Origin of the sequence: Actinocorallia sp. API 0066, assembly GCF_020991275.1 — a bacterium.
Taxonomy (GTDB): domain Bacteria; phylum Actinomycetota; class Actinomycetes; order Streptosporangiales; family Streptosporangiaceae; genus Actinocorallia.
On sequence record NZ_JAJLQY010000004.1, the window covers coordinates 395725 to 451312 of the forward strand.

Genomic DNA, 55588 nt, shown 5'->3' on the forward strand with positions numbered 1-55588 from the left:
GTGGGCCTCCTGGTGTGAGCGTGCTCTACTCGGCCCAGTCGAACGTCCGGGTGACGGCCTTGCGCCACTGCGCGTACTCCCGTTCCCGCTCCTCCTCGGGCAGCACGGGCGTCCACCGCTTGTCGGCCTTCCAGTGCGCGACGAGCTCGTGCTGGCCCGTCCAGACGCCGACGGCCAGGCCCGCCGCGTAGGCCGCGCCCAGGGCCGTCGTCTCGTTGACGCCCGGACGGACGACGGGCACGCCCAGCACGTCGGCCTGGATCTGCATGAGCAGGTCGTTGACGACCATGCCGCCGTCGGTCTTCAGCTCGGTGATCGTGTACCCGGAGTCGGCGTCCATCGCGTCGACGATCTCGCGCGTCTGCCAGGCCGTCGCCTCCAGCACCGCGCGGGCGAGGTGGCCCTTGTGCACGTAGCGGGTGAGGCCGACTATCGCGCCGCGCGCGTCGGCCCGCCAGTAGGGGGCGAACAGGCCGGAGAAAGCGGGCACGAAGTAGCAGCCGCCGTTGTCGGGCACCGTCGCGGCGAGTTCCTCGATCTCGGCGGCCGACGAGATCACGCCGAGGTTGTCGCGCAGCCACTGCACGAGCGCGCCGGTGATCGCCACCGAGCCCTCCAGCGCGTAGACGGCGGGCGTGTCGCCGATCCGGTAGCCGACGGTCGTCAGCAGCCCGTGCCGCGATCTGACGGGCTCCTCGCCGGTGTTCAGCAGGAGGAAGCTGCCGGTGCCGTAGGTGTTCTTGGCGTCGCCCGGCTGGAAGCAGCACTGGCCGAACAGCGCGGCCTGCTGGTCGCCGAGCGCGGACGCCACGGGGACGCCCTCCAGGACGCCCCTGGCCGTCCCGTACACCTCCGAGGAGGAGCGGATCTCCGGGAGCACCTCGGGCGGGATCCCGAACGCCTCAAGGGTGGACGGATCCCAGTCGAGCGTCTTGAGGTCCATCAGCATCGTCCGTGACGCGTTGGTGACGTCGGTGACGTGCCGTCCGGTGAGGTTCCAGACCACCCACGAGTCGATCGTGCCGAACAGGACCTCGCCGCGCTCGGCCCGCTCCCGCAGCCCCGGGACCTCCCGTAGCAGCCACAGCAGCTTCGGTCCGGAGAAGTAGGTGGCGAGTGGCAGCCCGCAGGTGGCGGCGAACCTGTCGGGGCCGTCCTCGCCCGCGAGTTCCCGGCACAGCCTGTCGGTGCGGGTGTCCTGCCAGACGATCGCGTTGTGGACGGGCTCGCCCGTGGCCGCGTCCCAGACGACGGTCGTCTCACGCTGGTTGGTGATCCCGACGGCGGCGAGGTCCGCGGCGGTCAGCCCGGCCCGCTCCAGGGCCTCGGCCACGCACGTCTGGACCGTCGTCCAGATCTCGGCGGCGTCGTGCTCGACCCAGCCGGGCCGGGGGAAGATCTGGCGGAACTCGCGGCGCGCGTCGGACACGACGGCGCCGGTCTCGTCGAAGACCATGCAGCGGCTTGAGGTCGTCCCCTGGTCGATCGCGGCCACGTACACCGGACTGCCTCCTGGTCGAGCGGATGGTGCTAGAGGCATCCTGCCAAGATCAGAGCGGGTTGTCGCCGTCGGGCCACCCCGTGCCCGTCGGCCCGTCCTGGCCGGGACTGGACGGCCCCGACGGGGACGGCGTCGGGGTGGGCCGTGGCGTGCCGGACTCGCCGGGCGTCGGCGTCGGGCTGGTCACCGTCTCGACGGGCTCAGGAGGCAGGTCGTCGGGCTGGGAGCGCCACAGCCACAGCAGCCCGAGGATGATGAGGAGGAACAGCAGCAGCAGCGCGAGCCCCGCCAGGACCGTCCCCCACGGGTTGTCCCGGCCGCCGAACCGTGGCCCGGCCCCGGAAGCCGACCCCGCGCCTCCGCCCGCGCCGAACGCCGCCCCGGTCCCGCCGCCCTGCGCGTACTTCGGGAACACCAGATACGGCCCGCCCGAGCCCGCCGGGGGCGATCCCGCTTCCGTCACCGGGAAGGCCGGATCGGACGCGCCCTCCCAATGATGGATCAGACGCGGGTTGCCCCGCTCGTCGGCGAGGGCGACCGAATCGAGCAGCCCGCCCAGATCGCCCTCCCCGACGGCCCACGGCCCCGGATTGGCGGTGTCGTAAGACAGGAGACGCCCCTTGTTACCGCGCACTGCGGCGGCGAACCTGTCACGGGCCGCCGGGTCCCCGGCCGCCCCCCGACTCAGCAGAACCACCTGGACGGCCCTGCCCGCGAAGTCCACGGCCCCGAACACGAACCCCGCGGGCGTCTGCCGAAGCACACCCGTCAGCCGATAGGGGCCGTGTTCGACCGAGCCGGGTGGTGACGGCGGAGACGGCGGCGGCGCTGTCATGACACGACCCTACTGTGGGTCGCGTCGGACCGGGCGTACCGTGTCGTCGGCGGGGTACCGGGTAGTTCACGTAGGGTCGGACCGTGTAGGGGAAGTCGTGGCATTTCGGGGCGGAGGGACCGGTGTGACCGTCACCGAGGGCACCAGGGAGGCGTCGGCGCTGCTGGAGCGCGCGCTCGCCGAGGTGAAGAAGGTCATCGTCGGCCAGGAGCACATGGTCGAGCGCCTCGTCGTGGCGCTGCTCGCGGGCGGGCACTGCCTGGTCGAGGGCGTGCCCGGCGTCGCCAAGACCCTCGCGGTGTCGTCGCTGGCCCAGGTGACGGGCGGCAGCTTCGCCCGCATCCAGTTCACCCCCGACCTCGTGCCCTCCGACATCGTCGGCACCCGCATCTACCGGCCGTCCAGCGAGTCGTTCGACGTGGAGCTGGGCCCGGTCTTCGCGAACTTCGTGCTCGCCGACGAGATCAACCGGGCACCGGCCAAGGTCCAGTCGGCGCTGCTGGAGGTGATGGCCGAGAAGCAGGTGTCGCTGGCGGGCCGCACCTATCCGCTGCCGAAGCCGTTCATCGTGCTGGCGACGCAGAACCCGATCGAGTCCGAGGGCGTCTACCCGCTGCCGGAGGCGCAGCGCGACAGGTTCCTCATGAGGATCACCGTCTCCTATCCGGACGCGCACGACGAGCTGGCGATCCTGCGCCGGATGAGCGTGGACCCGCCCGGAGCCGACCGCGTCCTGGACCCCGACACGCTGATCGGCCTGCAGCGCGCCGCCTCCCGGGTGGAGGTCCACGAGCTCGTCGCCGACTACGTGGTGCGGCTGGTGATGGCGACGCGGCGGCCCGAGGCGTACCGGATGCCGGATCTCGCGCCGCTCATCGAGTTCGGCGCGAGCCCCCGCGCGACGCTCGGCCTCGTCTCGTCCGCGCGGGCCCTGGCGCTGCTGCGCGGGCGTGACTTCGTGCTGCCCGAGGACGTCCACGACGTGGCCCGCGACGTGCTCGTGCACCGGCTCGTGCTCACCTTCGACGCGATCGCCGACGGCGTGTCGCCCGGCGAGCTGGTCGCCCGGATCCTCGCGTGCGTGCCGCCGCCGCGGGTCGTGTGGAACCACGGCGCGGTCTGATGCGCGTCCCCGAGGACAGGCTCCGCAGGTTGGAACTGAAGGTCACCGGCCGACTCGACGGGATGCTTGGCGGCGAGCACCTGGGCCTGCTTCCGGGCCCCGGAAGCGAACTGGCCGAAGCCCGGCCCTACCAGCCGGGCGAGGACGACGTGCGGCACATGGACTGGTCGGTGACGGCCCGCACCGCCGTCCCGCACGTCCGCGACATCGTCGCCGACCACGAGCTTGAGGCGTGGGCCCTGGTCGACCTCACCCCGAGCATGGATTACGGCACCGCCGAACATCTCAAGAGAGACCTCGCGGTAGCGGCACTGGCGGCTGTCGGGTTCACCGCGACCCGCCTGGGCGACCGTGTGGGCGCGTACCTGATGTCCGGCGGAACCCTGAAGCGCAGGCCCGCCCGCACCGGACGGACCCGCCTGTACGGCCTCCTGCGCGACGTGGAGGCGACCCCGAGCCTTCCGGGCCCGATCACCCTCGCCGACGCGATCACGTCCCTGGACCGGGGCCAGCGCCGCCGCGGCCTGCGCGTGGTGATCAGCGACTTCCTCGACGGGTCGGCCTGGGAGCGTCCGCTGCGCCGGATGGCCGCGCGGCACCAGGTCCTCGCCGTCGAGATCACCGACCCGCGCGAACTCGACATGCCGCCCGTCGGCATGGTCGAACTCACCGACCCGGAGACGGGCGCCGTCCAGGAGATCATGCTGAGCCCCCGCGTCGCCGAGGAGTACCGGCGGGCCGCGCACGCCCAGCGCGCCGCGACGGCAGCCGCGCTGCGCCGCGCGGGCGCGGGCCACCTCCTGCTGTCCACCGACCGCGACTGGGTCGCCGACCTCGCCCGGTTCGCGCTGCGCCGCCGTCGGCTGGGGGGCCGGGTATGACGTTCCTGTCGCCGCTCTGGCTGCTGCTGCTCCCGCTCGTGCCGGTCATGCTCGTCGCTTACGTGCTGCTGCTGCGCCGGAGCCGCCGCTACGCCGTCAGGTTCACCAACCTGCCTACGCTGCGCTCGGTCGCGCCGGGGCATCCGGCGTGGCGCAAGCACCTGCTTGCGGGGATGTTCCTGACCCTGCTCACGGTGCTGGTGTTGGGCGCCGCGCAGCCCGCCGCGACGGTCAAGGTGCCGCGCGAGCGGGCGACGATCATCGTCGCGGTCGACGTGTCCCTGTCCATGCAGGCCACGGACGTGGCCCCGTCGCGGTTCGAGGCGGCCAAGGCGTCGGCGAAGGACTTCATCGAGGGGCTGCCGCAGCGCTTCAACGTCGGTGTCGTGTCGTTCGCCGGGACGGCCAGCGTCGTCGCGTCCCCGACCACCGACCGGGTGGCGGCTTTGAACGCGCTCGACAACATCGCCCTGGACCGGCGCACCGCGATCGGCGAGGCGGTGTTCGCGTCGATCACCGCGATCAAGACGTTCGACGCGGGCAACGGCACCGACCCGCCGCCCGCCCACATCGTCCTGCTCTCGGATGGCGACAACACCTACGGCCGCTCCGTCGCCTCGGCCGTCGCGGCGGCGCGGACGGCCCGGATCCCGGTGTCCACCATCGCGTTCGGCACGCCCTACGGCACGGTGACGATCGAGGGCGAGACGACCACGGTGGACGTCAACAAGGCGACGCTCCGGGCCCTGGCGGCGCAGACCGACGGGCACGCCTACGAGGCCGAGGACTCCGCCGAACTGTCCCAGGTCTACGAGAGCATCGGCACGTCACTGGGCTGGCGGCCGGAGAACCGCGACATCACCTCCTGGTTCACCGCCTTGGCCGCGCTGCTGGCGCTCGCGGGCGGCGCGCTCTCCCTCGCCTGGTACTCCCGCCTGCCCTGAGCCCGGCTGGACGCCACTAGGCTTGACGGCCGTGGGGGATCACTACTTCTCGGCCGAACCCGGCACGGCGAGCCGCCGGGCCACCGTCGATCTTGTGCTGCGCGATCTGCACCTGCGGCTGGAGACCGACCGCGGCATGTTCTCCCCCGACCGGATCGACGCGGGCACCCGCATCCTCCTGGACTCCGTCCCGCCCCCGCCGACGGAGGGGAACCTCCTGGACGTCGGATGCGGCTACGGGCCGATCACCCTGACGCTCGCCGCACGGGCTCCCGGCGCAACCGTCTACGGCGTCGATGTCAACCGGCGCGCCTTGGAACTGGCCCGGAGCAACGCGGAGGCGGCGGGCCTGACGAACGTCGTCTTCGGCACCCCCGAGGAGATCGACTCTGACCTGCGGTTCGCCGCGCTGTGGTCGAACCCGCCGATCCGGATCGGCAAGGCGGCGCTGCACGAGCTGCTGGACACGTGGCTCGCCCGGCTGGAGCCCGGCGCGCTCGCCCACCTCGTGGTCCAGAAGCACCTGGGCAGCGACTCGCTCCAGCGCTGGCTCACCGCGTCCGGCCGCCCGACGACCCGGCTGGCGTCCCGTTCGTCCTACCGCATCCTGGAGGTCAAGACCCCGTGAGCACCCCTGAGCGCCGTCAGCTGCGGCCCACCGACGTCAAGCGGCTGAACCGCACCTGGCGGCGGGCCACACAGGGGCGGCTCGGCCTGCTCGTGGAGTCGGTGACGCAGCCGTTCAACACGGGGTCGATCTTCCGGACGGCGGCGGTCTTCGGCGTCGAGCACCTGTGGCTCGCGGGCAACGCCACACCGCCGACCCACCCGAACGCGCAGAAGACGGCGCTGGGCACTGACCGGCTCGTCCCCTGGAGCCCGCCGCTGCCCGCCGTGGAGGCGGTCAAGACGGCGCGCGCCGAGGGGTTCAGGGTGGTCGCGCTGGAGCTCACCGGCGACGCCAGGCCGCTGCACGAGGCGGATCTGGACGGCCCGGTGTGCCTCGCGGTCGGCGGCGAGGACCACGGCTGCTCCCCCGCCCTGCTGGCCGCCGCCGACGCCGTCGCCTACATCCCGCAGGTCGGCCGGGTCGGGTCGTTGAACGTCGCGGTGGCCACCGCGGTGGCGCTCGCCGAGATCCGCCGCCGCGAGTGGGCGGGCTGACGCCTTTACGCGGTAAGGCTCCGGCATACTGGAAGGCGATGCGCTACGCCTTCCTCGACCACGACGGGCCCATCGCGTTCGCCCACCGGGGCGGGGCGCTGGGCGCGCCGGAGAACACCATGGCGGCCTTCCAGCGGGCCGTCGACCTGGGTTACGCCTACATCGAGACCGACGCGCAGGCCACCGCCGACGGCACCCTCCTCGCCTTCCACGACCCCGATCTCGCCCGCGTCACCGGGCGGCGCGGCAGGATCGCCCGCCTCCCCTACCAGCGGGTCGCCTCCGCCCGCATCCACGGCACCGAGCCGATCCCCCTCATGGAGGACGTCCTCGGCTCCTTCCCCGACACCCGGTTCAACATCGACATCAAGGACGAACCGGCGATCGGCCCGCTGATCCGCGTGCTGCACCGCACCGGCGCCTGGGACCGCGTCTGCATCACCTCCTTCTCCACCCGCCGCCTCGCCCAGGCCCGCGTCAGGGCCCGGATGTTCACCCGCGAGCCCGTCTGCACCGCGCTCGGGCCCAGCGGGGTCGCCGCCGTGCGGATCGGCGGCCGGGCCGCCCGGATCGCCGCCGAGGGCGTCGCCTGCGCCCAGATCCCCCACGCCCTGGGACCCGTGCCCTTCGCGACGTCCTCGTTCATCGGCCAGGCCCACTCCGTCGGGCTCGTCGTGCACGCCTGGACGGTCAACGACCCGGCCGTCATGGGCAGGCTCCTGGACGCCGGCGTCGACGGGATCATGACCGACGATCTGGAGGCGTTGCGCGAGGTCATGGCCGCACGCGGCCTCTGGAGCGCCGCCGGAGCATAACCGGCAGGGTTGGGACAGCCCCGAGCGGGAATCTTGTAGCGGTATCCAGCGTTGTCAAGTCAGGACCGCTAGCCGTCTGGGAGGCGTTTTTCGATGGCAGAGCGCGCACTTCGCGGCACCCGGCTCGGGGCGACGAGCTATGAGAACGACAGGAACACCGACCTGGCCCCTCGCCAGGAGGTGTCTTACACCTGCCCGAAGGGCCACCAGTTCAGCGTCACCCTCGCCGCCGAGGTGGAGGTGCCGATGACCTGGGACTGCCGCAACTGCGGTGTCCCCGCCCTCCTCATGGACGGCGAGGTGCCGGTCGCGAAGAAGGGCAAGCCGCCGCGCACGCACTGGGACATGCTCCTGGAGCGCCGGTCGATCGAGGACTTGGAGGAGGTCCTCGCCGAGCGCCTGGAGATCCTACGCGCGGGACGGCGCAAGAGCGCATAGTTCACAAGCCGACCAGGCCCGTGCCTTCTGGCACGGGCCTTACTTCTTCTAGCGCTTGTCGTCGGTCTCGTCGTCGTCGACGATGTCGCCGCGGACGATCTGGCCACGGACGGGGGGCGGCGGGGCGTCGTCCTCCTCGATCACCTCGCCGCGCACGACACCGCCCTGGGGGCCGCCCTGGAACGTGCCGGGGAAGCCGGGCGGCGGGCCCAGGCGGGCGGCGCGGCGGGCCGCCCACACCATGACGAGCCTGCGCACGAGCGGCCTGGTGAACGGAAGCACGCACAGCAGCCCGACGACGTCGGTGACGAACCCGGGCACGATCAGCAGCCCGCCGCCGAGCAGGATGAGGAACCCGTCGGCCAGTTCGGTGTCGGGCATCCGGCCCTGCGCCACCGTCGTGTTCAGCCGGGACCACGCCCGCCTGCCCTCCCGCTTGACGATCCACAGCCCGAGGGCCGTCTCGGCGAGCAGGAGCAGCAGCGTCCACCCGCCGCCGATCGCGTGCGCGACCTGGACGATCACGTAGATCTCCAGGATGGGCACGAGCACGAACAGGAGCGGGAAGAGCAGCGGCCACATGCCTTCATCATCCCCGATGAAGCCCGGTGCCCGAACTGCTCGCCGTTGTTTGACAGCCGACCGCTTTCCGGTAGTTTGAGCCGTCTGGTCCAGGCCGGACCCGACGGGCTCGGGCATCCTATAGACAACGGACACCGCCTCCACGGCCTGTGGGGACGCGTCCGGCCCGACGGATGTCCGGGCCCGCGTCCATTGCCGGTACCTTTCATCCGATGGGCGCCGGGAACGCTGGAGATGGTGTGACGCAGGAGACGGTCGCCGACACGCCGGCGCGGGAGCAGCCCCCGGAGGGTGTGCGGCTGGCCCGCGGCCCACGGGCGCGGGCGCTGTGGCGGCTCGCCGCGAGCGCGGCCGCCGGTCTGATCATGTATCTCGCGTTCCCGCCGAACGTGTTCGGGCCTTCGGCCGGGAGCTCGTCCGGACTGTGGCCGCTGGCCCCGGTCGGCGTCGCCGTCCTCGCGCTGGCGCTGCGCGGCACACGGGCCCGTTTTGGGGCGCTCGCCGGGCTGGTGTCCGGGCTCATCTTCTTTGTCCTCGTGCTGCCCGGCCTGCGGCCGATCGGCACCGACGTCTGGCTGGGGCTGAGCCTCGTCCAGACGCTCTATTTTGTGCCGATGGGCGCGGCACTCTCCCTGGTGTCCCGGAGCCGCCTGTGGCCGTTCTGGGTGGCCGCGCTCTGGGTGACACAGGAGTTCGTCCGGGGCAGGTACCCGCTGGGCGGCTTCCCGTGGGCCCGGCTGGCGTTCTCCCAGACCGACACCCCCTACACGGGCTTCGCCTCCCTGGGCGGGGCGCCGCTCGTCTCGTTCGCCACGGCGCTCACCGGGTCCCTGCTGGCCTACGCGGTGATCACGCGGTCCTGGCGTCCGGTGGCCGCCGCCGTCGCGGGGGCCCTGGCCGTCCCGCTGCTGGGCGCGCTGGTCCCCGCCGGGACGGGCGGGACGACCGCGACGGTCGCGGTGATCCAGGGGAACGTGCCGCGCCTCGGCCTCGACTTCCTCGGGCAGCGCCAGGCCGTCCTCAACAACCACGTGGCGCGGACCCGTGAGCTCGCCGCCAAGGTCAGGGCCGGGGAGCTGCCCCGGCCGGACCTCGTCGTGTGGCCCGAGAACGCCAGCGACCTCGACCCCTACAACGACCCGACGGCCTACGCGGTGATCGACGCCGCCGTCCGGGACGTCGGCGTGCCCGTCCTCGTGGGCGCCCTGACGTCCACCCCCGACCGGAAGATGGTGGAGAACCGGGGCATCGTGTGGGACCCCGTCAGCGGGCCCGGCGAGTACTACACCAAGCGGCACCCGGTGCCGTTCGGGGAGTACATCCCGTTCCGCGACGTCCTCACCCGGTTGATCTCCCGGCTGGAGCGGGTCCCGCGCGACTTCGCGCGCGGCGACCAGGACAACGAGCTGACGATGGCCGGGACGACCGTAGGCGACGTCATCTGCTTCGAGGTCGCCTACGACGGGATCGTGCGGGACGCGGCGAAGTCACAGATCCTCGTCGTGCAGACCAACAACGCCACCTACGGCCGCACCAGCCTGCCGTGGCAGCAGCTCGCGATGTCCCAGTTGCGGGCCATCGAGCACGACCGCACCGTGCTCGTCGCGGCCACCAGCGGGATCAGCGCGATCGTCGCCCCGGACGGCCGCCTGCTCCGGCAGTCCCGCGAGTTCACCCCCGAGATCCAGGTGGCCGCCGTGCCCCTGCGCACCTCGGTTACCATCAGTGACCGCCTCGGCGGGCTGCCGGAGTGGCTGCTCGCGCTGGCGGGAGTCACCGGGGTGGGCCTCGCGCTCACCGCGCGCAGGCGGGCCGCCGACACCGGCCCCGGAGAGGCGACATGAACGCGATCCTTGTGATCATTCCCACGTACAACGAACGGGAGAACCTCCCCCTCATCACCTCCCGGGTGCGCGCGGCGGTGCCGGGTGCCGACATCCTCGTCGTGGACGACGGCAGCCCGGACGGCACCGGCGCGCTCGCCGACGAGATGGCCGCCGCCGACGACCACGTGCACGTCCTGCACCGGACCGCCAAGAACGGCCTGGGCGCCGCCTACCTCGCCGGGTTCCGCTGGGCGATCGAGCACGGCTACGACATCATGGTCGAGATGGACGCCGACGGCTCCCACCAGCCCGAGCAGCTCCCCCGGCTGCTCGACGCGCTGAACGAGGCCGACCTGGTGATCGGCGCCCGCTGGGTGCCCGGCGGCGAGGTCGCCAACTGGCCGAAGCGACGCGAGGTCCTCTCCCGTGGCGCCAACACCTACGCCCGCCTCATGCTCGGCGTCCCCCTCCACGACGCCACCGGCGGCTACCGAGCCTTCCGCCGCGAAACCCTGGAAAAGCTCGACCTCGAAGACGTCGACTCCCGAGGCTACTGCTTCCAGGTCGACCTGGCCCTCCGAGCCCACAAGGCGGGCCTCCGCGTCGTCGAAGTCCCCATCACCTTCGTAGACCGAGTCCACGGCTCCTCAAAGATGAGCGGCTCCGTCATAGCCGAAGCCATGCTCCGCGTCACCGCCTGGGGCCTCCGCTCCCGCCTCACCCGCTGACCCCCACCCACCCCCGCGGAAGACCGCACGCGTCCCCGCGCGTTCGTGCCGCCGGGTGTTCACCCAGCGCGACGCGCCTGAAACGCCGATGCCCCGCGCTGAGCGGAGACGAGGGCGTCGTTGATCAGGCGCCGTGTTCGGCGGCGATCGCGTCGATGCGTTCGGCGAGGTCGAAGTCGCGCGCGGTGAGCGCGTCACCCGCGTCGTGGGTGGTGAGGGCGAAGGTGACGTTCCGCCAGCGGATGTCGATGTCGGGGTGGTGGTTGGCCTCCTCAGCCGCCTGTGCGATTGCGGAGACAATGGCGATCCCAGCGAGGAAAGTCGGGGCCTGGACGGTCCGCGTGATCGTGTCGCCGGTGCGCGTCCATCGCGTCACCGCCGCGAGGCGGTTGGTGATCTCGTCCTCTGCGAGCCGTGCCATGGGTGTTCTCCTCGGTGAGACGGCGTGGAAGGCGAGTACATCACGCAGGGCCGTAAAAGCCGTCGTTGAGGTTTCTGGCGTTTCGGCCCGATGGTGGGAGATCTGGTCGGGCCGAGGGGTGATTACTTATTGTCTCTTATGGGTGACTATGGGGTTATCGCTGCGGGGTAAGGGTGGGGGTCTTTAGGCTGCGGGGTCCGGGTGGGTGATGGAGGGAAGGGGTGGGTGCGGTGCCGCATCAGAGGACGGGGACCTGGATTCCGGGGGTGGGGGAGCAGGAGAGGATCAGGGAGGTGTTGCGGCTGGCGGAGCTGGATGACGCGCAGCGGAAGGCGGTGGGGTTGCCGCCGAAGGCGAAGGTCGACTGGGTGGGGCGGAAGGACGGGGGGAAGCGGGGGGAGCTCGCGGCAGGGCTGCTTGTGGAGATGGAGACGCGGCTCGCGGCCCGGTACAAGGACTGCCGGTGGAAGGAGACGGCGGGGCTGCTGCCCATGAGCAGTTTTGAGGGGGCGGGGCGGGCGGCGAAGAAGGCGGCGGACGACCTGTTCAAGGCGTGGACGGACAACGCGGCGCTCACCCCGAACCAGCTCGCGTTGCGGCGTCGTCCCGCGTTCGTCGGGTCGGGGGCGGACGCGAACCTGCTGGAGGTGTCGGACTTCTCCGACAGGGCGCGGGCCAGGATCCCGATCACGGCGTACGAGCAGGCGAGGTACACCGCGTCCCTCTGCGCGGACCTCATGCAGAAGCACCACTTCACGCCCTACGGGGGCGTCGACGAGGAGGCGGCGCAGTTCCTGGACGCGGAGGTGCTGCGGCCGTTCACCAAGACGCACGAGTCGACGCTGATCGCGTGTGAGCGGTACGGGTTCGCGATCACCGAGCCGCGGAACGGGCTGATCTTCCTGTCGGGTTCGCTGGAGGGCTGGAAGCCCTCGGACGGCGAGCACAACCCGCTCGTCGCCGCGCGCAAGTGGAAGGCGTTCACGAAGCTTCTGCACGAGTACGTGCACACGCTCCAGCACCCGAACCTCGTGCACGTGGGGAACCAGAGCCAGACCGTGCGGGAGGGCTTCTGCGAGTACCTCACCCAGGCCGTCATCGCCTCGCTCAAGGCCCTTCCGGCGCACGACGCGTACCTACAGGAGCTGGACGACCTGGTGACGGGCGGGTTCGGTCTGAGCGCCGTCCCACAGGCCATCACCGGCTACACGACGCCGTCGGACTACGTCACCTACGTGGCCGACACCAGGACGTTCGTGCGCGAGTTCCACGAGAACGCCCTGTATGCCGCGTTCTTCCAGGGCCACACCGAGTTCCTCGGCTTCCGGCTGGAGACCGTCGCCGAACCCGCCCTCCCGGCTCGGGGCGACGTCCGCCCGGTGCATGTCCCGCACACCGTGACGACCCTCGCGGACCTGGCCGGATACCTCCAGATCCCGGCTGAGGCCCTCGTCGCGGACAATCCGGGCCTGTCCGGCGACCGCGCGGCCTGGCCGTCCCAGATCCACGCGCCGGGTTTCCGCCCGCACTTCGTCGTCATCAACCGCCCGGACGACGAGGACGAGGTCGCCGTCGAGACGCCCGCCCTGGCGGCCGCCCAGAACGGCGTCACCCCCGACGTCCTCCAGGCCCACAACCCGCCCTACGACCCGGCCAGGCCCCCGTCCTGGTTCTTCGTCCCCACCACGTGAACGGGGCCGGGCCCCGGGCGTCCGGGGAGGGACGGCCTGGGGCCCGGGGTCGGGGTGCTACTTGACGGCGCCTGCGGTGAGACCGGCCTGGATCTGCCGCTGGAAGATCACGTAGACGATGATCACCGGGAGGATGGCCATGCTGAGGGCTGCCATGAGGGCGGGCCAGTCCTGTTCGTAGCCGGCCTGGGTGCTGATGGTGGCGATGGCCTGGGGCAGCACCCACTTGTTCTGGTCGGCGGGCACGATGATGATCGGCAGGAGGTACTGGTTCCACTGGCCGATCACGTTGAAGATCGTGATGGAGACCAGGCCCGGCTTGGCCATCGGCATCATGATCTGGAAGAACGTGCGGACGTGCCCGGCGCCGTCGATGAAAGCGGCCTCCGCGACGGACGTGGGGAGCGTCCGGAAGAACGCCGTCAGGAAGAAGATCGTGAACGGCAGCGAGTAGGCGACGTACACCAGGATGAGGCCCTGGTAGGTGTTGTGGACGCCGAGGTTCTGGACCACCTTGAACAGCGGGACCAGGGCGAGGAACACCGGGAACATCATGCCGGACACGAACATGAAGTAGACGACGCGGTTGCCGCGGAACTCGTAGCGGGCGAGCACGTAGGCGGCCATCGCGCCGAGCAGCATCGTGAGGAACGTGCTGACGGCGACCACACCGACGCTGTTGATGAGGTAGCGGCCGATGTTGGCGTCGCTCCAGGCGCGGCCCCACGCGTCGAAGTACCACGTCTCGGGCAGCGTCCAGGCGTCGCCGAAGATCTCCGCGTTGGTCTTGAACGCGGCGACGAACGTCCAGACGATCGGGACGACGACGAGCAGCGCCCAGACGGCGAGGGCGACGTGGGACAGGCTGGTGAACAGCCCGGAGGCGGCGCCGCCGGAGCGCCGCGAGCGGGGCGCACGGGCCTTGCGGCCGGGCGTGGAGGCGGAGGCGGGTGTCCCGGTCTGTACGGGAAGGTCAGTTCTCGTCTTCATCGGGGCGCCTTAGTACTCGATGCGTTCGCGGCGGGTGACGCGCAGGGTGAGCGCCGCGAAGGTCAGGGTCATGAAGAACAGGACGACGCCCATGGCCGAGGCGTAGCCGAGTTCGGAGTAGCGGAAGACCTGGCGGTAGATCTCCAGCGCGACGACGGTCGTGGAGTTGTCGGGACCGCCCTGGTCGACGGACAGGACCTGGACGATCGCGAACATGTCGAACGCGGCGATGCCGAGGTAGATCCAGCCGACCTGGAGGGTGTCCCACAGGAGCGGGAGGGTGACCCGGAAGAACAGGGTGAAGCGTCCGGCTCCGTCGAGGGCGGCCGCTTCGAAGACGTCCTTGGGAATGGACGACATTCCGGCGGAGAAGAGCACGACGTAAAAGCCGACGCTCTGCCAGACGACGACTCCGATGATCGACCAGAGGGCGATTTTCGGGTCGTTGAGGAACTGCACGGGTGCGATGCCGACCTTGCCGAGCAGTCCGTTGATCATGCCGCTCTCGGTCGGCCGGTACACCGACTGGAAGAGCACGCCGAGGATCGCGATGGCGAGGACCTGCGGCAGGAAGAAGACCACCTTGTAGAAGCCGGAGAACCGCACCCCCGTCATCGTGCCGTTCTTTCCGCTGCCCCCGCCGACGTTCAGCAGGAACGAGAAGAACAGCGCGATGACGAGGGTCGCCAGCGGCAGGGTGATCAGAATCCAGAGGTGGTGCTTGAGCGCGGACGTGAACGCCTCGTCCTCGAAGAGGTCGCGGAAGTTCTGCAGTCCGATGAACTCGGGCGCCTTGTAGCCGTTCCACTCGGTGAGCGCGATCTGGAACGCCTGGATGTACGGGCCGATCACAAAGACGGCGTACAGGATCACCGGGATCGCGAGGAACCCGACGATGAAGGGCAATCTACCCTGCCGCATGGCTGTGGTCTCCGGAATCTTCGAGCGGGTGTCAGGCGGTCCTGGTCTGGAGGTCGGCGCCCGCGTCCTTCTTGGCCTTGTCCGCCGCCTTCTGCATGGCCGCGCAGAACTTCTTGGCGTCGCTGCGGCCGTACATCAGGTTGTTGGTCTGGCGGCGCAGCTCCGTCTCCAGCTCCTTGTACCAGTTCTCGAAGAGGCTGGTGGTGACGATGTTGTTCCCGGCGGCCTGCTGGGCGGCGAACACCGAGGACAGGCCCGGGGAGAGGGTGAGGCCCTCGGCCGCGCCCTGGACGATCGTCAGGGAGCCGGACTTCTCGGTGAAGCCCTTCGCGCCCTCCTTGGACAGCATCTGGCGGAAGTACTCCAGGCCGCCGGAGGGGTTCTGGCCCTTGGCGGAGACGAAGTAGTACTCACCCGCCGCGACGCGGATCGCCTCGTAAGGCAGGGCGTCGGAGGCGGTGACCGACGGGGTCGGCGCCAGGCCGTACTTGAAGGTCTTCGGGGTGGAGGCGGCCTGCTCGTTCTCCAGCCAGGAGCCGGACGGGTAGAAGGCGATCTTGCCCTGGTTCTGCTGGGTCTGGACCTCGGTGTGGATGAGGCCCTCGAAGGACTTGTCGGAGTACTTCGTGTTGATCTCGGCCCACGCGGCGGCGGCCTGCTCGACGGCCGGGCTGGTCCAGGCGCCGTCCTTCAGGTTGTCGATGTCGATGAGCACCTGGTTGCCGCCGATCTTCGCCGCCGAGATGAGGATCATCCAGTAGGCGTAGTAGGAGGCGTTCTTGCCCGCGTAGGCGAAGGGGGTGATGCCCTCGCTCTTGATGGTCTCGGCGAGCGTCTTGAACTCGTCGAAGGTCTTGGGCGGGGTCCAGCCCTTGGACTTGAACAGCTCGCTGTCGTACCAGAGGCCGTAGGTGGAGGACACGTAGGCCATGAGGAACGGCTTGCCCGCGACGAGGCCCGCCTCGGGCGCGCCCGCCAGGACGGCGTCGCGGATCTTCTTGGCCGGGTCGTCGAGCGACGGGGCGTCCCACAGGGCGGTGAGGTCCTGGAGGTGGCCCGCCTCGGCGAGGGCGCCGGTGTCCATGAGGTCGGTGCCTGCGTTGGCGACGACGTCGGGGATGTCGGTGCCGCTGGAGAAGCGCGGCTGGAGGGCCTTGCCGATCTCGACGATGCCCTCGTGCTTGATCTTCACGCCGGGGTAGGCCTTGGCGTACATCGGCTCGTGCACCTGGGTGGCGTAGTCGTCGCCGAGGCCGCCCTTGAAGATGACGACGTTCAGCGGCTTGGCGGCGTCGACGCCGAACGGGTTCTTGGCGTCGCCGCTGGAGCTGACGTCGCCGCCCTTGGTGTCGTCGGAGCCGCCGGTGGCACAGGCGCTGAGCACGGACAGTCCGGGCGCGGCGACGGCGACGAGGCCGATGCGCTTGAGGACGTCGCGGCGGTCGAGTCCGGAGATCTCGGTCATGGGTGCTGTCTCCCTAGGGGGAAAGAGGACGGGACAGGGACAGGGACAGGGGTTCGTGGACGCGGGGTCGCCGCGTGCTAGGGCGGGACGGTCGAGGCGAAGAGCTCGTCGCGGGTGAGCGTGAGCCCGTGCACGACAGCCCCGGTGAGGACCGGGTCGGGTCCGACGGTGGACAGGCGCAGCGGGGGCCGGGGAATGGTCAGCCTGTGCAGTTCGTGTTCGAGGTGGCGGCGCAGCGCCTCTCCCCCGGCCTGGAGCACGTCGCCGGTGAGGACGACGAGGGCGGGGTCGAGCAGCGCCGTCACGGAGGCGAGGCCGGTGGCGAGCCTGACGGCCACGTCACGGAGCGCGTCGCGGCCCGCCGGTTCGTGTTCGCGGGCGGCGGCGGCGCGGACGGCGGAGGCGGCGTCGGCGCCTCGGAAGCCGTGCGAGCGCAGCACGGTGCGGACGGCGGGTCCCGCGCCGAGCGCCTGGAGGCCGTGCGGGGCGAACCTGCCGGTCTCGCGGGCGGTGGGCGCGCCGGGCACCGGCATGAAGCCGATCTCGCCCGCGCCGCCGCCCGCGCCACGGTGCAGCCGGCCGCCGAGGACGAGCGCCATGCCCAGGCCGGAGCCCGCCCACAGCACGACGAAGTCCTGGTGGCCCCGGGCGACGCCGTGCGCGGCCTCGGCGAGCGCGGCGAGGTTGACGTCGTTCTCGATCTCGACGCGGGGGCCGCCGAGCGCGGCGCGGAGCCGGTCGGCCAGGTCGGGGATGCGCCAGCCGGGCAGGTGGCGGGAGTACCCGAGGCGGCCGGTCTCGGGTTCGACGACGCCCTGGACGCCGACGACGACGCGGGCGAGCTGCCCGACGGTGATGCCCGCCGCCGCGCAGGCCCCGGTGACGGCGGTGGAGACGGCCTCGGCGGCTTTGCCTCCGGCGCGGGAGGGGCTGGGCAGGCGGAACCGTCCGACGGTCTGGCCGGTGAGCCCTGCGACGACGGCCTCGATCCGGCCGGGGGTGATGTCAAGGCCGCACACGTAAGCGGCGGCGGGGTTGATGCCGTACTCCTCGGCCGTCGGGCCGGGGCCGCCTCCCCGCCGTCCCTCGCGGACGACGAGGCCGGACTCGCGGAGCCGGGTGAGGAGCTGGTGCGCGGTGGGCTTGGACAGGCCGATGAGGTCGCCGAGTTCGGGCCGGGTGAGGGGGCCGTGCTCCAGGAGCGCGCGGAGTGCCGCCTGGTCGTTGATGGCCCGCAGGAGCTGCGGTGTGCCGGGCACATGGGTGCTCATGACCTGCCTCCTCTCCGGTCCGGCTCGTTAACTATTAGGAAAGTGTCCTAATCATTGAGGTGAAGGTAGAACCCCCGGGGCGACCCGTCAAGCGGGGTCCGTGAGGATCGACACGTTCGCAATCAACCCGTGACAACACGGCCCCGCCGGTGTTTCGGCCGCATGACGAAGACCCCGCCCGCACGATGCGGACGGGGCCTGCGGAAACACCGAAGGCGTCTCAGGATACGGACGAACTGGCAGGCTTCTTACCGATCGCCGCCAGCCCGCGCCCCTGTGTCGCCCCCGTGAACTGAAGGATCAGGCGGTGGGGTTCAGACCTGGGATGAGGCCGCCTCGGAAGGCGTCGACGAACAGGGCGTGGTCGCGGCGGACGATCTCGGCGTAGCCGTGCGCGAAGGCCGTGATGGCGGCGACGAACGCGGTCTCGTCCTCGCCGATCACCGCGTCGATGGCGTCCTCGACCTGGAACGGCACGAGGGTGTGGTCGGAGTCGGTGTCCGACACGCAGTGGATCTTCGCGGTGGCCCGGCCCAGGTCGTCCACGAGTTGGACCATCTCGTCGGGCTCGGTGAGGCCCGACCAGTCAAGGTCGGCCTCGTAGGGGGAGAACTCCTGGACGACGAACCCGACGCCGCCGATCTCGGCGTACCCGAGCCACGGGTCGGCGTTGGCCTGGAGGGCGCGCCGGGAGACGGCGGTCCGGTGCCCGTGGTGTTCGAAGTAGGCGGCGATCCGCTCGTCGTCCACAACGCGGGAGGGGGCGGCGACGTTGCCCTGCTTGACCGACAGGATGACGTCGTTCTCCAGCGCCTGGCTGTGGCCCTCCACGAGGATGTTGTAGGCGATGAGCCCGGCCGAGCCGATCCCGAACCCGGACGCCCCCACGATGTCCTTGATCTTGTAGGTGAGGCTGCCGAACCGCTTGTCCTGCGGGATCGTGTCGAGGTAGTGCGCGTACGCCTCCTCCACGAGGGCCCGTTCGGCGTCGTCGAGGCGGCGGATGTTGGCGCCGTCCCGCATCCTGCGGGTGTGGCCCTCCACGACGGTGTGCCGGTTCAGCAGGTCCACCCGGGTGGAGGAGACGGCCTCCACGAGCACGTCGTAGACGTGGCCGGTGGCGCTGTCGAGGGTGAGCGCCCAGTTCTCGTCGGAGTCGCGGCGGGCGTAGAAGCGCACCTGGTCGACGTAGGCGCGGGTGTAGGTCTCCACGAGGCGGGTGATGTCGGCGTCGGAGATCGCCTTGCCCCACGCCAGCAGCGCGAGGCTGGCGACGAACCGCTTGACGTCCCAGGTGAACGCGCCGATGTACGCCTCGTCGAAGTCGTTGACGTCGAAGGTGAAGACGCCGTCATCGCTCATGTAGGTGCCGAAGTTCTGGGCGTGCAGGTCGCCCTGGATCCACACCCTCCCGGTGCGCTCGTTCCCCCACGCGTCGTCATCGGCGACAATGTCGGCGTAGAAGATCGGCGCGCTGCCGCGGTAGAAGGCGAACGGGTCGGAGGCCATCTTGCGGAAGCGGCGGCGGAACTCGGCCGGGCTGCGCTCCATCAGCGGGGCGAACGCCTCCACGAGCACCTCGACGAGGCGTGCCTGCCGTTCCTTGGGGTCCGTCGCGCGCAGGGCGGCCACAAGATCAGTCATGTGTCGGGTTCCTTTCGCGGTCTGGCGAAAATCATCCCGCTTATTCGGCACTGTACCGGTACATCCCGGTGAAGATCAGGCTTCCATGTACCGGGCGTCCACCTTCTCGATCTTGTCCCGCAGCGCCCGGGCCGGATCGTCGGTGAACGAGCACAGCGCGACCATCGCGGTGATCACCACGTCGCACAGTTCCGCGGCGACCTCCGCGCGGGTGTGCGTGACGCCCTTGCGCGGGTTCTGCCCGACGAACCCGATGTACGCCTGGGACACCTCGCCGATCTCCTCGGTGAGCTTGAGCACACGCAGGGCCCGTTCCGCCTCGCCGGTGCCGTTGACCTCGTCCAGGTGGGAGGCGAAGCGGCGGACGCTCGGCCAGGGGTCGTAGACGCTCATGACAGGGACCCTAGTGCGAACGGATGTCAGTAAGCGTTAACTTTCTCTCGGGGCGCGGACCCACCGCGCGCCGGAACGAGCCGGAGGAAGCTACACATGATCGAGTGGTCCGCGGACGAGCTGATGATCCGCGACGCGGTGCGCGACTGGGTGGCCAAGGAGGTCAGGCCCCACCAGGACGCCCTTGACTCCGGCGAGCTGTCCCCCTACGGCATCATCCGAAGCCTCTACCGCACGTTCGGGATGGCCGACATGGCCGCCGCCTCGTTCGACAAGCGGATCGGCCGCGAGAAGTCCGGTGAGCCCGCGCCGGAGAAGAAGGACGGCGACATCGACACCGGCGCGTCCTTCACGATGCTGCCGATCATCGAGCTGTCGAAGGTCGCGCCCGGACTCGTCACCGCGATGGGCGTGTCGCTCGGCCTGGCCGCCGGGACGATCATGAAGCGCGGCAGCGTCGAGCAGAAGGAGCGTTGGGCCCGCGACCTGCTGACGCTCGACAAGGTCGGCGCGTGGGCCATCACCGAGCCCGACTCCGGCTCCGACGCGTTCGGCGGCATGAAGGCGTCCGCCCGCCCCGACGGCGACGGCTGGCTCCTCAACGGCAACAAGACGTTCATCACCAACGGCCCCGACGCCGACACGATCGTCTTCTACGCCAAGCTCGACGACGGCCGTCCGGTCCGCGAACGCGAGATCCTCTGCTTTGTGCTGGACCGCGGCATGGAGGGCCTGGTCCAGAGCAAGCCGCTGCGCAAGATGGGCTGCCACTCCTCCCCCACCGGCGAACTGTTCCTCCAGGACGTCAAGGTCGGCCGCGACAGGCTGCTGACGGGAGGCGGCTCCGGCAAGGAGTCGGCCAAGCAGAACTTCACGACCGAGCGGGCGGGCGTCGCCGCGATGTCCCTCGGCGTCATCGAAGAGTGCCTGCGGCTCTCGATCGACTACGCCAAGTCGCGCGTCGCGTGGGGCAAGCCGATCGGCGAGTACCAGCTGATCCAGCTGAAACTCGCCAAGATGGAGGTCGCGCGGGTCAACGTCCAGAACATGGTGTTCCGGCACATCGAGCTGGCCAAGGCGGGCCGCCAGCCGACCCTGGCCGAGGCCAGCGCGATGAAGCTGTACTCGGCGCAGGCCGCCTCGGAGGTCGCGATGGAGGCCGTCCAGCTGTTCGGCGGCAACGGCTACATCGCCGAGTACCGGGTCGAGCAGCTCGCCCGCGACGCCAAGGTCTTCCAGATCTACGCGGGCACCGACGAGCTTCAGATCACGCACATCGCCCGTGACCTGCTGAGCCGCTGAACCGAGGGCGGGCGGCCGCTGGACAGCGCGGGAATTGACTTGGATACTCGCGTTCATGGACGGACCGCCCGCATACCCGGTTCGTGCCTCCGACGCCGCACGGGACAGGGTCATCGAGGAGCTGCGCGACAGGCTCGTCGAAGGCCGCATGTCCCAGAACGTCTACGAGCACCGCGTCGAGCGGGCGCTGAGGGCGCGCACCGAGGCCGAGCTTGAGGAGCTGCTGCACGACCTCCCGCCGCGCAGCAGAGTGGTCAACCGGCTGACCGGCCTGGTGTCGTCGCTGTCGGCGGCCACCGCGCGCGTCGAGTCGGCGTGGCGGGCGCCCCGGCTGCCGCGCTTCATGCTGCCGTCCGCGCAGCAGCCGCGCGTCCTGGTCGGCCGCGCGCCCGGCTGCCACTTTGTGCTCACCGACCTGACGGTCTCGCGCTTCCACGCCGAGATCCGGGTCAGCGAGGACGGCGGCTGGATCGTCAGCGACCTCGGCTCGATGAACGGGACCCGGCTGAACGGCTGGCGGCTGACGGGGCCCGTCCCGATCCGTCCCGGCGACCAGCTCGGTTTCGGCGACATCACCTTCATCGTCGCGGCGATGCCGTAGGCGCACGGCGCGTGGGACGTCCCCGGCGGACGTGCGGGCCGGGGACGTCGCATCGCCGCTACTCGCCGTCGATGTTCAGGTTTCCGCCCGCCGGGACCGGGACGACCTTGATGCGGCCGTCCTTGATGGCCTGGTAGAGCACCGCGCCGTTCGGGCCGAGGACCTTCACCAGCTCGCGGAGCGCCTGGATCTCGGTGCGGATCTGCTTGTTGCGGTTCTCCTGCGTGTTGTTGTCCTCGATGGCCTGCTGCGCGGCGGCCAGCGCGTTGCGGACGTTGTCCGGCGGGACGGGCTGCTGGAGCGTCAGCAGGAACGCGCCGCAGTCGCCGGAGCCGGTGTAGGTGGGGGCGCAGAAGAAGTTGTCGCCCGCGATCGCGTTGACCTGCTGGGCGACGGCGGCGCCCACCTCGGTCTCCCACTTGCGCTTGGTGTCCGGGTCGGAGTACAGGTCCTGCCACGGGTACTTCTTGGAGACCTCGTCCAGGGCCCGGTCGAGGGGCGCGCCGATGTAGGTGCGCAGCATCTCGGCCCAGCCGTCCTCGTCGTAAGCCTCGTACTTGAGGCCGATCTCCTCGTGGAACTTGCGCAACGTCGCGCACGAGTCGTTCAGCGAGAACGTCGCGACGCCCTCGACGCTGAGTTCCAGGTCGTCCTTGGACACGACGTGCAGGGCCTCGGAGTCGGCGCCCTTGCCGCCGAACCTGTAGGTGCGCTGCCCGACGGGGTAGGCGAACACCTTGTCGGCGGGGCCGTGCCAGATCCGGCCGGTGCCGCAGTCGTCGAACGTCGTGGAGGAGAGGGGGCCCGCGTTGTACTCCAGGCCCTTCTGGTCGGGGGCGATGCTGGCCGAGCAGGAGGTCGTCGTCACGCCGAGCGCGACGATCGCGACGCCCGCCGTGAGCGCCCTGAGATACCGCATGGCGGCTCCGTTCGTCGGGGTCCTGGCGGCGGGCGGGAGCGACACCGCCGCCGCACGGGGCCGCACCGCCCGCGCCCCCGTGATCTTCGGCGGACTCTGCCACGCCCCCGCGCCGCCCACTGTGTCACCGGACACACCCGGCCCCGGGCGGGTTGGTCCCGGGGCCGGGTGGGCTCAGCGGCGGCCCGCCCGCCAAGCGGACGTCGAGAGCGGCACGAACAGCACGAGCAGGAGCAGCGGCCCGACGACGGCGAAGGTCGCGGCGTGCGCGGCCAGCCAGGAGGCGTCCGGGCCCACGGGGAAGCCGAGGAGGCCGCGGAGCGCCGTCGTGGTGGCCGACAGCGGGTTGGCGTCGGCGACGGGCGCGAGCCAGCCCGGCATCGTCGCGGTGTCCACGAACACGCTCGACAGGAACAACACGGGCCACACCGCGATCTGCACCGACTGGACGCCCTCGGGGCCCGCCTTCAGCCCGAGGTACACCCCGGCGAACAGCATCGCGAACCGCAGCAGGAGCAGCAGCCCGACGACGGCGAGCGCCTGCGCGGGCGTGAGGTCGGGCCGCCAGCCGAACACGAGGCCGGTGGCGGCGACGACGGCGAGCGCGACGACCGAGTCGAGCAGGTCGGCCGCGCACCGGCCGCCGACGACGGCGAGCCCGCTCGTCGGCAGCGACCTGAACCTGTCGGTGACGCCCCGCTCGGACTCGGCGGCGACCCCGGCCATGGTGCCGTCGAGCCCGAAGAACGCGGTCATGGTGAGCACGCCGGGCATCACGAACGCCAGGTAGTCGCCGCCGCTCGCCTGGCCCAGCGCCCCGCCGAGCAGCGCCGTGAACATCCCCATCAGCATCACGGGGAACAGCCACCCGAACACCTTCAGGCCGGGCCGGTTCCGCCAGTGCAGCACCTCCCTTCCGGCCATCGTCCAGACATCGCTCACCACGGTCCCGACGGCCGTCATCAGATCTTCTCCTTCACGGTGTTCGTCTTGGCGAGCGCCTCGGCGCCGTCTCCGGTGAGGTGGAGGAAGACGTCGTCGAGGGTGGGGGCGTGGAGGGACAGGTCGGCGAGGGGGAGGTCGGTGAGGGCGGCCGCGAGGCGGGGCAGGTCGGTGGCGCGGTCGGTGAGGGGGACGCGGACGACGCCGTCGGCGGTCTCGACGGGCCCGGCGGCGTGCGGGCGGGCGAGGGCGGCGAGGCGGGCGGCGTCGGCCGGGTCGCGCGGCGTGAGGTGGACGCGGTCGCCGCCAAGGTCGGCCTTCAGGTCGGCGGGCGTGCCCTCGGCGACGATCCTGCCGTGGGCGAGCATCGAGACGCGGTCGGCCAGGGCGTCGGCCTCCTCCAGGTACTGGGTGGTGAGCAGGACCGTCGTGCCGCCGTCGCGCAGGGCCCGGACGGTGTCCCACACCTCCCGGCGGCCGGCCGGGTCGAGGCCGGTGGTGGGCTCGTCCACGAACAGCACCTCGGGGGCGACGACGAGGGCGGCGGCCAGGTCGAGCCGGCGGCGCATGCCGCCCGAGTACGTCCCGGCGCGGCGGTCGGCGGCCTCGGCGAGACCGAACCGGTCCAGCAGTTCGGCGGCGCGGCGCACCGCGTCCCGGCGGCCGAGCCGGCTCAGCCTGCCGAACAGGACGAGGTTCTGCCGTCCGGTGAGCTCCTCGTCCACCGCGGCGTACTGGCCGACGAGCCCGATCCGGGCGCGCACCGCGGCCCCCTCGGTGACGGTGTCGTGCCCGGCGACGCGGACGCTGCCCGCGTCGGGCGCGAGCAGGGTGGCCATGATCTTGACGGCCGTCGTCTTGCCCGCGCCGTTGGGGCCGAGCAGACCGTGCACGGTGCCGCGCGGGACCTCCAGGTCGAACCCGTCGAGCGCGGGTTTCGCCGGGTAGCTCTTGTGGACCGCGCTGGCGGCGATCGCAGGGGGCAAGGAGTCCTCCATCATCTGCGTACATCGTAGGGTACGGCGTACGCAAACACCCTAGGGTACGGTGTACGCAGTTCGCAACCCGCTTCGGTGGAAGGAAGCCGCCCGGTGCCGTCGCGCCCTCCCGTCCAGGACCTCGCCCGCAGCGTCTACCTGCTGTGGGGGCACCATCCGGCGCCCGGCCGGTCGGGGCTGAGCGTGCCCCGGATCGTCGCGGCGGGCCTGGAACTCGCCGACGCCGAGGGCCTGGACGCGGTGTCGATGCGCCGGGTCGCCGACCAGCTGGGGGTCGGCGCGATGTCGCTGTACCGGCATGTCCCCGGCAAGGACGACCTGACGGCGCTGATGGTGGACGCGGTGCACGCCGAGGCGTACGGCGACGACGTCGAGGCGGCGACCCGTCAGGGCGACTGGAAGGACGCCGTCCGCTACGTCGCCGCCCGCAACTGGGACCTCTACCAGCGCCACCCGTGGCTGCTCGACGTGCACGCCGCCCGCCCGAACCTGGGCCCGCACACGAGCCGTAAGTACGAGACGGAGCTGCGCGCCCTGGACGGCGGCGGCCTGTCCGACATCGAGATGGAAGCCGCCCTCACCCTCGTCCTCAACCATGTCGCCGCCTCGGCCCGCGCCCACCGCGCCCAGACCCGCACCGTGTCCGACTCGGGCATGACCGACGCCGAATGGTGGGCCGCCATCACCCCCGCCCTCACCCAGGTCATGACCGACCCCGACCTCACCGTCTCCGCCCGAGTAGGCAACACCGTAGGCGCCACCTTCAACACCGCCACCTCCCCCACCCACACCTACACCTGGGGCCTAGAAACCCTCCTCTCCGGCCTAACCCCCCACCTCACCCCCTAACCCCCACCGTTGCCGGGCGGGCCGTCAGAGCTCGAACAGCCCCAACTGCTCCACCCCCCGCTGCGCGGGCGTCCTCAGTTTCAGACACCGCCGACAGGTCACCTCCCCCTGCGCCGGATGCGCCGCGAACGGATCCCACCCCGCCACCCCCACCATGCACGCCGGCCCCGGCAACATCTCCCCCGCCAACCACCGGGTCAACGTCACCTCATGCACCACCCCCGACGCCCGAACCCGAATCCGATCCCCCACCCGATAAGCCCCCCGAGCCGCCGCCGCGATAACCGCCAACGCCTCCCACCCACCTTCCACAACCCCTCCCCTCTAGCCACCGCCCCCCATCCTCCCCCCAGGGTCTGACATTTCCCGGCCACCCCCTGGCCCACCGCCAGAACCGCCACACCCGCCACGCTGAACAGCACGGCCCGCCCGATCCAGCCCTCCCCCGAAACGGACCACCCCGCGCAGGCACCACGGGTCAGGAAGGGCGACGCCGAGCCCTCAGCGGGATCGCCTGGCCCGGACGAAGTTCTCGTAGGGCCAGAACGTGTCGCCCATGGTGAGGGCGTCGAACTGGACGCAGACCGCGCCCGGCGTCTCGTCGGACGCCCAGACCGCCGAGACCGTCCGGCCCCGTTCGTTGCCGTCCCGACTCAGCCAGTAGACGCGGTCTCCCGCGGTCAGATTCTTGGCCCTGACGCGTTCCCGGCGCGTGGTCAGTGTGCCGCTCGGCGCGCCCACCCGCGCGTCGAAGCCCCATTCGCCGACGCGTTTCCGCGTGCGCCACCTGATCCGGAACTGTTCACCGAGCGGAAGTGAGGGGGCACCGCAGACCACGTCCTCGACCAGGCAGAAGGTCGCGAGGCGCTGCGCGTCCGTGGAGGTCCCGGGCCATGATCGCCACGTGACGGCGGCCGCTTCGGCGACCACTCCGGGATCCGCCTCGAGCTTCGCGATCTCCTCCGGCCGGTCACCGCCGGTTCGGCGCAGGAAGGCCATCGAATCGGTGACCGCGTCCGGTTCCACAAAAAGCCGCTGGCCGATGCGCTGCCGTACCCAGCCGTCCCGGACCTCGGGGCGGGTTCGCACGCGTTCGCCCTCGGTCGGATGCCGTGCCCATTCGGTGGCCGCGAAGCAGGCGGTGAGCCACAGCATCTCGACCGAATTGAGAATGACGCCTCCGGCGCTGGGCTCGCCGAGCATCGCCCGCGCGTCGGGCCGCAGCATCTCGGGACCGATGTACTGCGGTTCCCAGTCGAGGTCGCTGTGCAGCAGCGTGGCGTAGCCCTCGCCTCGGCACTGCCGGAAGACGAGGTCCTCGCCGTACCAGTTGACGAAGTGGTGGACGAGGTCGGAGGGCGCGAACTCGGTTCCGGCCATCTCGCCGAGGCGGACGCGGATCACCTGGTTGCCGCGGTACCGGCCGACGTAGTGGCGTGTCGCCGTGACGAACTCGGCGATGGTCTCGTCGTCGAGGACCTCGTCGGCGGGGACGGTGATCGTGCGGAGTTCGAGGTTCTCGCGGCGGGCGGCGTGCAGGGCGCGGGTGGCGTTCGCCCAGTGGAGCCGGGAGGTCTCGGGGTCGTAGACGACGCAGACGACGGGGACGTTGCCGTCGGCCCAGAACCTCCCGTGTCCTTCGACGGGGACGCCGTAGCCGCCGCGTCTCCGGTAGGACGTGCCGCTCTTGACCTGGACCCTGATCATGTCGCCGGTCGGTTCGCGGTCGGCGGTGAACGTCACGTGGAGGTCGTCGCCGTAGTCGTTGCGGCCGTCGACCTCGTGGACGAGGTGGGCGTGGCGTTCGAACAGGGCGCGGAACGCGTTGACGCCCGCGCGTTCGACGTCGCGCGACTCCGGAATTCTCATCGGCCCCTCCCGGGGAGAGGCTAATGGGCGGTACCGACAAAGATCCGCTGTTTCCGGACGAAGGCGGTCAGATTTGTGGGGGGCGGCCTTCGTAGGGGGTGCTGAGGACTATGGTGGTTCGGGTGTTGACGTTGGCGGCGGAGCGGATTTGTTTGAGGAGTTCTTCCAGGTCGGCGGGGGTGGCGACTCTGACTTTCAAGATGTAGTTTTCGTCGCCGGCGACGGAGTGGCAGGCTTCGATGGCGGTGAGGTGGGCGAGGCGTTCGGGGGCGTCGTCGTCGGCGGCGGGGTCGATGGGTTTGATGGAGATGAAGGCCGTTAGGGGGAGGCCGATCTGGTCGGGGTCCAGGCGGGCGGTGAAACCCTGGATGGCGCCGCGTTTCTCCAGGCGGCGGACGCGCTGGTGGACGGCGGAGACGGACAGGCCGGTCTCCTTGGCCAGGTCGGTGAAGCTCATGCGGCCGTCTTGGGCGAGCAGGAGCAGGATCTGCCGGTCAGTGTCCTCCACGGGAGAAATCTACCGTGATCGTCCGGGCCGGAACGACGCGGTGACCGGACCGCAACTCGCTCTGACCATGAGTTCCGTCGGCAGGACCACCGGACGGCCGGGCCGCCGGGCCGGTGCGCGCAGCAGGAGTTCACAGGCGCGCTCCCCGAGCGCGCGCGCGGGCCGCGACACGACGGTGAGGGGCGGATCGCACAGTTCCGCCCAGGGCACGTCGTCCACCACCACAACGGACACATCCGCCGGAATCCGCAAGGTCAGCTCCCGCGCGGCCAGCACGGCGGCCTCTCCCAGCCTGTGCCCGCCCGCCACGATCGCCGTAAGGTCGGGACGGCTCTGGAACAGCCCCGCAGCGGCGGCGTAAGCGGCGTCGGCGGAAGGCCGGGCCCGCACCAGCAGCCCTTCGTCCGGGACGAGCCCGCGTTCCTCCAGCGTCGAACGGAAGGCGGCCCGCCGCTCCCGTGCCCCGCCGAGCGAGGCGTCCCCGTCGAGGTGGGCGATCCGCCGGTGGCCGAGCCCCATGAGGTACTCCACCGCCGTCCGGACCCCGCCCGCCTCGTCGGCGAGCACCGCGGGCATCCCGGACAGCCCCTCGGGCACCCTCCCGGCGAACACGACGGACACGCCGAGCCGCGCGAGCCCGTTCCACGCCCCCGCGTCGCCGAGCACCGGCATCGCGATCACACCGTCGACGCGTTGCTGGGCGAACCTGTCGACGATCTCGGCCTCGACGGCCGGGTCGTCGCCGCTCGCGTCGAGGAGGACGTGGCAGTTCTCGGTGCGCGCGGTCTCCAGGACGCCCGCGATGAACTCGGCGCAGAAGGGGTCGGCGGCGTCGGGGACGATGAGGCCGATGCCGCCGGTGCGCTGGGTCTTGAGGCTGCGGCCGAGCGCGCTGGGCCGGTAGCCGAGCGCGGCGGCGGCGGCCTGGACGCGGTCGCGGGTGGCGGCGCTGACCGAGCCGGTGCCCGACAGCACACGCGAGACGGTGGCGACGCCGACGCCCGCGGCCGCCGCGACATCCTTGATCGTCACTCCGGCCAAGGCCACCTCCTGTTCCGCCGCCCATCCTCCCACGCACCCACCCAAATGGAAACGTTTCCATTTCACATGATCACCGACAAACCCTTGCATCCTCCCCCCTGCTGGGGTTAGACATAGGGCGGCACACCGCCGAACGACACATTGGAAACGTATCCATTCGGATCCACACCCCGGATCCACAGCGAGAGAGGGCCGCACGATGGCGCGGATCGTCTTGGACGGCATCGATAAGATCTACTCCGGCGGGGTCAAGGCCGTCGACGGCCTGTCCCTGGACGTCCAGGACGGCGAGTTCATGGTGCTCGTCGGCCCGTCCGGCTGCGGCAAGTCCACCGCGCTGCGGATGATCGCCGGCCTTGAGGACATCTCGGGCGGCACCCTGACGATCGGCGAGCGCGTCGTCAACGACCTCGCGCCCAAGGACCGCGACATCGCGATGGTCTTCCAGAACTACGCGCTGTACCCGCACATGACGGTCGAGCAGAACATGGCGTTCGGCCTGCAGTTGCGCGGCACCGCCAAGGCCGAGATCAAGAAGCGGGTCGCGGACGCCGCCAAGATGCTGGGCCTTGAGCCGTACCTGTCGCGCAAGCCCGCCGCCCTGTCCGGCGGCCAGCGCCAGCGCGTCGCGATGGGCCGCGCGATCGTGCGGGAGCCGCAGGCGTTCCTCATGGACGAGCCGCTGTCGAACCTGGACGCCAAGCTCCGCGTGTCGATGCGCGCGTCCCTGTCCCAGCTGCACAAGCGCCTGGGCGTCACCACGATCTATGTGACGCACGACCAGATCGAGGCGATGACGCTGGGCGACCGGGTGGCGGTGCTGCGCGACGGCAAGCTCCAGCAGGTCGACACCCCGCAGCACCTGTTCGAGTACCCGGTCAACCTGTTCGTCGCCGGGTTCATCGGTTCCCCGTCGATGAACTTCGCGACGGCCAAGCTCAGCCGCGACGGAGACGGCGGGTTCGTGGAGTTCGCCGGGTTCGTCCTGCCGGTCCCGGCCTCGACGTTCGCGGCACGGCCGGGCCTGGCCCAGTACGCGGGCGGCGAGATCATCCTCGGTGTCCGCCCGTCGGACTTCGAGGACGCCGACCACGCCAAGCCGGAGTGGCCGCGCGTGTCGGTCACCGCGTCCGTCACCGAGGAGCTCGGCTCGGAGATCAACGTGATCTTCCCGATCGACGCGGCCCCGGTCGTGCACAAGGACACCACGGACCTGGCCAGCGACGCCGCCGACGGCGAGGAGGCCGACGCCGCGCTGCCGCTGCTGGAGGACAAGACCCTGTGGACGGCCCGGGTCAACGCCCGCTCGCACGCCCGTCCCGGCGACGCCCTGGAGCTGGGCATCGACTGCCAGCGCCTGCACTTCTTCGACCCGGCCACCGGCCTGGCGATCGGCCACCCCGACGCCGCCGCTGCCGCCGCCCGCCTCGGCGTCGCCAAGGTCTGACCCGCCCCCAACCCAGCCCGGCCGACTCGGGGGCGGCCGGGCTGCGCGATCCGGAAGAAGTCGGGCCCGCGAGAGCGCCCGCCCCCGTGAACACGGCCGGGGGCCGGGCGCTCCCGACGAAGTCGGGCCCGCAAAGCGCCCGGCCCCTTGGAACACTGCCGACTCGGGGGCGGCCGGGCTGGGTGGGTCAGGCGTCGATGATGACGAGGTCGCGGGTGGTGAGGTTCATCCGGTCGGGGCCGTTCGGGCCGCACACGACGATGTCCTCGATGCGGGCGCCGTGCGGGCCGGGGTAGATGCCGGGTTCGATGGAGAACGCGGCGCCTTCGGTGAGGGGTTCGGTGTTGCCCGCGACGATGTAGGGGTGTTCGTGGGTTTCCAGGCCGATGCCGTGGCCGGTGCGGTGCACGAAGAACTCGCCGTATCCGGCGGAGGCGATGACGTCGCGGGCGACGGCGTCCACGGCCTCGGGCAGGACGCCGGGCGCGACGGTCCGCACGGCGGCCTCCTGCGCGGCCCGGAGCACCACGTAGTAGTCGGTGAACTCGGCGGGCGGCGCACCGACGCAGTACACGCGGGTGGAGTCCGAGCGGTAGCCGGACGGCATGGTGCCGCCGATGTCCACGACGACGGGCTCGCCGCGGCCGATGACCCGGTCGGACAGCTCGTGGTGCGGGCTCGCCCCGTTGGGCCCTGACCCGACGATGGTGAAGTCGACGGTGACGTGTCCTTCGGCGAGGATCGCCTCGGCGATGTCCCGCCCGACCTCACGCTCGGTCCGTCCCGCTTTGAGGAGGTGCGGGACGATCCGGTGCACCCGGTCGATCGCGGCGCCCGCCTCCCGCAGCGCCTCGATCTCGGCCGCCGACTTGCGCATCCGCAGCCCCCGCAGCACCTCGCCCGCGGCCGACAGCGCGGCGCCGGGCAGCGCGTCCCGCAGCCGGAACGCCATCGCGGCCCACATCTGGTCGGCGACGGCGACCCTTCCGGGCGTGCCGAGCCGGGCGGCGACGGCGGCGAACGGGTCGTCGGTCTCCTCCCAGGTGGCGATCTCCACGCCGAGCGCCCCTGCGGGCGACGTCCGCGCGACGGCGAGCTCCAGCCGCGGCACGAGCAGGAACGCCTCGCCCCGCGCGGGGACGACGAGGCAGGTGAGCCGTTCGGAGACGTGCGCGTCGTACCCGGTGACGTACCGCAGGTCGGGGCCCGGGGTGAGCACGAGCGCGTCGAGTCCGGCGGCCTCGGCGGCCCGCGCGACCGCGCCGATCCGCTCGGGCGGGTACAGGGCCGTCGCGGCGACGGCGGTGGCGTCGTTGTCCATCCCCTTACGGTAGCCCGATCAAGGAGCCGGGAGTGTCGGACCGCTGGGCTAGGCTGGGCTTATGCCCGAAGGCCGCCTGATGCTGCTGGACACCCCGTCGCTGTACTTCCGCGCGTTCTTCGGGGTGCCCGAGTCGGTGAGGGCGCCGGACGGCACCCCGGTGAACGCCGTCCGCGGCCTGCTCGACATGATCGCCCGCCTGGTCGCCGACCGCCGTCCGGCCCGGCTGGTGTGCTGCTTCGACGCCGACTGGCGGCCCGCGTTCCGGGTCGCGGCGGTCCCGTCGTACAAGGCGCACCGGGTCGCCGAGCCCAAGCCCGACGGCGACGTGGAGGAGACGCCGGACACGCTGCTGCCGCAGCTCCCGGTCATCGACGCCGTCCTGGACGCGCTCGGCCTGGCCCGCGCCTCGGCGGCCGGGTTCGAGGCCGACGACGTCATCGGCACCCTCGCCGCCCGCGACCCGGGCCCGGTCGACATCGTCACCGGCGACCGCGACCTGTTCCAGCTGGTCGACGACGCGCGCGGCGTCCGCGTCCTGTACACCGCGCGCGGCATCCGGAACCTGCAGGAGATGGGTGAGGAGGAGGTCGCCGCGAAGTACGGCATTCCGGGCGGCGCGTACGCGGATTTCGCGACGCTGCGCGGCGACCCGTCCGACGGCCTGCCGGGCGTGCCGGGGGTCGGGGAGCGGACGGCGGCGGCGCTGGTGTCCCGCTTCGGCTCCCTCGCCGGGATCCTGGAGGCGCTGGACGCGGGCGTCACCGACGGGTTCCCGGCGGGCAGCCGCCGCAAGATCGAGGCGGCCCGCGCCTACCTGGGCCCGGCCGAGCTGGTCTGCCGGGTCGTCACCGACCTTCCGCTGGACGTCGCCGACACCCTCCCGAAGACGCCGAGGGACCCGGAGGCGCTCGTCGCGCTCGCCGACAGGTGGAACCTCGCCTCGCCCGTCAACAGGGTCCTGAACGCCCTTTGACGGACGCTGTGTCAGCGGCCACACGTCCGGGCGGGGTTCGGGCGCACCCTGGAGCGTGAAGGTGCCTGCCGGGCACCGCAGCTCCCCCGCAGGAAGGTCACGACCATGGCCCTCACCGACAGCCGCCCCCGTCCCCTTCCCGACCGCGCCTATCAGGACGCCGACCTGGCCGAGGCCGTCCGGCGGTCCAACCATGACACGTCGCTGGCCTCCTGGTCGGTCGCGATGATGACCGTCGGCGTCCTCCTCCAGGTCGCCTGGCTGGCGGCGGCGCCGCTGTCCCCCGCCCAGCTGGGGCTGGTCGCGCTGCTGGCGCCGCTGCTGGCCGCCGGAACCCGCGTGGTGCTGCTGCTCGACCGGGCGGCGGCGGCGCTCGGCGCGGCCCGCAGCGCCGGGCAGATCCTCGCGGGCCTGGAGACCCGCGGGTTCTGGACGCTGCGGGCCCGGCTGTGGAGCCACCTGACGGCCGCCGGGTTCTGCGTCTGGACGATCGCGGTCCAGCTCACCCTCCACTAGCCTCCGGGGCCCCGCGCGCCGCGGCACGGGGCCCCGGTCCTTGTCAGATCGCCACCGGTGGTTTCTCCTGGACGGTGAGAATCCCCGGCGTCCCCCGTCAGGAGACCGCCCATGCAGCAGCCCAGGGACACCTTCTGGACGAGCCTCGAGGAGCCGTCACGGCGGGCGCTGCTGCGCGCCGGACGGCCCCGCCGGTTCCGGCCGGGCGAGCACCTGTGCCATCAGGGCGACACGCCCGACCACGTCCTGGTCATCTCCGGCGGCTGGGCGAAGGTGTGCCTGTCCGGGGAGGACGGCGCCGAGTCGGTCGTCGCGGTGCGCGGCCCCGGCGACCTCGTCGGCGAGGCGGGCCTCATCACCGGGACGCCGCGCAGCGCGACGATCACGGCGCTGCGGCCGGTCAGCGCCCTCGCGATCCCGCGCGTCCGGTTCCAGGCGTTCCTGTCCGGCGCGCCCGACGCGTGGCCGAAGGTGTACGGCACCCTGTCGCGCCGCCTCGTCCAGTCCGACGAGCGGTTCCTCACCATCGGCACCCAGCACCGGTCGGGCAGGCTCGCGCTGTTCCTGCTGCGGCTGGCCGCCGACAACGGCACGCCGTGGCCGGGCGGCGGCGTGCGGATCCCGCCGCTCTCCCAGTCCGAGCTCGGGAGCTGTGTCGACGCGTCCCGCGAGACCGTGGCCCGCGCGCTGCGCGACTGGCGCGACCTCGGCCTCGTCGAGACGGGCTGGCGGCACACCGTCATCCGCGACCCCGGCGCGTTCCGCGCGCACGCCACGGCCCGCGCGCGCGGCGCCTAGGTGACGCTGGAGTAGGCGACGACGCCGCGCCGCATCGCCTCGGCCGCCTGCCGCGCGGTCCGGCGGACCTCGCCGTCCCCGGCGGCGTCGGCGATCTGGCCGAGCAGGTCCATCAGCTGCTTGACCGAGCGGACGAAGTCACCGGCGGTCATGCCGGTCTCGCCGAGCACCTCGTCGAGGTCCTCGCCGCCCGTCCACCGGTAGGCGGCGTAGGCGAAGCCGAGATCCGGTTCCCGCAGGAACGCGACGTCGTTGTCCTTCTCCACGCCCTCCAGCTCGCGCCACAGCCGCACCATCCGGGTGAGCGCCTCGCGGCTGCCCTGCGGGATGCGGGGCGGCGCGGCGTCCTCGGGCTGCCGCGACTCGTACACCAGCGCCGACACGCACGCGGCGAGCTCGGCGGGCGACAGGCCCGCCCAGACCCGCTCGCGCAGCGACTCGGCGGTCAGCAGGTCGAGTTCGGAGTAGATCCGGCCGAGCCTGCGCCCGGCGTCGGTGACCTCGCCGTCCTGGAGGTAGCCGAGCTGCTCCAGCACCGCGCACACCCGGTCGAAGGTCCGGGCGATCACCTGGGAGCGGGACTCGACGCGGCGGCGCAGGCCGGTCGTCTCGCGTTCCAGCCGGAAGTACCGTTCGGCCCAGCGGGCGTGGTCCTCGCGGTCGTCGCAGCCGTGGCAGGGGTGGGCGCGCAGCGCGCCGCGCAGCCGCTGGATCTCCGCGTCGTCGCCCTCGGCTCCGCCGCCGCGCGCCCGGTGCCGTTTGGCGTCGGCGTGCGGGACCTTGGTGCGCAGCGTCGCCGCCAGGTCCTTGCGGTGCTGGGGGTTGCGCGGCGAGAACCACTTGGGGATCTTGACGCGTTCGACGGGTTCGGCGGGCGCGGTGAAGTCGGCGAGGGTGAGCCGTTTGACCTGGCGGCTGTCCAGCAGGACGAGCGGCGCGGGCCCGTCGGAGCGTTTGGCGAGGCCGGAGTCGAGGATCAGCGCGACGCCCTGGGTGCGGCCGGACGGCACCACGACGACGTCGCCGGGCCGCAGCCGCTCCAGCGACCTGGCGACCTCCAGGCGGCGCGCCCCGGCCCGGTGCCGGGAAAGCTGCGCCTCGGCGTCCGACAGGGCGCGGCGCAGGCCCGCGTACTCCATGAAGTCGCCCAGGTGGCAGTGGGCGGCCTCGGCGTATCCGGCCATCGCCTCCTCGGACTTGCGCAGTTGCCGGGCCAGCCCGACCACGGCACGGTCGGCCTGGAACTGCGCGAACGACTCCTCCAGCAGCGTCCCGGCCCGCTCCCGCCCGACCGCGCCGACCAGGTTGACCGCCATGTTGTAGGACGGCCGGAACGAGGAGTTCAGCGGGTACGTGCGGGTTCCGGCGAGCCCGGCGACCGCGCCCGGGTCCACGCCCGGCTGGTACAGGACGACGGCGTGGCCCTCGACGTCGATGCCGCGCCGCCCGGCCCGGCCGATCAGCTGGGTGTACTCGCCGGGGGTGAGGTCGGCGTGGCTCTCGCCGTTCCACTTGTCGAGCTTCTCGATGACGACGGTGCGGGCGGGCATGTTGACGCCCAGCGCGAGCGTCTCGGTGGCGAACACCGCGCGGATGAGGTTCCTGGCGAACAGCTCCTCCACGACCTCCTTGAACACCGGGAGCATGCCCGCGTGGTGCGCGGCGATCCCGCGTTCCAGCCCGGCGAGCCAGTCGTGGTAGCCGAGCACCGCCTTGTCGGCCTCGGGGATGTCGGCGGTGCGCTCCTGGGCGATCCGGCGGATCAGCTCGGCGTCCTGCCGGGAGGTGAGCCGCAGCCCGGAGTGCAGGCACTGGGCGACGGCCGCCTCACAGCCGTTGCGGGAGAAGATGAACGTGATCGCCGGGAGCAGCCCGGCCCGGTCCAGCCGCTCGATCACGTCGGGCCTGGCCGGGGGCCGGAACCGCACGGGCCGGTGGTCGCGGCGGCGGCCGGAGCGGCGGCCCGCGTTGATCTTGGCCTTGCGGACGTCGTCCAGGGAGATGCGGCGCAGCTCGGGGTTGACGCGGGCGCGGCCCTCGCGGGCGTCCTCGACGAACAGGTCGTACAGGCGCGTCCCGACCAGCATGTGCTGCCACAGCGGGACGGGCCGGTGCTCGTCCACGATCACCGTGGTGTCGCCGCGGACGGCCTTCAGCCACTCGCCGAACTCCTCGGCGTTCGACACCGTCGCCGACAGGGCGACCACCCGCACCGACTCCGCCAGGTGGATGATCACCTCTTCCCAGACGGCGCCGCGGAACCTGTCGGCGAGGTAGTGGACCTCGTCCATGACGACGTAGGCGAGCCGGTCGAGGGTCTGGGAGCCCGCGTACAGCATGTTGCGGAGCACCTCGGTCGTCATGACGACGACGGGCGCCTCGCCGTTCACGGAGTTGTCGCCGGTCAGCAGGCCGACATTGGCAGCCCCGTACCGTTTGACCAGGTCACCGTACTTCTGGTTGGAAAGCGCCTTGATCGGGGTGGTGTAGAAGCATTTACGGCCCTCCCGCAGCGCCATGTGCACCGCGAACTCACCGACGACCGTCTTGCCCGACCCCGTCGGGGCCGCCACCAGGACACCGTCCCCGGCCTCCAGGGCCCGGCACGCCTCCAACTGGAAACCGTCGAGGTCGAAGTCGTACAGGCCGCGGAATTCCCGCAGCGCGGGCCCGTTGTCGGTGACGTTCCTCTTGTGGGCCGCGTAACGCTCGGCGGGGCTGCTCATGCGTCAAGCCTAGGGTTTCGCCGGGACCGTTTCCCACCGGGTTTCCGCGATCTTCCGCCTCTTCCCGGCCCCGGGAGGCTCAGCGGCGGTCTTCGATCGGCGCGGGCTTCCCCAGGTCGGACGGCTCGTCGTCCAGCGCGGACGCCTCGTCGTCGGACAGGCCCTCGTACAGGCTCGGCTGCTTGGCGCGTCGCTTGTCCACCAGGTAGGCGACGCCGTCGGACACCCCGAACAGCACAACGACGGGCACGGCGAGCGAGATCATCGTGAACGGGTCGGCGCTGGGCGTGGCCACCGCCGCGAACACAAAGATCCCGAAGATGATGCCGCGCCGCCACTTCTTGATCGTCGTGTGCGGCAGCGCCCCGGCCAGGTTCAGGATCGACACGATCAGCGGGAGTTCGAACGCGAGGCCGAACACCAACAGCATCGTGATGAGGAACCCGAGGTACTCGTCGATCGTGATGAGCGCCGCCGCGTCATCCGGGGTGAACCCCAGGAACAGGGCCAGGCCCCGCTCGACCGTCGCGTAGGCGAGCGCCGTGCCGACGAGGAACAGCGGCAGCGCCAGCGCCAGGAACAGCAGCGTCCAGCGCTTCTCCTTGCTGTGCAGCCCCGGCGCGACGAACGCCCACAGCTGGTACAGCCACACCGGTGAGGTGATCACCACACCGACGATGAAGGAGAGCTTCACGTACAGGAAGAACGACGAGAAGATCCCGTTCACGACGAGCGTGCACGCGTTGCCTCTGAGGTCCTGCGACTGCGGCACCGCGCAGAACGGCTCCCGCAGCACCGCCCAGACCTGCTCCTTGACCAGCCAGCCGACGACCATGCCCGCGATCAGCGCCAACAGCACCTTGACCAGCCGGTTGCGCAACTCGCGCAGATGGTCAAGGAGCGGCATGCGGCCTTCGGGGTTGTCCGAGCGCCCGCTCATGTCCTCATCCTCGGGATCTGTTCAGGTGACGGGGGCGGCGCGCCGCCTCAGGGGTTGCGCCGCACCTGGTCCGGGCTGACCGGCACACCGCTGATGGTGGTGCCGTCGCCCTGCGGCGCGGGGATCTCCTGCGCGGGCGCGGCCGCCTGCGGCTGCTGCGGGGCAGCCGCCTTGTCGTCCTTGTCGTCGTTCACCAGACCCTTGGTCTCGGACTTGAAGATCCGCAGGGAACGGCCGAGCGAGCGCGCGGCGTCCGGCATCTTCTTCGTGCCGAACAGCACCATGATCACAACGGCGATGAGCAGAAGCTCGGGCCAACCCAACGAGCCCATGTTCAGTCCTCACTTCAGGCGGAGCTGGTATGCCCTCTCGATGCTACGCCCCCGACGGGGTGCTGCGTAACCTTCGCCAGGACAGAACCCTAAGGTTTCTTTCCTGTTCACCGACGGTGAACCGGTAACTCACCCTACTCTCCCGCGTCCGTGCACGTCTCGCATCAAGCCTCAATAATCCGGACTTAACGGACAGGAGGGTCAGCGGTCCCGCATCCGCGCCCGCAACCGGTCAAGCTTCCGCTGCAACCGCGACCGCCGCGGATCCAACCGCCGCCGCGTCGCCTCCACCGCCCCCGCCAGCTCCCGCACCGCGAGGAACACCTGGAACGCCGCGAACGCCACAACGCACAGACCCACACTCGTCAGCACGATCATCGCCCACACCACCCCACGAACCTAGCACCCGGCGCCGCCGACCCGGCCCCGGACGCCACACCTCACGCGTACAGCGCCAGCGCCCGCTCCGCGTCCCCGCGCACCGCAGCCACCAGCTCCGGCGGCGCCACCACCCGCGCCTGCTCGCCCAGCCGCAGCGCCAGCGACCGCACCCACCGCGGATCCGACGCCCGCAACACCACCCGCGACCGCCCCTCCCCCAACTCCTCGACGCTCTCACACGGATAGTGGTCCGACACCCACCGGCCCGCCGCCGTCAACTCGAACGTCACCCGCACGTCCCCCGCCGACGCCTGGAACAGGCCCGCGTCCAGATCACGGCCGCGCACCCCGTCCGGCACCCGCGCCGCGACCTCCAGCACCGACACCGCCGAGATCTGGTCCATCCGGAACAACCGCACCGCCTCCGCGCGACGGCACCACCCCTCCAGATACGTCCTGCCGTCCACCACGAGCACCCGCATCGGATCCACCTCGCGCTCGGTGTACTCGTCACGGCCCGCCACGTAGTACCTCAGATGCAGCCTGCGGCCCGACCGCAGCGCCTCCTGCACCTGCCCGAGCGCACCCGTACGGCCGTCCACCTCCACCGACACCTGGCGCGCGGCCGCCGCCGCCTCGCCCGCCGCGGCCTCCAGCTTCGCCACCAGCCGCGCCAGCGCGTCCCGCTCGGCCGCGCCCGGCAGCTCCGCCAGCATCCGCAGCGCCACCAGCAGCGCCGCCGCCTCGTCCGCGCCCAACCGCAGCGGACGGCTGATCGACTCGGCCTCCGCGACGGTGATGTCCCCACCCTCGTAGGAGATGTCGATCGGGCAGTACGGATCGGGCGAGCGCAGCTCAAGACACCACAGCAGGCTCAGGTCATCACGCAGCTGGCGTTCGGTCACCCCGAACGCCTCCGCCGCCTCCGCGACGCTCACCGTGTCCCGCGCCACCACGTACGGCACGAGCGCCAGCAGCCGCGACAGCCGGTCCGACGACGTCGTCGTCACGACAGCACCCCCTTCAGATGCCGGATCACCGCGTCCCGCAGATCCGGCGGATCCAACACCACAAGATCATCGGCGAACCTCGCGAGGCTCGACGCCGTCCACTCCGCGTCCCACACGCTCAAGTCCGCCTCCTCCCACTCCTCGTCCACCGGCACCACCGCCGACGCGAACCGCCGCACCCCCTGCGCGCCGCCCCGCCGCAGCCGCACCCGCGCCGTCCGCCGCTCCGCCGGACGCTCCGCGAAGTCGAACGCCACCGCCCGGATGTCCACACCCTCCGGCACCCGCACCGACCCGTCCGGGCCGACACCCGCCACCGCGCCCGCGATCCGCGACAGCCGGAACACCCGCGTCGCCTCCCGCACCCGGTCGAACCCCACCAGGTACCAGCGGCCCCGCCGCGACGTCAGCCCCCACGGCTCCACAAGCCGCCGCTGCGCCTCCGGATGCCCCATCTTCACATAGTCGAACGCCACCGGACGGCCGTCCCGCACCGCCTCGTACAGCGCCTGGAACGCCGGATCGTCGGCCGCCACCCGCGACTGCAGCACCGGCGACCCCGCCGGATCCGCGTCGATCCCCGCCGCGCGCAACTTGAACAGCGCGCCCGAGGCGGCCTCCGCCATCGACGTCTGCTGCCACACCCGCGCGGCCAGGCCCAGCACCGCCACCTCGTCCGGCGTCAGATGGACGTCCGGCAGCTCATAGGCGTGCGGCGGGATCCGATAACCGACCTCGTCGTCCTCGTCACTGCCCAACTCCAGCGGAATGCCCAGCTCACGCAGCTCGTCCTTGTCCCGCTCGAACATCCGCTTGAACGCCTCGGGCGAATCCGGATAGCCCGGCACCGCGCGCCTGATCTGCTCCGCCGACAGATACCGCCTGGTCGCCAGCAGGCACACCACCAGATGCAGCAGCCGGTCCGTCTTACGCCGCGACATCGTCAGCGCCACCTCCCTCCGGTTGAAACGCTACCGTCTTCCCCGTGATCCGATGGCGTAAAGGCACAGTCCACAGCGTCCGCCGCAGCTGGCCGGGCGCGATCGAACTCGACGTGACGATCGACGGCGACCCCGCGCGGGCCCTCGCCTACCCGGCCCTCGTCGGCCACCCGGAACCCGGCGACACCGTCCTGCTCAACACCAACGCCCTCGCCCTCGGGCTCGGCACCGGAGGGTACGCGATGGTCGTCGCCGTCCCCGACCGGCTCCCCCCCGACCCCGACGGCCCAGGACACCTCGTCAAAGCCCGCTACACGCCGCTCCAGGCCACCGTGCTCGGCGCCGACGAGCAGGACTCCCCCCACCACGCCGCCCTCGCCGACGCCGACGACCTCCACGGCATGCCCGTCATCGTCGCCGACCTGCACTCCGCGCTGCCCGCCCTCCTGTCCGGCCTCCTCCTCGACCGGCCCGGCACCCGCGTGGCCTACGTCATGCCCGACGGCGGCGCCCTCCCCTCCTGGTTCTCCATGTCCATCGCCCAACTCAAGGCAGCGGGCGTCCTCACCGCCTGCGTCACCACCGGACAGGCGTTCGGCGGCGACCTGGAGACCGTCACCGTCCACACCGGCCTCCTCGCCGCCAAGCACGTCCTGGCCGCCGACGTCGCCATCGTCGCCCAAGGCCCCGGCAACCTCGGCACCGGCACCCGCTGGGGCTTCTCCGGCGTCACCGCGGGCGAAGCCGTCAACGCCGCCGCCACCCTCAACGGACGGCCCGTCGCCTCCCTGCGCGTCAGCAGCGGCGACGCCAGAGAACGCCACCAGGGCGTCTCCCACCACAGCCTCACCGCCTACGGCCGTGTCGCCCTCGCCCCCGCCGACATCCCCGTCCCCGACCTGCCCGGCCCCTTCGGCGCCCACGTCGCCCAGCAGGCCGCGGCGCTCGCCGCGCGGCACGCCCTCCACCCGACCCCCCTCGACGGCCTCGAAGAGGCACTGCGCGCCGACGAGAAGGCATGGGGCGTCCGCATGTCCACCATGGGCCGCCGCCTCGACGGCGACCTGGAGTACTTCCTCACCTGCGCCGCCGCCGGACGCCACACCGCCACGCTCCTGTGACGCGCGGAGGGGGCGCCGCCCGGCGACGCCCCCTCCCCCACGCGTCCTAGTAGGCGCCCAGCACGTCGATCACATAGACGAGCGTGTCCGTCGCCTTGATCCCGTACTTCGGCAACCCCTTCACCTTCATGTCCTTCGCCCCGTACGCCTTGTCCGGCGGAGCCACCACCAGCAGACGGCTCCCCACCTTCTGCCCCACCAAAGCCTCATCCCAACCCTTGATGACCTGCTCCTGCCCGATCACCGCCGCGTACACCTTGCCGTCCGACCACGACGACGAGAACACCTTCCCGTCCCGCCACAACGCCCCCACATACTGGATCGCCAACAGATCCCCCGCCTTCACCTCAGGCCCCGGACCCGTCTTCACCGTCCGCACCGTCAACTTCGTCGGCGGCGCCGCCTTCGGCACCTTCACCACCGGCACCGCACCCGCCTCCACCTCAGGCAACGACGCCGCCTCCGCGAACGCCGGAGCGTCCTTCACCGCCGCGTCCCCCCCGAACGTCGCACGCACATCCAGCACATACACCAGCGCGTCACTCCCCGTGATGCCCAACCGCGCCGACCCCTGCGACCCGTACCCCTCCTTCGGCGGAATCACCGCCACCACACGGCTCCCCGCCTTCTGCCCCACCAGCGCCCGCTTCAGCCCCGGCACCAGACTCCACGACGGGAACGCCACCGGCGTCCCCCCCTGATAACTGCTCCCGATCAACTTCGACGTCCCACCCGACGCCCACGCGTACCCCACATAATCCGCCACCACAAGATCACCCTCGGCCACCTCACGGCCGTCACCCTCGATCGCCGTGTCCAACGCCAACTCCGACCCCGGCGCACCACCCCGCGGAAACTCCACCTGCGGCCGCACCCCGAACTCCCCCGACACCTCCACCTCAGGATCGCCACCCCCACCACACCCCGCCAGCAGGGACACCAACAGCAACGGCACAACGGCCAGCACACCACGCATCGGCGACAACCTTCGGGATCAACGACGGAAGGACGGGCAGCCACCCTACCGGCCGGTAAGTCCCCGTAGAAGGGCTACGACCCGGTAAGAACCACCCGTCCCCCCGGCCACTCACATCCCGGCGATCAGCTTGTCCACCCGCTCATCCACCGAACGGAACGGATCCTTGCACAGCACCGTCCGCTGCGCCTGATCGTTCAACTTCAGATGCACCCAGTCCACCGTGAAGTCACGCCGCTTCTCCTGCGCCTTCTTGATGAACTCACCACGCAGCCGCGCCCGCGTCGTCTGCGGCGGCACCGACTTCGCCTCGAAGATCGCCAGATCCTGCGCGACCCGCTCCACCGCCCCCTTCTTCTCCAGGAGGTAGTACAGGCCCCGGTTCCGATGCACATCGTGATACGCCAGATCCAGCTGCGCCACCCGCGGCGACGACAACGGCAGATCGTACTTGTGCCGATACCGCTCGATCAGCTGGTACTTCGTCACCCAGTCGATCTCCCGCGCCACCATGTCCAGATCCCCGGTCTCGACCGCCGTCAGCGTCCGATCCCACAGATCCAACACCCGACGCACCAACGGATCCGCGCCCCGCCGATCCATGAAGTCCTTCGCCTTCGAGAAGTACTCCCGCTGGATCTCCAACGACGACGCCTCACGACCGTTCGCCAGCCGCACCTTCCGGCGGCCCGTCATGTCATGCGACACCTCACGGATCGCCCGGATCGGGTTCTCCAACGTCAGATCCCGCATCACCACACCGGCCTCGATCATGCGCAACACAAGATCGGTCGCCCCGACCTTCAACAACATCGTCGTCTCCGACATGTTGCTGTCACCCACGATCACATGCAGCCGCCGGAACCGCTCCGCGTCCGCGTGCGGCTCATCCCGCGTGTTGATGATCGGCCTCGACCGCGTCGTCGCCGACGACACACCCTCCCAGATGTGCTCCGCCCGCTGCGACACGCAGTACACCGCACCACGCGGCGTCTGCAACACCTTGCCCGCGCCGCAGATGATCTGCCGCGTCACCAGATACGGAATCAGCACATCGGCCAACCGGCCGAACTCCCCATGCCGCCCCACGAGATAATTCTCGTGACACCCATAGGAATTCCCCGCCGAATCCGTGTTGTTCTTGAACAGATAGATGTCCCCGGCGATCCCCTCCTCCCGCAGACGCCGCTCGGCGTCCACCAGAAGCCCCTCAAGGATCCGCTCACCCGCCTTGTCGTGCGTGACCAGATCGACCACGCTGTCGCACTCAGGCGTCGCATACTCAGGATGACTGCCGACGTCCAGGTAGAGCCGTGCCCCGTTCCTCAGGAACACGTTGCTGCTCCGGCCCCAAGACACCACCCGACGGAACAGATAACGCGCCACCTCATCAGGTGACAACCGCCGCTGCCCGCGGAAGGTGCAGGTGACCCCGTACTCGTTCTCGAGCCCGAAAATGCGCCTGTCCACACCTCGACCCTATGCGCCAACGCTCCCGATCAACAGTGCCCGCGCCCCACGATTCTCACGATTCGTAGACACCCCGTCGCGCAACACGCACAACGGGGCCACCCCGGGACGAGCCCGGGGCGACCCCGCCGCCGCACGACCCGCAGGCCGCGACCTCACTCCTCCGTCGACGCCTCCGCCGACCCGTCCGCCGACCGCGCCAACAACTCGTCGATCCGCGTCGGCGTCAGCCGCCTGAACAACCGCCGATCCCGGTTCCGGTCCAACACCGCCACCTCCAGCTTCTCCGCCTCCAGCACCCTGTCGGCATCCTGCTGCTGCAACGCGTGCACCGCCACCCGCAACGCCTCAGCGAGCGACTCACCGTCCCGGTAGCCCTCCTTCAGCGCCGTCGCGACCGCGTCCGCCGCGCCGCCCATCGCCACGAACCCGTGCTCGTCCGCCACCGAGCCGTCGAACGTCAACCGGTAGATCTGGTCACTCGAAGCGTCGTCACCGACCTCCGCCACCACCAGCTCCACCTCGTACGGCTTCGTCTGCTCCGTGAAGATCGCACCCAGACTCTGCGCGTACGCGTTCGCCAGACCCCGCGCCGTCACATCCGACCGGTCGTACATGTACCCGTTCACATCCGCGTACCGGACACCCGCCAGACGCAGCTGCTCGAACTCGTTGTACTTCCCGACCGCCGCGAACGCGATCCGGTCATAGATCTCCGAGATCTTGTGCAACGCCCGCGACGGATTGTCCGCCACGAACAGAATCCCGTCGTCGTACTGCAGGACCACCACCGACCGGCCCCGCGCGATGCCCTTCCGCGCGTAATCCGCGCGGTCCTTCATCTGCTGCTCGGGCGCCACATAGAACGGCATCGACATCGCTTGCTGACCCTTCTCCAGGCTGACCGGGGACGATTACCGCAGGGGGGCGTTCGGGCCGCCGGGCGAGCTGTACCGCGCCTCCACGACAGCGCGCGCCACGTCGCCGACCTCCTCGTCCGGCACCCGCCGGAACCCGTCGTCGGTGATCGACGCGAGCACCGGGAAGATCCCGCGCGTCAGATCCGGGCCGCCCGTCGCCGAGTCGTCGTCCGCCGCGTCGTACAGCGCCTGCACGCACACGATCCGCGCGTCGGCCTCCGACAGGTCCGGACGCCACAGCTTCTTCAGCGAACCCCTCGCGAACACCGACCCCGACCCGATCGAGTGGAAGTCGTGCTCCTCGTACCTGCCGCCCGCCGCGTCATAGGAGAAGATCCGGCCGACGCCCTTCTCCAGGTCGTAGCCCGCGAACAGCGGCACCACCACCAGGCCCTGCATCGCCATCCCCAGGTTCCCCCGGATCAGCGTCGCCAGGCGGTTCGCCTTCCCCTCCAGCGACAGCAGCCGCCCCTCCATCTTCTCGTAGTGCTCCAGCTCCACCTGGAACAACCGCGTCATCTCCAGGCCGATCCCCGCGGTCCCCGCGATCGCGACCGCCGAGTACTCGTCCGCCGGGAACACCTTCTCGATGTCCCGCTGCGCGATCACGTTGCCCGCCGTGGCCCGGCGGTCGCCCGCCATGATCACACCACCGGGGAACGTCACCGCGACGATCGTCGTCGCGTGCGGAATGTTCAGGTGCTCCGCGCTTCCCTGCGCCACCCGGTTCCCGGGGAGCAGCTCGGGCCGGTAAGCCCCCAAAAAGTCAGCGAACGACGACGGCCCCGAGTTCATGAACACCCCCGGAAGACCCCCGCCCATCGGCATCGACGCCATGCGACTCCTTCCCCAGCACGCCGGTAGAACAGTCTCGACCCTACTGATATTCGACCGCCCTCTGCATGCCGCGGGACCTTCCCTCACTCAGCCCACGGCGAACCCCCAACCCCCCACCACTTCCCACCCGCCACCAAATCGTGATCAAGAAACCCCCGCCACCCCCGCCCCAACCACCCCACAACCCCCACCCGTCACCCACCCGCCCCTCCCCCATCACCCACCGACACCCCAACGACCCGCCAACCCGCCACCAAGCCCCAGACGGCCCGGAGCGGCTCCCGAAAGGCCGGTCACCGCCCCGGGCCGACGCCGTCACCCAGCCCGGCTAGCGGGCCGCACGCGGCCGCAGAAGCGACTCCAGGAGCTCCCACTGCCCCGCGTAGTCGACGTCCAGGTAGTCCGCCGCCGCGCGCAGCACCGCCGGATCGTCCCCCAACTGCCCCATGCCCGTGTTGCAGCCCAGGCACAGCAGGCCCCGGAACTCACCGGTCGCGTGGTCGTGGTCGACGGCCTCGATCTTCTCGTCACAGCAGATCGCGCACAGCCCCTTCTGCAGCTTCGCCAGCGCGTCCACGTACGGCTCGCTCACCCGGAACCGCCGCCTGAGCCGGTACTCGCGCTCGCTCTTGCGCTGACCGCTCCGGGGGCTGTTCTTCGGCAGCAGCCGCGGCACCCCCTCCGCGTCGAGCTCCGCCGCCATGTGCGCGACGTACCAGAGCTCACCCTCCAGGTAGCGCGCGGCCTGCCGGATCCGCCACGGGTCGTGGTCGAGCTGCCCGATCCCGCCGTTGCACCCGAAGCACAGGATCCCGCGCACCACACCGGTCGCGGAGTTGTGGTCGACGTGCTTGGGCTCCTTCCGACGGCAGATCGCACAGGTCCCGCCCTGCGCGGCCGCCCGCTCGTCCACCTCGCGCGAGGTCAGCCCGTACCGCCGCTTCAGGTGGAAGTCCCGGATGCTCCCGTGCTTCTTGATGGCCTGCTCCTTCATGATCCGGTTGTGGCAGGGCTTGCAGTAGGAGGTAAGCCCCGACTTGACCGACCGGTTGCGGCCGAAGTTGGCGACGGGCTGCACGATCCGACACGCCGGGCAGTACCTCTGCCCCTCCGGCACGTCCGAGTGCCGCCGGAACGGCCGCGCCTCCTTCCCCTCCCTGGCCCGCGCCTTCCTGTACCGCGCGGCGTTCCGCCGACTCATACAGACCTTGCAGTAAAGGTGGATCCCATCCGGAGACTGGGCATACCGCCCAAATTCCGACGTGGCCTTGGTCTCGCCGCAGTCGCGGCAGCGCTTGGTGTTCATGGCCGCACGCTAACCGCGCAGCAAAAAGGCCGCCCAGGTTTCCAAAAACCCGGACAGCCTCCTCAGGAATTGCCCGAAAACATCCGATTCACAAATCGGACATAACAGGTCACTCCCCCCCTTTTTGTACGTAAGAACGGACAAATTCCTCAGAATTCTCTTCTAGGACATTGTCGATCTCGTCGAGGATCGCGTCCACGTCGTCGGTGAGCTTCTCGGTGCGCTCCTGGACGTCCGAGGAGGCTTCGGTGGTGGTCTCTTCGACCTCTTCGGTCTGCCGGGTGGTCTGCTTCTGTCCGCCGGTGTCCTTGGTGGCCATTAGGGGCTCCTCCCGTAAGTGCCGCGTGTACGGCGACCCTACCTGGGGCTGCTACGGGCTGGCGTAGGTAGCGTTTCGCCCTGAGCAGAGCGACCGGAGGGGTCCCTACGGTTATCGCCCTTACGTCGAGTCCCGAAACGGACGAAAGCCCACATCACCATGCGGGGCCTCGCGGAAGCCCGCCAGCGAGCCCTGTGAGGGCCCAGGGACGTTCTGTGAGCGAGGACACGGGAAAGGGGCCGAGAACGGCTCAGGGCCCCGTACGGACGCGTACGGGGCCCTGGGGCGGGACAGGGTGTGGGCGGGCCTGGTCAGCGCTGTCCGGCGAGGACGGCCAGGAGGTCGGCCGCCGTGCGGCAGCGGTCCAGGAGGGCGCCCACGTGCGTCTTGGTGCCGCGCAGGGGCTCAAGGGTGGGGACGCGCTGGAGGGACTCGCGGCCGGGGACGTCGAAGATGACGCTGTCCCAGCTGGCGGCGGCGACGTTGTCGGCGTACTGGGCGAGGCAGCGGCCGCGGAAGTAGGCGCGGGTGTCCTCCGGCGGGTTCTCGATGGCCCGGGTGACGGCGTCCTCGTCGAGGAGCCGGTCCATCCGGCCGAGCGCGACGAGCTTGTTGTAGAGGCCGCGGTCGGGGCGGACGTCGGAGTACTGGAGGTCGACGAGTTCGAGCCGGGAGTGGCCCCAGTCGATGCCGTCGCGGCTGCGGTAGCCCTCCAGGAGTTCGAGTTTGGCGACCCAGTCGAGTTCGCGGGAGAGCTGCATGGGGTCGTCGCCGAGGCGGGTGAGGACGGACTCCCAGCGGGTGAGGACGTCGGTCGTCATCTCGTCGGTGTCGGTCCCGAATTTGTCCTCGACGTATTTGCGGGCCTGTTCGAGGTATTCCATCTGCAGTTGGACGGCGGTCATCCTGCGGCCGTCCTTGAGGGTGATGAGGTGTTTGCAGCCGGGGTCGTGGGAAATGGCCCGGAGCGACGCGACGGGGGATTCGATGCCGCGGTCGGCGGTGAGGAATCCGTCTTCGATCATGGCGAGGACGAGCGCGGTGGTGCCGACCTTGAGGTAGGTGGAGATCTCGCTCATGTTGGCGTCGCCGATGATGACGTGCAGGCGCCGGTACTTCTCGGGGTCGGCGTGGGGTTCGTCGCGGGTGTTGATGATCGGCCGCTTGAGGGTGGTCTCCAGGCCGACCTCGACCTCGAAGAAGTCGGCGCGCTGGCTGATCTGGAAGCCGTCGCCGCGGCCGTCGACGCCGATGCCGACGCGGCCGGCGCCGCAGAAGACCTGGCGGGTGACGAAGAAGGGGGTGAGGTGCCGGACGATGTCGGAGAACGGGGTCTCGCGCTTCATCAGGTAGTTCTCGTGGCAGCCGTAGGAGGCGCCCTTGTTGTCGGTGTTGTTCTTGTAGAGCTGGATGGGGTGGGTGCCGGGGACGAGGGCGGCGCGTTGGGCGGCGTCGGCCATGACGCGTTCGCCTGCCTTGTCCCAGAGGACGAGGTCGAGGGGGTTGGTGACCTCGGGTGTGGAGTACTCGGGGTGGGCGTGGTCGACGTAGAGCCGCGCGCCGTTGGTGAGGATGACGTTGGCGAGGCCGAGGTCCTCGTCGGTGAGCTGGGTGGGGTCGGCGACCTCGCGGGCGAGGTCGAAGCCGCGCGCGTCGCGCAGGGGGTTCTCTTCTTCGAAGTCCCAGCGTGCTTTTCTGGCTCGTGCCGCTGATGCCGCGAGGTACGCGTTGACGACCTGGCTGGAGGTCACCATCGCGTTGGCCCCGGGTTGTCCCGGTACGGAGATGCCGTACTCGGTTTCTGTTCCCATGACCCGCCGAACGCTCATGTGTCCGAGCCTAGTGTGCTTCTCGCGGATCTCGGTGGGCGGCGTACGGTTCGGCGCGTTTTTGTGTTGCGGGGGTGTGAACGCGGCGAACGGCGGGCACGCTGGGTGCCCGCCGTTCTGGGTGCCGCTGTGGTGCCGGTGTTACAGGTATTGGCCGGTGTTGGCGACGGTGTCGATGCTGCGGCCGGATTCGGCGCCCTTGGTGCCGGAGACGAGGGTGCGGATGTAGACGATCCGTTCGCCCTTCTTTCCGGAGATGCGGGCCCAGTCGTCGGGGTTGGTGGTGTTGGGCAGGTCCTCGTTCTCGGAGAACTCGTCGACGCAGGCGTCGAGGAGGTGTTGGACGCGGAGGCCCTTCTGTCCGGTGTCGAGGAACTGCTTGATGGCCATCTTCTTGGCCCGGTCGACGATGTTCTGGATCATGGCGCCGCTGTTGAAGTCCTTGAAGTAGAGGACTTCCTTGTCGCCGTTGGCGTAGGTCACCTCGAGGAAGCGGTTCTCCTCGGTTTCGGTGTACATGCGCTCGACGGTCGCCTGGATCATGGCGTCGACGGTGAGGCGGGGTTCGCTGCCGTGTTCCTTGAGGTCGTCGGGGTGGAGGGGCAGGTCGGGGATGAGGTACTTGGAGAAGATGTCCTTGGCGGCTTCGGCGTCGGGTCGTTCGATCTTGATTTTGACGTCGAGGCGGCCGGGGCGCAGGATCGCGGGGTCGATCATGTCCTCGCGGTTGGACGCGCCGATGACGATGACGTTCTCCAGGCCCTCGACGCCGTCGATCTCGGAGAGGAGCTGGGGCACGATCGTGTTCTCGACGTCGGAGGAGACGCCGGATCCGCGGGTGCGGAAGATCGAGTCCATCTCGTCGAAGAAGACGATGACGGGGGTTCCGGCGGACGCCTTCTCGCGGGCTCGTTGGAAGACGAGCCGGATGTGGCGTTCGGTTTCGCCGACGTACTTGTTGAGGAGTTCGGGGCCTTTGATGTTGAGGAAGAAGGACTTGCCTTCCTGGCCGGTCTTCTCCGCGACCTGCTTGGCGAGGCTGTTGGCGACGGCCTTCGCGATGAGGGTCTTGCCACAGCCGGGGGGTCCGTAGAGCAGGACGCCCTTGGGGGGCCGGAGCTTGTGTTCGCGGAAGAGTTCGGCGTGCAGGTAGGGAAGTTCGACGGCGTCGCGGATGAGTTCGATCTGGGGGCCGAGGCCGCCGATCTCCTCGTAGGCGATGTCGGGGACTTCCTCGAGGACGAGTTCTTCGACTTCGGCCTTCTGGATCTTCTCGTAGGCGTAGCCGGAGCGGGTGTCGAGCATCAGGGAGTCGCCGGCGCGGAGGGTGATTCCGCGCAGGGGCTCGGCGAGCTTGACGATGCGTTCCTCGTCGGCGTGTGCGACGACGAGGGCGCGTTCGCCGTCGGCGAACACTTCCTTGAGGCTGACGACTTCGCCCTGTTGTTCGAACTCCAGGGCTTCGACGACGTTGAGCGCCTCGTTGAGCATGACTTCCTGTCCGACGCGGAGTCCTTCGATCTCCACGGCCGGACTGACGTTCACCCGGAGCTTGCGGCCCCCGGTGAAGATGTCGACGGTGCCGTCCTCGCGGGCGCCGAGGAAGATGCCGTAGCCGGATGGCGGTTGGGCCAGCCGATCCACTTCTTCCTTGAGAGCGACGATCTGCTCCCGGGCCTCTCTGAGTGTGGACACCAGTCGCTCGTTCTGGCCCGTCACGGCGGCCAGATTCGCCTGTGCCTCGTGCAGGCGCTCCTCGAGCACCCGCGTCTGGCGGGGGGATTCCGCGAGCTTCCGACGCAGAACGGAGATCTCTTCCTCCAGGAATGAGAGCTGCGTCTGGAGGTCACGAACCTCCCTGTCGTGCGCCTTTCGCCCTGCGGCGTCATCACGAGCGGCCACGCCCCGTCACCTCCTCACGAAGAGCCGACGACCTACTCTGACCCTACCTATCTGGCGGGGTTCCGTAACCTGACTATTGCATTTCCTTACCGTGGCAGTCCAGTTACGGCGCGAAGTTTCGCCAGGTGGACGCCGCCGGACGCGCTAAAGAAACGTCGGGGAAACAGAAAAATCACGGCGTGTCGCGTCAGGGCGGGGTCGATTACGCCGGAGGCGAACCGATTTCCGATTCTCCGGCCGTAACGTCGGCGGGCGGGGTCGCGGACGTATTCCCGTCACCGGTTGTGAGTTCGTTCCCGGTGGTTTCGGGGTAGGCGCCCTTGGCCGGGCGGCGGCGCCGGAGGGGCGGGGTGACGCCGTCGGCGAGGCGCCGGGCGGTGATGAGGAACCCGGTGTGGCCGACCATGCGGTGGTCGGGCCGGACGGCGAGTCCTTCGACGTGCCAGGAGCGGACCATGGTCTCGAAGGCGTAGGGCTCGGCGAAGGAGCCGTGTTCGCGCAGTCCCTCGACGACGCGGGACATCTGGGTGGTGGTGGCGACGTAGGCGCAGACGAGGCCGCCGGGCACGAGTGCCTTGCCCACGGCGTCCAGGCACTCCCAGGGGGCGAGCATGTCCAGGACGACGCGGTCGACGTCGGTCTCGGTGATGGCGTCCTCGAGGGAGCCGACGGTGAGCTTCCAGGACGGGTGGGGGCCGCCGAAGAACTTCTCGACGTTCTTGCGGGCCACCTCGGCGAAGTCCTCGCGCCGCTCGTAGGACGACAGGGTGCCGTGTTCGCCGACGGCGCGCAGCAGGAAGCAGGACAGGGCGCCGGATCCGGCGCCTGCCTCGACGACGCGCGCGCCGGGGAAGATGTCGGCCATCGCGATGATCTGTCCGGCGTCCTTGGGGTAGACGACGGCGGCGCCGCGCGGCATGCGGACGGCGAAGTCCTGGAGGAGGGGGCGGAAGACGAGGTAGTCGATGCCGCCGGTGGAGCGGACGACGATGCCTTCGGGGCGGCCGATGATCTCGTCGTGTTGGAGGTAGCCCTTGTGGCCGTGCCACTGCTTGCCGGTTTGGAGGGTGATGGTGTTGATGCGGCCCTTGGGGTCGGTGAGCTGTACCTGGTCCCCGTCGCGGAGGGTGCCGTGGGGGGTGCGGGGGCCGGGTTCGTGGGTCGCGCTCATCGGGTCAGGTTATCGGTGTTCGGGGGGTCTTCGGGCCGGTCGGGGGCGGGGTCAGGTGGTGGTGAGGGTGTGGTGGAGGTCGGTGGCGGACAGGACGCCGTAGATCTCGCCGCCGGGTTCGAGGAGGAGGTGTTCGGTGGCGCCGGAGTGTTGGACGGCGCGGAGGAGGTCTTCGCCGGTGATGTCGGCGGAGAGGGTGGTGGCGGCGTCGAGGCCGCGGGCTACTTCGCCTGCGGTGGTCCAGGGGCGGCGGGGTTCGGGGACGGCTTGGGCGGCGTGTTCGCTGACGAGGGCGGTGGGGCGGCCGTGGCCGTCGATGATGATGAGGGCGCCTGCGCCTTGGGTTTGGGCGTGGTGGAGGGCGACGGTGAGGGGGGTGTCGGCGGTGACGGCGGCGGCGCGGCGGGCGAGGCGGCGGGCGGTGAGGAGGGGGAGGCGGTCGCGGAGGCGTTCGGCGCGTAGGGACTGGGTGGCGGCGATCCACATGAAGGAGGCGAGGAAGGCGGACCAGGCGATGGTGATCCAGTCGGTGCCGGTGGTGGTGCGGGTGGCGAGCCAGATGCCGCCGAGGAGGACGAGGGCGGCGAGGGCGCGGCCGGTGTGGGCGGCGACGACGGTGCCGGTGCGGTCGTGGCCGGTGATCTTCCAGACGAGGGCGCGGATGACGAAGCCGCCGTCGAGGGGGAGGCCGGGGAGGAGGTTGAAGACGCCGACGACGAGGTTGGTGAAGGTGAGGGCTTGGAGGAGGAGGGTGGGGATGGGGCCGGGTTGGGTGAGGAGGAGGGTGGCGGCTCCGGCGCCGCCGAGGCCGAGGGACAGGAGGGGGCCTGCGACGGCGATGGTGAAGGAGGCGCCGGGGCGGGTGGCTTCGCGTTCGAGTTGGGTGACGCCGCCGAGGAGGTGGAGGACGATGGCGCGGACGGGGAGGCCGAAGGCGCGGGCGGTGAGGGCGTGGCCGAGTTCGTGGATGAGGACGGACAGGTAGAGCAGGAGGGCGAAGGAGGCGGACAGGAGGGTGGCGGCGGGTTGGGGGGCGACGCGTTGGGCGGCGGGGAGGAAGAACAGGGTGATGAGGAGGGCGATGGGGAACCAGCTGAGGGAGATGTACAGGGGCACGCCGAGGATCTTGCCGAGGGGGATGCCGGGCGGTCGCCTGTCGTCGTTCACATTCTTGATGCTAGCCAGCGGTGGAGCGGGTTCCGTCGTACCCTTCCCCTAGTCTCTTGGCCATGAGCTCCTCGACGACGTCCGATGCCGGTTCCGATCCGCTGGTGATCGGTTCGCTGTCGCCGTCGCGTGCCGGTGATTTCATGACGTGCCCGTTGCTGTATCGGTTTCGGGTGATCGATCGGATCGAGGAGCGGCCGAGTCCGGCGGCGGTGCGGGGCACGTTGGTGCACGCGGTGCTGGAGCGGCTTTTTGATCTTCCGGCGGGTGAGCGGACGGTGGCGGCGGCGCGGGCGATGTTGGAGCCGCAGTGGGCGGAGTTGGTGGCGCGGGAGCCGGAGCTGGCGTCGCTGTTCGAGGGGGCGGCGGACGGCGCGCCGCAGGAGTGGCTGGCGCGGGCGTACGAGCTGGTGGACAGCTATTTCGGGTTGGAGGATCCGCGCCGTCTTGAGCCGGCTGATCGTGAGCTTTTTGTGGAGACGGTGCTGGAGTCGGGGTTGAAGCTGCGGGGTTACATCGACAGGGTGGATGTGGCGCCGACGGGTGAGATCCGGATCGTGGACTACAAGACGGGGTCGGCGCCGCGCGCGGATTTTGAGGCGCGGGCGCTGTTCCAGATGCGGTTCTACGCGTTGGTGTTGTGGCGGTCGCGGGGTCGGGTGCCGGCGTTGTTGCAGTTGATGTATCTGGGGAACGGGGAGGTGTTGCGGTACGCGCCGGATGAGGCGGATCTGCGGGCGACGGAGCGGAAGCTTGAGGCGTTGTGGCGGGCGATAGCGCGGGCGACGGAGTCGGGTGAGTGGCGGCCGCGGCCGGGCAAATTGTGTGACTGGTGTGATCACAAGGTGCGGTGTCCGGAGTTCGGGGGTGTGGTGCCGCCGCTGCCGGAGGCGGCTCCGGTGGTGGTGGTGCCGGCGCAGCGGGAGTTCTCGGACGATCTGTGACGGGCGCGGCGGGGGTGTCGGGCGAAAGCCGCTGCGCGGGGGCGTTCGGGCGGCTACGGTGCGGTCATGGGCGCGCCTGATCTTTATTTCTCGTGTGATGTGGAAGCCGATGGTCCGGTGCCGGGGCCGTATTCGATGTCGAGTTTTGCGTTGGTGGTGGCGGGGGTGTTCGACGGGCGGGTGTTCACGCCGTTTCCGCCGGTGAAGCACACGTTCTATGCGGAGTTGCGGCCGATCAGCGGGGATTTTGTGCCGGAGGCGGCGGCGGTGAGCGGGTTGGACCGGGAGCGGTTGGTGCGGGAGGGGCGGGATCCGGTGGAGGCGATGTCGGAGGCGGGCCGGTGGGTGCGGGCGCGGGCGCGGGAGGCGAAGGCGCTGCCGGTGTTCGCGGCGTATCCGTTGGGGTTCGACTGGTTGTTCATGTACTGGTATTTCATGCGGTTCGCGGAGGGGGGTTCGCCGTTCGGGCACGCGCGGGCGTTGGACATGAAGACGTTGTACGCGGCGCGGGCGGGCGCGAAGATCGGGGATTCGGTGAAGGGGAAGATGCCGCCGGGGTTGTTGTCGGCGCGGCCGCACACGCATCACGCGTTGGACGACGCGGTGGAGCAGGCGGAGTTGTTGCAGAACCTGATGGTGTGGGACGGGTCGCGGTAGGGCCTTCCGCCTCCCCTGGGGAGGGTGGCGGACGGCCGCGTCACGGCGTTTCTCCCGGCGGTCGTCCCGGGTCAGACGACGGGTGGGAGTGGGGGGAGTTCGTCGGGGCGGCGCAGGCTGCGCAGGCGGAACGCGGCGAAGATGAGGGCGACGCCGATGAGGATGGCGAACAGGCCGATGATCCAGATGAGGGCGAGGCCGCCCGCGCCGGGCCAGACCAGGAGCAGGACGCCGAAGATGACGGACAGGATGCCGCTGGTGATGTACCACCATTCGCCTTCGATCTCGCGGCGCAGCCAGATCGCGGAGATGATCTCCAGGACGCCGGTGGCGATGGCCCAGCAGGCGATGACGATGAGCAGGATGAACGCGGTGATGGCGGGCCAGATGAGGGCGATGAGTCCGGCGAGGACGCCGAGGACGCCGGTGACGGCGAGCCAGCCGCGGGACTGTCCGGGCAGGTTGCCCTTGATCGCGTGGTAGAGGGCGGTGCCGCCGTCGACGAGCGCGTAGGCGCCGAACAGGATCGCCAGGGCCAGGACGGTGATGCCGGGCCACACCCAGGCGACGAAGCCGAACAGGATGGCGATGATGCCGCGGAGCAGCACGAGCCACCAGTTCCGGGCGATTGCGTCGATCATCGCGGTCCTCCCGATCTTGGCCTTTCGGGAAAGATGCCGCGTGGGCGGCCAAGGCAACCGGTCGGGGCGGCCAAGCGACGGCAAAACGCGGTGCGGGCCCCGGCTTCGTCGCCGGGGCCCGCACACGGGGTTGGGCCGTTATTCGGTGGCGATGGCTTTGAGGACGTCCATGCGTCCGGCCCGCCAGGCGGGGGCGAGGGAGGCGAAGATGCCGACGAGGGCGGAGAAGACGACGCACGCGACGATGAAGCCGTAGGGCAGGGAGAGGATCGCGATGT

56 protein-coding genes (2 of these 56 running past the window's edge) are annotated in these 55588 nt (G+C 70.7%); 21 read left to right on the forward strand and 35 right to left on the reverse strand.

Features of this window, described 5'->3' with window-relative positions:
* Positions 1–18, forward strand: the 3' portion of a protein-coding gene (locus tag LO762_RS12760) for a LysE family transporter (RefSeq protein ID WP_230614824.1). Its footprint begins 660 nt before the window's first position; the window shows 18 of its 678 coding nt (coding positions 661–678); its start codon lies beyond the left edge, outside the window; the stop codon is at positions 16–18.
* Positions 19–25: 7 nt separating this feature from the next.
* Here the strand turns inward: LO762_RS12760 and glpK are convergent, their stop codons facing one another.
* Both glpK and LO762_RS12770 read right to left on the reverse strand, forming a co-directional pair.
* On the reverse strand, positions 26–1540 hold the full coding sequence (gene glpK, locus LO762_RS12765; protein WP_374201553.1) for a glycerol kinase GlpK: 1515 nt from the start codon (positions 1538–1540) through the stop codon (positions 26–28).
* Positions 1541–1550: 10 nt separating this feature from the next.
* Positions 1551–2336: a hypothetical protein gene (locus tag LO762_RS12770; RefSeq protein WP_230614825.1), complete on the reverse strand. Its 786-nt coding sequence runs from the start codon at positions 2334–2336 to the stop codon at positions 1551–1553.
* 124 nt (positions 2337–2460) lie between these two features.
* On the opposite strand from LO762_RS12770, the gene LO762_RS12775 reads away from it, so the two are divergent.
* From LO762_RS12775 to LO762_RS12805, 7 genes are all read left to right on the forward strand, one after another.
* Complete coding sequence (locus tag LO762_RS12775; RefSeq protein ID WP_230614826.1) at positions 2461–3459, forward strand: MoxR family ATPase; 999 nt, start codon at positions 2461–2463, stop codon at positions 3457–3459.
* A complete protein-coding gene (locus LO762_RS12780; protein WP_230614827.1) occupies positions 3459–4340 on the forward strand; it encodes a DUF58 domain-containing protein in 882 nt (293 codons plus the stop codon). Before LO762_RS12775 ends, LO762_RS12780 begins: the two co-directional genes overlap by 1 nt.
* Positions 4337–5284 carry a VWA domain-containing protein gene (locus tag LO762_RS12785; RefSeq protein WP_230614828.1) on the forward strand — a complete coding sequence of 316 codons (948 nt, stop codon included), beginning with the start codon at positions 4337–4339 and terminating at the stop codon, positions 5282–5284. Before LO762_RS12780 ends, LO762_RS12785 begins: the two co-directional genes overlap by 4 nt.
* A gap of 31 nt (positions 5285–5315) precedes the next feature.
* The gene (locus tag LO762_RS12790; protein WP_230614829.1) at positions 5316–5912 is read left to right on the forward strand and encodes a class I SAM-dependent methyltransferase; all 597 of its coding nucleotides are present in this window, start codon (positions 5316–5318) and stop codon (positions 5910–5912) included.
* The gene (locus tag LO762_RS12795) at positions 5909–6448 is read left to right on the forward strand and encodes a TrmH family RNA methyltransferase (protein WP_230614830.1); all 540 of its coding nucleotides are present in this window, start codon (positions 5909–5911) and stop codon (positions 6446–6448) included. Before LO762_RS12790 ends, LO762_RS12795 begins: the two co-directional genes overlap by 4 nt.
* A 38-nt stretch (positions 6449–6486) precedes the next feature.
* Positions 6487–7263 carry a glycerophosphodiester phosphodiesterase family protein gene (locus LO762_RS12800; protein ID WP_230614831.1) on the forward strand — a complete coding sequence of 259 codons (777 nt, stop codon included), beginning with the start codon at positions 6487–6489 and terminating at the stop codon, positions 7261–7263.
* Positions 7264–7356: 93 nt separating this feature from the next.
* Positions 7357–7701, forward strand: coding sequence for an RNA polymerase-binding protein RbpA (locus tag LO762_RS12805; protein ID WP_230614832.1), 345 nt, complete (start codon positions 7357–7359; stop codon positions 7699–7701).
* Between the two features lie 48 nt (positions 7702–7749).
* On the opposite strand, the gene LO762_RS12810 is transcribed toward LO762_RS12805, so the two are convergent.
* Positions 7750–8283, reverse strand: coding sequence for an FxsA family protein (locus tag LO762_RS12810; RefSeq protein WP_230614833.1), 534 nt, complete (start codon positions 8281–8283; stop codon positions 7750–7752).
* Positions 8284–8522: 239 nt separating this feature from the next.
* On the opposite strand from LO762_RS12810, the gene lnt reads away from it, so the two are divergent.
* Both lnt and LO762_RS12820 read left to right on the forward strand, forming a co-directional pair.
* Entirely contained in the window at positions 8523–10127 is a 1605-nt protein-coding gene (gene lnt / locus LO762_RS12815) for an apolipoprotein N-acyltransferase (protein WP_230614834.1), read from the forward strand.
* Positions 10124–10837, forward strand: a complete 714-nt coding sequence (locus tag LO762_RS12820; protein WP_230614835.1) for a polyprenol monophosphomannose synthase — start codon at positions 10124–10126, stop codon at positions 10835–10837. Before lnt ends, LO762_RS12820 begins: the two co-directional genes overlap by 4 nt.
* 124 nt (positions 10838–10961) lie before the next feature.
* Here LO762_RS12820 and LO762_RS12825 read toward each other — a convergent pair whose 3' ends face one another.
* Positions 10962–11258 carry a 4a-hydroxytetrahydrobiopterin dehydratase gene (locus tag LO762_RS12825; RefSeq protein ID WP_230614836.1) on the reverse strand — a complete coding sequence of 99 codons (297 nt, stop codon included), beginning with the start codon at positions 11256–11258 and terminating at the stop codon, positions 10962–10964.
* A gap of 266 nt (positions 11259–11524) precedes the next feature.
* Between LO762_RS12825 and LO762_RS33080 the strand changes: the two genes are divergently transcribed.
* Positions 11525–12949 carry a hypothetical protein gene (locus LO762_RS33080; protein ID WP_304523642.1) on the forward strand — a complete coding sequence of 475 codons (1425 nt, stop codon included), beginning with the start codon at positions 11525–11527 and terminating at the stop codon, positions 12947–12949.
* A gap of 57 nt (positions 12950–13006) precedes the next feature.
* On the opposite strand, the gene LO762_RS12835 is transcribed toward LO762_RS33080, so the two are convergent.
* The 6 genes from LO762_RS12835 to LO762_RS12860 all read right to left on the reverse strand — a co-directional run bounded on the left by LO762_RS12835 (position 13007) and on the right by LO762_RS12860 (position 19633).
* Positions 13007–13939 carry a carbohydrate ABC transporter permease gene (locus LO762_RS12835; protein ID WP_230614837.1) on the reverse strand — a complete coding sequence of 311 codons (933 nt, stop codon included), beginning with the start codon at positions 13937–13939 and terminating at the stop codon, positions 13007–13009.
* Between the two features lie 9 nt (positions 13940–13948).
* Complete coding sequence (locus LO762_RS12840; protein ID WP_230614838.1) at positions 13949–14860, reverse strand: carbohydrate ABC transporter permease; 912 nt, start codon at positions 14858–14860, stop codon at positions 13949–13951.
* A gap of 31 nt (positions 14861–14891) precedes the next feature.
* The gene (gene ngcE / locus LO762_RS12845) at positions 14892–16325 is read right to left on the reverse strand and encodes an N-acetylglucosamine/diacetylchitobiose ABC transporter substrate-binding protein (RefSeq protein WP_230614839.1); all 1434 of its coding nucleotides are present in this window, start codon (positions 16323–16325) and stop codon (positions 14892–14894) included.
* Between the two features lie 77 nt (positions 16326–16402).
* On the reverse strand, positions 16403–17596 hold the full coding sequence (locus LO762_RS12850; protein WP_230614840.1) for an ROK family transcriptional regulator: 1194 nt from the start codon (positions 17594–17596) through the stop codon (positions 16403–16405).
* 300 nt (positions 17597–17896) lie between these two features.
* Positions 17897–19240 carry a DUF2252 domain-containing protein gene (locus LO762_RS12855; protein WP_230614841.1) on the reverse strand — a complete coding sequence of 448 codons (1344 nt, stop codon included), beginning with the start codon at positions 19238–19240 and terminating at the stop codon, positions 17897–17899.
* Positions 19241–19315: 75 nt separating this feature from the next.
* Positions 19316–19633, reverse strand: a complete 318-nt coding sequence (locus LO762_RS12860; RefSeq protein ID WP_230614842.1) for a MazG-like family protein — start codon at positions 19631–19633, stop codon at positions 19316–19318.
* 96 nt (positions 19634–19729) lie between these two features.
* Here LO762_RS12860 and LO762_RS12865 point away from each other — a divergent pair, with 96 nt between their 5' ends.
* Together LO762_RS12865 and LO762_RS12870 are read left to right on the forward strand one after the other, a co-directional pair.
* Positions 19730–20935 carry an acyl-CoA dehydrogenase family protein gene (locus LO762_RS12865; protein WP_230614843.1) on the forward strand — a complete coding sequence of 402 codons (1206 nt, stop codon included), beginning with the start codon at positions 19730–19732 and terminating at the stop codon, positions 20933–20935.
* 55 nt (positions 20936–20990) lie between these two features.
* The gene (locus LO762_RS12870; RefSeq protein WP_230614844.1) at positions 20991–21536 is read left to right on the forward strand and encodes a DUF1707 and FHA domain-containing protein; all 546 of its coding nucleotides are present in this window, start codon (positions 20991–20993) and stop codon (positions 21534–21536) included.
* Between the two features lie 58 nt (positions 21537–21594).
* On the opposite strand, the gene LO762_RS12875 is transcribed toward LO762_RS12870, so the two are convergent.
* The 3 genes from LO762_RS12875 to LO762_RS12885 form a co-directional block, all read right to left on the reverse strand.
* On the reverse strand, positions 21595–22455 hold the full coding sequence (locus tag LO762_RS12875; protein WP_230614845.1) for an SPFH domain-containing protein: 861 nt from the start codon (positions 22453–22455) through the stop codon (positions 21595–21597).
* Between the two features lie 174 nt (positions 22456–22629).
* Positions 22630–23418: an ABC transporter permease gene (locus LO762_RS12880; protein WP_230614846.1), complete on the reverse strand. Its 789-nt coding sequence runs from the start codon at positions 23416–23418 to the stop codon at positions 22630–22632.
* Complete coding sequence (locus tag LO762_RS12885; protein ID WP_374201556.1) at positions 23418–24395, reverse strand: ATP-binding cassette domain-containing protein; 978 nt, start codon at positions 24393–24395, stop codon at positions 23418–23420. The genes LO762_RS12880 and LO762_RS12885 overlap by 1 nt, the downstream gene beginning before the upstream one ends.
* A gap of 93 nt (positions 24396–24488) precedes the next feature.
* On the opposite strand from LO762_RS12885, the gene LO762_RS12890 reads away from it, so the two are divergent.
* Complete coding sequence (locus tag LO762_RS12890; RefSeq protein ID WP_230614848.1) at positions 24489–25244, forward strand: TetR/AcrR family transcriptional regulator; 756 nt, start codon at positions 24489–24491, stop codon at positions 25242–25244.
* 501 nt (positions 25245–25745) lie between these two features.
* Here the strand turns inward: LO762_RS12890 and LO762_RS12895 are convergent.
* The 3 genes from LO762_RS12895 to LO762_RS12905 all read right to left on the reverse strand — a co-directional run bounded on the left by LO762_RS12895 (position 25746) and on the right by LO762_RS12905 (position 28653).
* Positions 25746–27113 carry a DUF4365 domain-containing protein gene (locus LO762_RS12895; protein ID WP_230614849.1) on the reverse strand — a complete coding sequence of 456 codons (1368 nt, stop codon included), beginning with the start codon at positions 27111–27113 and terminating at the stop codon, positions 25746–25748.
* 67 nt (positions 27114–27180) lie between these two features.
* Positions 27181–27621 (reverse strand): Lrp/AsnC family transcriptional regulator, encoded by a 441-nt coding sequence (locus tag LO762_RS12900; protein ID WP_230614850.1) that lies wholly within the window; start codon positions 27619–27621, stop codon positions 27181–27183.
* Positions 27622–27630: 9 nt separating this feature from the next.
* Positions 27631–28653 carry a LacI family DNA-binding transcriptional regulator gene (locus LO762_RS12905; protein ID WP_308103835.1) on the reverse strand — a complete coding sequence of 341 codons (1023 nt, stop codon included), beginning with the start codon at positions 28651–28653 and terminating at the stop codon, positions 27631–27633.
* Positions 28654–28861: 208 nt separating this feature from the next.
* Between LO762_RS12905 and LO762_RS12910 the strand changes: the two genes are divergently transcribed.
* Positions 28862–30109: an ABC transporter ATP-binding protein gene (locus LO762_RS12910; protein ID WP_230614852.1), complete on the forward strand. Its 1248-nt coding sequence runs from the start codon at positions 28862–28864 to the stop codon at positions 30107–30109.
* Positions 30110–30296: 187 nt separating this feature from the next.
* Here LO762_RS12910 and LO762_RS12915 read toward each other — a convergent pair whose 3' ends face one another.
* Positions 30297–31430, reverse strand: a complete 1134-nt coding sequence (locus LO762_RS12915; protein WP_230614853.1) for a Xaa-Pro peptidase family protein — start codon at positions 31428–31430, stop codon at positions 30297–30299.
* 61 nt (positions 31431–31491) lie between these two features.
* On the opposite strand from LO762_RS12915, the gene LO762_RS12920 reads away from it, so the two are divergent.
* The 3 genes from LO762_RS12920 (at position 31492) to LO762_RS12930 (ending at position 33720) form a co-directional block, all read left to right on the forward strand.
* On the forward strand, positions 31492–32406 hold the full coding sequence (locus LO762_RS12920; RefSeq protein WP_230614854.1) for a 5'-3' exonuclease: 915 nt from the start codon (positions 31492–31494) through the stop codon (positions 32404–32406).
* Positions 32407–32511: 105 nt separating this feature from the next.
* The gene (locus tag LO762_RS12925; RefSeq protein ID WP_230614855.1) at positions 32512–32922 is read left to right on the forward strand and encodes a hypothetical protein; all 411 of its coding nucleotides are present in this window, start codon (positions 32512–32514) and stop codon (positions 32920–32922) included.
* Between the two features lie 111 nt (positions 32923–33033).
* A complete protein-coding gene (locus LO762_RS12930) occupies positions 33034–33720 on the forward strand; it encodes a Crp/Fnr family transcriptional regulator (RefSeq protein WP_230614856.1) in 687 nt (228 codons plus the stop codon).
* Here the strand turns inward: LO762_RS12930 and LO762_RS12935 are convergent.
* The 6 genes from LO762_RS12935 to LO762_RS12965 form a co-directional block, all read right to left on the reverse strand.
* Entirely contained in the window at positions 33717–36446 is a 2730-nt protein-coding gene (locus LO762_RS12935) for an RNA helicase (protein WP_230614857.1), read from the reverse strand. The two genes, LO762_RS12930 and LO762_RS12935, sit on opposite strands and share 4 nt — an antisense overlap.
* A gap of 79 nt (positions 36447–36525) precedes the next feature.
* Positions 36526–37386 carry a twin-arginine translocase subunit TatC gene (gene tatC, locus LO762_RS12940; RefSeq protein ID WP_230614858.1) on the reverse strand — a complete coding sequence of 287 codons (861 nt, stop codon included), beginning with the start codon at positions 37384–37386 and terminating at the stop codon, positions 36526–36528.
* Between the two features lie 47 nt (positions 37387–37433).
* On the reverse strand, positions 37434–37718 hold the full coding sequence (gene tatA, locus LO762_RS12945) for a Sec-independent protein translocase subunit TatA (RefSeq protein WP_230614859.1): 285 nt from the start codon (positions 37716–37718) through the stop codon (positions 37434–37436).
* A gap of 201 nt (positions 37719–37919) precedes the next feature.
* Entirely contained in the window at positions 37920–38096 is a 177-nt protein-coding gene (locus tag LO762_RS12950; RefSeq protein WP_230614860.1) for a hypothetical protein, read from the reverse strand.
* A 62-nt stretch (positions 38097–38158) separates the two neighbouring features.
* Entirely contained in the window at positions 38159–39109 is a 951-nt protein-coding gene (locus LO762_RS12955; RefSeq protein ID WP_308103810.1) for a WYL domain-containing protein, read from the reverse strand.
* A complete protein-coding gene (locus LO762_RS12965; RefSeq protein WP_230614861.1) occupies positions 39106–40050 on the reverse strand; it encodes a YafY family protein in 945 nt (314 codons plus the stop codon). Before LO762_RS12965 ends, LO762_RS12955 begins: the two co-directional genes overlap by 4 nt.
* A gap of 44 nt (positions 40051–40094) precedes the next feature.
* On the opposite strand from LO762_RS12965, the gene LO762_RS12970 reads away from it, so the two are divergent.
* Entirely contained in the window at positions 40095–41171 is a 1077-nt protein-coding gene (locus LO762_RS12970; RefSeq protein ID WP_230614862.1) for a DUF3866 family protein, read from the forward strand.
* 46 nt (positions 41172–41217) lie between these two features.
* On the opposite strand, the gene LO762_RS12975 is transcribed toward LO762_RS12970, so the two are convergent.
* The 10 genes from LO762_RS12975 to LO762_RS32530 form a co-directional block, all read right to left on the reverse strand.
* Complete coding sequence (locus LO762_RS12975; protein WP_230614863.1) at positions 41218–42147, reverse strand: FKBP-type peptidyl-prolyl cis-trans isomerase; 930 nt, start codon at positions 42145–42147, stop codon at positions 41218–41220.
* 111 nt (positions 42148–42258) lie between these two features.
* The gene (pafA, locus tag LO762_RS12980; RefSeq protein WP_230614864.1) at positions 42259–43617 is read right to left on the reverse strand and encodes a Pup--protein ligase; all 1359 of its coding nucleotides are present in this window, start codon (positions 43615–43617) and stop codon (positions 42259–42261) included.
* A gap of 155 nt (positions 43618–43772) precedes the next feature.
* Complete coding sequence (prcA, locus tag LO762_RS12985; RefSeq protein ID WP_230614983.1) at positions 43773–44489, reverse strand: proteasome subunit alpha; 717 nt, start codon at positions 44487–44489, stop codon at positions 43773–43775.
* Between the two features lie 42 nt (positions 44490–44531).
* Entirely contained in the window at positions 44532–45374 is an 843-nt protein-coding gene (gene prcB, locus LO762_RS12990; protein ID WP_230614865.1) for a proteasome subunit beta, read from the reverse strand.
* Between the two features lie 328 nt (positions 45375–45702).
* Entirely contained in the window at positions 45703–46575 is an 873-nt protein-coding gene (locus LO762_RS12995; protein WP_230614866.1) for an endonuclease domain-containing protein, read from the reverse strand.
* A gap of 214 nt (positions 46576–46789) precedes the next feature.
* The gene (locus LO762_RS13000; RefSeq protein ID WP_230614867.1) at positions 46790–46999 is read right to left on the reverse strand and encodes a ubiquitin-like protein Pup; all 210 of its coding nucleotides are present in this window, start codon (positions 46997–46999) and stop codon (positions 46790–46792) included.
* Positions 47000–47310: 311 nt separating this feature from the next.
* Positions 47311–48828, reverse strand: a complete 1518-nt coding sequence (gene dop / locus LO762_RS13005; RefSeq protein WP_230614868.1) for a depupylase/deamidase Dop — start codon at positions 48826–48828, stop codon at positions 47311–47313.
* A 141-nt stretch (positions 48829–48969) separates the two neighbouring features.
* A complete protein-coding gene (gene arc, locus LO762_RS13010) occupies positions 48970–50730 on the reverse strand; it encodes a proteasome ATPase (protein ID WP_230614869.1) in 1761 nt (586 codons plus the stop codon).
* Positions 50731–50932: 202 nt separating this feature from the next.
* The gene (locus tag LO762_RS13015; RefSeq protein WP_230614870.1) at positions 50933–51901 is read right to left on the reverse strand and encodes a tRNA (adenine-N1)-methyltransferase; all 969 of its coding nucleotides are present in this window, start codon (positions 51899–51901) and stop codon (positions 50933–50935) included.
* Positions 51902–51952: 51 nt separating this feature from the next.
* Positions 51953–53068, reverse strand: a complete 1116-nt coding sequence (locus LO762_RS32530) for a M50 family metallopeptidase (protein WP_308103813.1) — start codon at positions 53066–53068, stop codon at positions 51953–51955.
* A gap of 62 nt (positions 53069–53130) precedes the next feature.
* Between LO762_RS32530 and LO762_RS13025 the strand changes: the two genes are divergently transcribed.
* A complete protein-coding gene (locus LO762_RS13025) occupies positions 53131–54012 on the forward strand; it encodes a RecB family exonuclease (protein WP_230614871.1) in 882 nt (293 codons plus the stop codon).
* A gap of 66 nt (positions 54013–54078) precedes the next feature.
* A complete protein-coding gene (locus tag LO762_RS13030; RefSeq protein WP_230614872.1) occupies positions 54079–54669 on the forward strand; it encodes an exonuclease in 591 nt (196 codons plus the stop codon).
* A 71-nt stretch (positions 54670–54740) separates the two neighbouring features.
* Here LO762_RS13030 and LO762_RS13035 read toward each other — a convergent pair whose 3' ends face one another.
* Both LO762_RS13035 and LO762_RS13040 read right to left on the reverse strand, forming a co-directional pair.
* Positions 54741–55310, reverse strand: a complete 570-nt coding sequence (locus LO762_RS13035; RefSeq protein ID WP_230614873.1) for an HdeD family acid-resistance protein — start codon at positions 55308–55310, stop codon at positions 54741–54743.
* A 138-nt stretch (positions 55311–55448) separates the two neighbouring features.
* Positions 55449–55588, reverse strand: partial view of an ABC transporter permease gene (locus LO762_RS13040; protein ID WP_230614874.1) — the end only. It continues 2371 nt past the right edge of the window; the window shows 140 of its 2511 coding nt (coding positions 2372–2511); its start codon lies off the right edge, out of view; its stop codon occupies positions 55449–55451.

What these genes read in the sequence shown, in the direction of transcription:
- glpK (WP_374201553.1), bottom strand. Translation starts at nt 1,540, where the DNA reads ATGCCTCTAGCACCATCCGCTCGACCAGGAGGCAGTCCGGTGTACGTG.
- LO762_RS12770 (WP_230614825.1), bottom strand. Translation starts at nt 2,336, where the DNA reads ATGACAGCGCCGCCGCCGTCTCCGCCGTCACCACCCGGCTCGGTCGAA.
- LO762_RS12780 (WP_230614827.1), top strand. Translation starts at nt 3,459, where the DNA reads ATGCGCGTCCCCGAGGACAGGCTCCGCAGGTTGGAACTGAAGGTCACC.
- LO762_RS12785 (WP_230614828.1), top strand. Translation starts at nt 4,337, where the DNA reads ATGACGTTCCTGTCGCCGCTCTGGCTGCTGCTGCTCCCGCTCGTGCCG.
- LO762_RS12800 (WP_230614831.1), top strand. Translation starts at nt 6,487, where the DNA reads ATGCGCTACGCCTTCCTCGACCACGACGGGCCCATCGCGTTCGCCCAC.
- LO762_RS12805 (WP_230614832.1), top strand. Translation starts at nt 7,357, where the DNA reads ATGGCAGAGCGCGCACTTCGCGGCACCCGGCTCGGGGCGACGAGCTAT.
- LO762_RS12810 (WP_230614833.1), bottom strand. Translation starts at nt 8,283, where the DNA reads ATGTGGCCGCTGCTCTTCCCGCTCCTGTTCGTGCTCGTGCCCATCCTG.
- LO762_RS12820 (WP_230614835.1), top strand. Translation starts at nt 10,124, where the DNA reads ATGAACGCGATCCTTGTGATCATTCCCACGTACAACGAACGGGAGAAC.
- LO762_RS12825 (WP_230614836.1), bottom strand. Translation starts at nt 11,258, where the DNA reads ATGGCACGGCTCGCAGAGGACGAGATCACCAACCGCCTCGCGGCGGTG.
- LO762_RS12835 (WP_230614837.1), bottom strand. Translation starts at nt 13,939, where the DNA reads ATGAAGACGAGAACTGACCTTCCCGTACAGACCGGGACACCCGCCTCC.
- LO762_RS12840 (WP_230614838.1), bottom strand. Translation starts at nt 14,860, where the DNA reads ATGCGGCAGGGTAGATTGCCCTTCATCGTCGGGTTCCTCGCGATCCCG.
- ngcE (WP_230614839.1), bottom strand. Translation starts at nt 16,325, where the DNA reads ATGACCGAGATCTCCGGACTCGACCGCCGCGACGTCCTCAAGCGCATC.
- LO762_RS12850 (WP_230614840.1), bottom strand. Translation starts at nt 17,596, where the DNA reads ATGAGCACCCATGTGCCCGGCACACCGCAGCTCCTGCGGGCCATCAAC.
- LO762_RS12855 (WP_230614841.1), bottom strand. Translation starts at nt 19,240, where the DNA reads ATGACTGATCTTGTGGCCGCCCTGCGCGCGACGGACCCCAAGGAACGG.
- LO762_RS12860 (WP_230614842.1), bottom strand. Translation starts at nt 19,633, where the DNA reads ATGAGCGTCTACGACCCCTGGCCGAGCGTCCGCCGCTTCGCCTCCCAC.
- LO762_RS12865 (WP_230614843.1), top strand. Translation starts at nt 19,730, where the DNA reads ATGATCGAGTGGTCCGCGGACGAGCTGATGATCCGCGACGCGGTGCGC.
- LO762_RS12870 (WP_230614844.1), top strand. Translation starts at nt 20,991, where the DNA reads ATGGACGGACCGCCCGCATACCCGGTTCGTGCCTCCGACGCCGCACGG.
- LO762_RS12875 (WP_230614845.1), bottom strand. Translation starts at nt 22,455, where the DNA reads ATGCGGTATCTCAGGGCGCTCACGGCGGGCGTCGCGATCGTCGCGCTC.
- LO762_RS12880 (WP_230614846.1), bottom strand. Translation starts at nt 23,418, where the DNA reads ATGACGGCCGTCGGGACCGTGGTGAGCGATGTCTGGACGATGGCCGGA.
- LO762_RS12885 (WP_374201556.1), bottom strand. Translation starts at nt 24,395, where the DNA reads ATGGAGGACTCCTTGCCCCCTGCGATCGCCGCCAGCGCGGTCCACAAG.
- LO762_RS12895 (WP_230614849.1), bottom strand. Translation starts at nt 27,113, where the DNA reads ATGAGAATTCCGGAGTCGCGCGACGTCGAACGCGCGGGCGTCAACGCG.
- LO762_RS12910 (WP_230614852.1), top strand. Translation starts at nt 28,862, where the DNA reads ATGGCGCGGATCGTCTTGGACGGCATCGATAAGATCTACTCCGGCGGG.
- LO762_RS12915 (WP_230614853.1), bottom strand. Translation starts at nt 31,430, where the DNA reads ATGGACAACGACGCCACCGCCGTCGCCGCGACGGCCCTGTACCCGCCC.
- LO762_RS12920 (WP_230614854.1), top strand. Translation starts at nt 31,492, where the DNA reads ATGCCCGAAGGCCGCCTGATGCTGCTGGACACCCCGTCGCTGTACTTC.
- LO762_RS12925 (WP_230614855.1), top strand. Translation starts at nt 32,512, where the DNA reads ATGGCCCTCACCGACAGCCGCCCCCGTCCCCTTCCCGACCGCGCCTAT.
- LO762_RS12930 (WP_230614856.1), top strand. Translation starts at nt 33,034, where the DNA reads ATGCAGCAGCCCAGGGACACCTTCTGGACGAGCCTCGAGGAGCCGTCA.
- LO762_RS12935 (WP_230614857.1), bottom strand. Translation starts at nt 36,446, where the DNA reads ATGAGCAGCCCCGCCGAGCGTTACGCGGCCCACAAGAGGAACGTCACC.
- tatC (WP_230614858.1), bottom strand. Translation starts at nt 37,386, where the DNA reads ATGAGCGGGCGCTCGGACAACCCCGAAGGCCGCATGCCGCTCCTTGAC.
- tatA (WP_230614859.1), bottom strand. Translation starts at nt 37,718, where the DNA reads ATGGGCTCGTTGGGTTGGCCCGAGCTTCTGCTCATCGCCGTTGTGATC.
- LO762_RS12950 (WP_230614860.1), bottom strand. Translation starts at nt 38,096, where the DNA reads ATGATCGTGCTGACGAGTGTGGGTCTGTGCGTTGTGGCGTTCGCGGCG.
- LO762_RS12965 (WP_230614861.1), bottom strand. Translation starts at nt 40,050, where the DNA reads ATGTCGCGGCGTAAGACGGACCGGCTGCTGCATCTGGTGGTGTGCCTG.
- LO762_RS12975 (WP_230614863.1), bottom strand. Translation starts at nt 42,147, where the DNA reads ATGCGTGGTGTGCTGGCCGTTGTGCCGTTGCTGTTGGTGTCCCTGCTG.
- prcA (WP_230614983.1), bottom strand. Translation starts at nt 44,489, where the DNA reads ATGCCGTTCTATGTGGCGCCCGAGCAGCAGATGAAGGACCGCGCGGAT.
- prcB (WP_230614865.1), bottom strand. Translation starts at nt 45,374, where the DNA reads ATGGCGTCGATGCCGATGGGCGGGGGTCTTCCGGGGGTGTTCATGAAC.
- LO762_RS12995 (WP_230614866.1), bottom strand. Translation starts at nt 46,575, where the DNA reads ATGAGTCGGCGGAACGCCGCGCGGTACAGGAAGGCGCGGGCCAGGGAG.
- LO762_RS13000 (WP_230614867.1), bottom strand. Translation starts at nt 46,999, where the DNA reads ATGGCCACCAAGGACACCGGCGGACAGAAGCAGACCACCCGGCAGACC.
- dop (WP_230614868.1), bottom strand. Translation starts at nt 48,828, where the DNA reads ATGAGCGTTCGGCGGGTCATGGGAACAGAAACCGAGTACGGCATCTCC.
- LO762_RS13015 (WP_230614870.1), bottom strand. Translation starts at nt 51,901, where the DNA reads ATGAGCGCGACCCACGAACCCGGCCCCCGCACCCCCCACGGCACCCTC.
- LO762_RS13025 (WP_230614871.1), top strand. Translation starts at nt 53,131, where the DNA reads ATGAGCTCCTCGACGACGTCCGATGCCGGTTCCGATCCGCTGGTGATC.
- LO762_RS13030 (WP_230614872.1), top strand. Translation starts at nt 54,079, where the DNA reads ATGGGCGCGCCTGATCTTTATTTCTCGTGTGATGTGGAAGCCGATGGT.
- LO762_RS13035 (WP_230614873.1), bottom strand. Translation starts at nt 55,310, where the DNA reads ATGATCGACGCAATCGCCCGGAACTGGTGGCTCGTGCTGCTCCGCGGC.